This is a genomic window from Exiguobacterium sp. AB2 (assembly GCF_000696055.1).
Lineage (GTDB): Bacteria > Bacillota > Bacilli > Exiguobacteriales > Exiguobacteriaceae > Exiguobacterium > Exiguobacterium alkaliphilum.
On sequence record NZ_JNAA01000069.1, the window covers coordinates 1 to 56,845 of the forward strand.

The following is a 56,845-nucleotide window of genomic DNA, read 5'->3' on the forward strand; positions in this document are numbered from 1 at the left end:
CTGAATTGATTTCAATCAAGTCCGGTCCCAGAATCGGCCTTTGGCAATCCCGTCGATAAACGTATCGAACCCGTCGAGACTGTGTTCCGGGAACGAGAATACTCCAGGCTGGTCCGTCTCCACACGGCACTTCGCGAGCGCTTCCTCGTGGTGAAGATGGAGGGCGAGCGGTTTGAAGTGCTTGTACGTGTTCTCGATGAACTCGAGGACGTCGTCTTCGACTTTGTTGGCGGCACTGACGAGGAAGGCGGCATCGAACAGGCTCGAGTCGACCGTGTCATACGTCTCTTTCACTTTCAAGTCGCCGAGCGTGTATGCTTTCTTGCCGACGAGGCTATAGTTGACCTTGTTGTCAGCGAGCGCCTGCACCCACGCCTTCACTTGCCCGGCATCGACATCGCCCGCTAACAAGACGGCGACACTCTTCGTGTCCGGTTTCGAAATCGTGTTGGCCATGCTGAGGGCAGGGGACTTCTTGTCCGAGACGACTTCGTTGTTCTCAGCCGGTAGCTCGACTCCGATGTTGTCAGCGACGACAGAGGCGAGGTGCCGGTCGATCCGATTCAACAAGTCGACGGCGTTCGTTTTCACCATGTCCGAGTCACATTTGCCGAGCTCGAAGCTGCATGCGTCTTGGATGTGTTGTTTCTCGACGTCGGTCATGCTGTTATAAAACATTTTCGCCTGTGAGTAGAAGTCGAGGAAGCTGTCGCTGCGTCCGCGAATCTTATGCCCATCGATTTTCTCTTGGTAATGCTCGAAGCCGCCTAGGTCGGCAGGGACGGGCTCGGGTTGGTTGTTGTTGAGCGCATTCTTGTGATAGCTCGTCTGGCCTTTGTGGACGGCCATCTGGTGCATGCCATCGCGTTGGTTGTTATGGAACGGGCAGACCGGTTTATTGATCGGGATTTGATGGAAGTTCGGTCCGCCTAGTCGTGACAATTGCGTGTCCGTATACGAGAACAGACGCCCTTGCAGGAGCGGGTCGTTCGAGAAGTCGATACCTGGGACGAGGTGGCCCGGGTGGAACGCGACTTGTTCCGTCTCGGCGAAGAAGTTGTCAACGTTTCGATTGAGCACCATGCTACCGACGAGTTTCACCGGCACTTCTTCTTCCGGCCACAGTTTCGTCGGGTCGAGAATATCGAAATCGAACTTGAACTCATCTTCCTCGGCGATGAGCTGGAGGCCGAGCTCCCATTCCGGATAATCCCCTTTGTCGATCGCCTCGTACAAATCGACGCGGTGGAAGTCCGCGTTTTTGCCGAGCGCTTTCTGCGCCTCGTCCCACACTTGCGAATGGACGCCGAGTTTCGGTTTCCAATGGAACTTGACGAAATGGGCCTTCCCTTCACTGTTGACGAGGCGGAACGTATGCACGCCGAACCCTTCCATCATGCGAAGGCTGCGCGGGATGCCCCGGTCGCTCATCGCCCACATGATCATATGGGCCGTCTCATGATTTTGGCCGACGAAATCCCAGAACGTATCGTGGGCGCTCCCGCCTTGCGGGACTTCAGTATGCGGCTCCGGTTTCACGGCATGGACGAGGTCGGGGAACTTGATGGCGTCTTGGATGAAGAAGACGGGGATGTTGTTCCCGACGAGGTCATAGTTGCCTTCATCTGTGTAGAACTTCGTCGCGAATCCCCGCACGTCACGGACGGTGTCACCCGAACCACGCGATCCTTGTACGGTCGAGAAACGGACGAACACCGGGGTCACTTTCGACGTGTCGTTCAAAAAGTCGGCTTTCGTGTAGTCGGCGAGCGGCTCATACAACCGGAACTCCCCGTGCGCCCCGACGCCACGGGCATGGACGATGCGTTCCGGGATACGCTCATGGTCGAAATGCGTCATCTTCTCGCGGAAGTGGAAATCCTCGATGAGTGTCGGTCCCCTCCGACCCGCCTTGAGCGAGAACTCGTCCTCGGCCATCTTCAGCCCTTGGTTCGTCGTCAGCCCTGCCTGTTGCTCGTTGTCAATCGTATGTTGTTTCAACTGCTCTTCCTTCTTGTTCCCCATGTTTGTTGCCTCCCCTTTAAGTATACGCACCCGTGTAAGCCACGATTTGGCCTACTTATCGAGTTTTCCCTAACCGGACGAGAAAAAACCCCTCTTTTTCAAAAGAGGGGAAGGTTCATCGTAGCATCGACAGCGTCCTCGCCGTCCCGTCGGACAAGGTGTAACGGACGATGTAGTGTCGGGCCGTCGTCTCGAGCGTATACGAGCGAATCTTCGTCGGTCGTTCGCCGAGGTGGAGGAGCGTCAAGTACGTCACGCCTTTTCCACGCTTCGTCGTCGCGACTTGGTTGCGTCGTTGCCAATCATAATCGCGATACGAGACGTAGCTCGAACCGATGGCAAGCTTCGGCGTGGCATCGACTTCAAGCTGTAAGACATGGAGCGAGCGTCCTGCGGCATCTTTGAAGTAGGCGTAACGGCTTCCACTCTCCGTTCGGTTCAAGCCGACCCCGAGGTGGAACCGTTGGACGAACGAAGCGGTCACTGGGCTCGTGACGCGGTCATAGACGAGAATCGTCCCGTCTCGGTCGTAAGCAAGCCGACGCGTATGTGCCATGCCGCTCCCGATCAACTGGCTCGTCCCGGCGGCCGTCCATTGCGTCGACGACGCCCCGACGGACGTGATGCGGCTTCGCCCCAAATTGCTCGAGGTCAAATTGAAGCTCTTGCCGGACACATGGACCGTGTTGTGGGCCGCCGCGGGTAATACGGCTTGTCGCTCGGGCCGAGACGTATATCCATAGCGGCCTGTCTCGACGATAAAGTCGCGTCCGTAACCGGAGACATCGATTGACAAGTCGTCGGCATGTTTATGGACGTTACTATGATAACCAGCCGTCATCATGACGTGGACGGCATCCTCGAACGCCCCGGCGCGGCCGCCCCAATGTTGGCGGAAGAACGCGTATTGATCCGACAGGCGCCCGACCCGTGTCGTCGGGGCTGTTCCGCGCGTCCCGCCGCTCATCGCGTAAAGCAGGTGTGGGGAACGGTCGACGTGTGGGATGGCCTCCGGATGATGGACGAGCGACGGGGTGTCGCCGAACATCGGCAACGTTCCGTTCGGTTTAAGCATATAGGTCAGCGCGTTCGGCATATCCTTTACGTTTAGCATCCGGCTTGATAATCCGAAGCGATTGGCGGCGGCCCAGTCGTTGAAGCGGCTGAGTGTGTCATACATATAGATTTGATAAAACGGCGAATGCTCGAGATGGACACCGTCGGCACTCAGGCTGTGATTCAGCTGGGCAGTCAGTCGGTTCGTGGCGAGCGTGCGCCAGCCGGCGGAACGATCGAACGAGCGATGCGTCTCGGAGATGGCGGTGAGCGCCATGTCTTGAAAGATGCCGTGATTGTTTTTCGATTTATAGAAGCTCGGTGTCGCTAGTAGCGTCGCGTGCTCATACAGCGTCTTCGCGAACAGTTGCGAGAACGCCGGGTCGTCATTCACACGTGACGTCCGGTAGACGTTCCAAAAATTGAGCAGATGAAACGTCCGGATGGCGGTCCCGTGGTCATGATAAGGCCACGTATGGCGCTTATAGTCCTCGACCGGATATTGTTTCGTCCAGCTTTGGACGATCCGTTTCCCGTAACGGAGGTACTCGTCCCGTCCGTTCACCGTATAGGCTTGTGTCAGTTGGTTGAGCGTCGTGAAATAATGGATTTGAAAGACGAACGAATTGGAGTCGACTTTCGGGATGGACGTGTCAAATCGATATGTATCAACGTTCGGGACCCGGAGCGTGTAGGGAGGGGACGGGATATACCAGTTTCCTCGCAAGGCGGCATCGGCTCGGGTGACGGCGTTCGTAGGCGACAGGACATCATATGTATATGGGGACGCCCCGCGGGTGAGCGTCCGCATATATTCGTGCGTCAGCCGGGCGTACGCGTCTGACGAGAATGTCGCGCGTGAGAGGTGACTCGCCTGTAGCGTGCCGTCTTGCTTTCGGACGTACCACGTCGTCTTGCCATCGGTGACGCGATAATAGCTCCCTGACGTCGTGATGGCCTGAAACGTCTTGGCGCCTCTCAATGTCGATTTCGGGGTGAGCGTCTTGCCGACAAATTGATAGAGCGTGGCACCGGCTCGGACGTTCAGCTGATACGGTGCCGATGCGGCCGCTTCCGCGCCGAGCGGCGGGAACAACGAACCGACCAATAGGGCGATGACAACAGCACATAGGTGTCTTCTCATGCATCTCGTCCTTTCTACATCAACGAAAACGACAAAAACCTTCTCCTTATCATTAGCCGAAGGAGAAGGGAAGTCCTGCCTGTTCCGTTGATTAGAGGGCGGCCCAGACGTTTTGTTTTAAGACGATCTGTTGCACGTCTTCCGGATCAATCCCGTATTTGGTCGAAATGGTCCGGGTCACACGTGAACGGATATCGGGGTGGTCCGACGCTTTCGTCTCATACACATCGTTCCAGGCCCGCCATACGCGAACTTCTTCCTCGGATAGTTGGGAATCCCACTCTTTCTCGCGCAACTGCCACCCGAACGTCATCTCTTCGTAATCGCCGGGAGCGACCGTTCCGGCGAGTCCCCAGTCACCACCGGGACCGAAGACGGCTTGTCCGAGCGGTGAGTCGGTACCGATGTACGCCTCATGGTCGTAATATTGGATTAACGCCGCTTGGAACGTGTCGCGGTGTTTAACTTCGTCGATGACGTCGTGACTGATTGCCTGTAGCGTCTCCACGTCCGGTTGGCCGTGCACGACGACGTCGTACTCATAGCGTACCGTCTCGTCTTCTTCGACGGCTCGACTTTCTTTTATCGTGTACGGTCGGTCCGTCGTTTGGACCGATTCGGTCTGCGTCGACTCCGGCTCGCTCTCGGCGTCGTTCGGCCAGACGTAGATGGCGAAAGCGAGCGCTGGGAGGACTAGCAAGCCTCTTCGGGTACGGTACACCCATGTTGGTTTTCGTCTGTTTTTCTTTTTCTGTCTCATGTCGTTCACTCCTTGCGATATGTATCAAAAAAGCCCCTGAACGTCAGGGGCGGACGGTGTCGGATTGTCGCGTCCGATCGAGTCGGACGATGCGGGTATCGTCATTGTCGATGCCGCGTACGAGATCACTTAATAGTCGAGAGCCGAGCATGCTGTAGACCGTGCCGTTCCCACCGTAACCGAGCAAATAATACAGGTGCGGCCGGTCCGGGTGTTCCCCGATGAACGGCAATTGATCGATGGATTCCCCGAACAATGCCGCCCAAGCGTATTCAACTGTCAACTCATACATCGGAAACAACGTCTCGACTTCCTGCTTGATGCGTTCGGCGCGTTTGCGAATGAGCGCCTCGCTATGCGGCGTCTCAGGCTTTTCTTCATCGAGACCGCCGGCGATGATGCGTCCGTCAACGGTCGTCCGGACGTATAGGTAGGGACGCTTCGTCTCCCAAATCAGCGCTTGGCCGTCCCAATCATCGAAGTGGGGGAGCGGATTTGTCGCGATGGCGTAGGACCGGTTCAACTCGATGCGGTGGGGATCGAGGAGCGGGGAAGCGCCATATCCGGTCGCGAAGATGATGTGATTCGCATAAAACGTCTCGTGTGGCTGTGGCGTCATCACGAGCCAACCGTCTCCGTCCGGGACGACGTCCGTCACCTCGGTCTCCTCAAAGAACGGCACACCGGCTTTTGAGAGGTGACGCACGACTTGACGGCTAAGGGTGAGCGGATTGACCTCGGCGTCACCTTTCGTCACGAGCGCGGCCGGCTTCTCGAATGGGAAACGCGCCTTCAGCGCGTCGCGGTCGAGCCACTCGGCAAAAAAGCCATGTCTCGTAAGCATCTCATATTCTCGTTTCAATTTCGTGACATCTTCGTCACAGCTTGCGAAACAGAGGCTGTCCCGGCGCAGATAGACATCGTTCGCCCCGACGGTTGCGGCGACGTCATCGAGCGCGTCGACCGCCTCGGCACATAGGCGATAGAAGCGGACGGCGTCCGCTTCCCCGATTTGGTCGGCGAGCTCGTGCAACATGATGTCGTTCGAGTATTGGATGAGGCCGGTGTTGGCGGCGGTGCTGCCGGCCCCGACTTTCCCTTTGTCGACAACGGCGACATCGACGCCGTCTTGATGAAGCGTATACGCCGTCAACACGCCGGACATGCCCGACCCGATGACGAGGACGTCGTAGCGCTCTCGTTTCATCGGGCGCTCCAACACGATGTCTTCCGATTCCGTCGTCGGCCAATACAAGTTCCCGTTATGCAGTTCCATCCGTTCATCCTCCGCTTCGTTCATATCTTCCCTATACATCCCCGATTCTGCGAAATGAAAACACAAAAAACCGCAGACGAGTTTGTCTGCGGTTCAGGCGTTATTTGGTGATGACGACCGTTTTAGCGGAAGCACCTTTCGTATACGTGATGCGTTTGACGTTCTCCGCGCCCCGAATCTCGGCGAGGTTCGTCCCGTCGACGATCACTTCTTTGACGGTCGCACCTTTGAAGTCGATGATGGCACCGGTTTTCTCAGGCTTCACTTGAACGACGATGTTTTTAAGTGGGTCACCTGTGAGTTCCGTGTGGATGCCACGGACGAAGATGCCGTTCTTGAAGTTCGTACCTTTGCCGATTGTAACTCCAATGAAGTCCTCTTGAAGCACGAGGCGTGCGGCCGGATGGTTCTCGACCGTGTAGCGTTTCAATTCGACTTCTGGCGTTTCCGGCTCAGGTTTCAAGTCGATTTGGACGAGCACCGGATCGTGGTCACTCGCGCGGCCCGACATCTCTGTGAAGTCGGCGTTGACGTGAATCATATCAATCTCCGTCGAAGCAGCGAGACGGTTCGATACGAGGATGTGGTCAAGCACTTGCGAGTTGCCTTGATAGACGTACGAATATCGGTCCGCAGCCGGCACTTTCTCGACCATGTTCGTCATCAAGTCGCCCTTGAAGATTTGCATGGCGTCTGAGAACTCGAAGTCGTTGAAGTCACCGAGCGCGACGACGTTCGCATCCGGGTTGTCGGCTTTCACATCCGCCACGAAATCATGGACGATTTGTGCGATTTTCTTACGTTGGACTTCACTACCGAGGACGACCGGTTGCTGTGAACCGAAGAAGCCTGTGTCGCCGCCTTTCGAGTTCCAGTGGTTGGCGATGACGATGACGTTCTCGCCTTGGAAGTCGAACTGGGCCGCGAGCGGCTTACGCGAACTATTGAACGCCGGGTTGAGCGGGTCGATGCGTCCTGGGTTGTGCGTCAACTTCCCGTTCTCATAGCCGACAGCCGTCGTCGCGTCACCTTCTGGCGCACCTTCTGTGAGCGAGACGCGTTCTGGGTCATACAGGAAACCGACGCGGATGTTGGCGTTCGGTGCGCCACCGTCTTTGTTGTTTTCCGGGTCGATATTGACGTACTTGTACGTCTTGCCGCCGACAGCGACGATGTTGTCAATCAAGCGCTGGTAGCTTTGGTCAGCCGCTGCATCTCCCGCGCTTTGGCCGTTGTTGTCCTGGACCTCGGTCACCCCGATGATGTCTGGGCTGTTCAATTCTTCTACGAACGCTTTCGCGAGCTTGAGCGCCTTGTCGTCCGACGTCTCTTTTATGTTGTTCGAGAAGTTCTCGAGGTTGTACGAGGCGATCGTCAACTTGTCTTCTTCTGCTTGGATGAACGTCGTCTCCCGTTTCGCGTCACCTTTCACGAAGGCAGACTTCATCTCATCGAGCCCGACTTGAATCTTATAGTTGCCGAACGAGTATCCGACGACCCCGACGATCGGTCCGTTGAACAAGTCGCCCGTCGCGACGTCGAACTCACGCGCTTCGACGTTCGGTTCGAGACGGAACTGGATCCGTTCTGGGTTGGCGTCATCTTTCTTCAAGAGAATACCGCCGTTGAACGTCTCTGTCGGTGTGCTTTCGAGCACGGTGACGAGGTCACCGTACTGTTGCGGCGAGACCGACTTCAAGTTGCCCGTCTCGACGCGCATGCCTTCAAGGCTTTCCCAGAAGTCGATGGCGTCTTTGTCCGGGTTGAAGATGGCGAGCGCGTCGCTGTCGATAAACTCGGTCGGTAAGTTCGACTCGTCAATCTTGACCGGTGTCGGGAGCTTCACCCCGCTCTTCAAGACGTCGACTTTGCCGTTACGTGTGTCGATTTGCGTCATCTTCATGTCCGTCTGCTGGCGGTCGCTATAGCCTTCGATCGCATATTCGCTGACGAGACCTTTCACGCTGACGAGATCACCGACTTGGATGCCCGGGATCGAGCGTCCGCCGTACAAGACGATGGCTTCAGACGTTCGTGGGTCTTGGTCGGCTTCCATGTCCGGTGTTTGGATGTAATAGTATGTCGTACCGTTTGAGACGAACGAGTACGTGACGATGCCTTCGACACCTTCGACCGTCTGTCCGTTCATCGGTGACGTATGGCTTGCGCCTTGAATGTCGTGGATGCGAATCTTATCCGTGATCTTATAGTCATATGTCGTCACGGCGCTGAACGTGTCGTTTGCTTTGACGGCCGTCTTCAACGTCTGCGATGATTCGATGCGAATCGGTGCCGTGTAGCGGGTACCGTTCACTTTCGGGTCCGACCCGTCGAGCGTGTAGTAAATCTCGGCGTCCGCCGTCGTCGTCGAGAGCGTCACGTCTTGTGGCCCGACGAACGTGCCGGCGCCAGGTGCCGCAATGGCTGGGCGGAGAACCGATGAATCGATGACAGTATCGGCGACGCTGCGCGGGATGATTTGGTACGTGTTATCGAACTGTTGCACGATGCCCGTGATCGTCGAGTAATTGACGCCTGTCTGGAGGTCGAGGATGCCGCGCTCATCGCGGACGACGAACTCTTTCGTTCCGTCCGTCGCCGTCAAGTTTTGCCCGCTACCAGAGAGCGTCACGTTCTTCACGGTGACGAGTTCAGATTCGACGTCTTCATTGATTTGCTCACCCGTCAACACTTGCGGGGCTGGTACTTCGGTCGCTTGTTTCGAGACGACGACGGCGTTGTTCAATTGAAGGAGTTCACGGTATGACCCGAGCGCGCCCGTCACGACGACTTCATCGCCGACGTTGACCGCGAGGGAAGTCGGTCGAATCGACAGACCGCCTGTCGCGTCCTGAATCGAAATCGTGTTCGCGAGCTTCGCCGTGACGATTCCTTTGACCGTGACCGTCGCCCCGTCTGCTTGCGTGCGTGCATCCGCGATGGAGATTGGTGTCACCGGTGCCGGTGGTTCTTCGATTGTGCCGCCATCCCCATATTCAACGCCTTGGAACGTATGTTTTCCTAAGTTCGTGAACGTATCGATTGGAAGTGCGTTCCATTCGTTGGCTGGCTCGAATGCGTCGCTGCCATTCGCGTCGCCAGTCGTGACCGTGTCTTTACGGACGAGCGTCAGATCGACAGATGAAACCGTCGTACCCCACTTCGGTGACGGACGGAAACCGACTTGTCCGAACACGTCGAGAACCGTCGTGCCTTTCTTCAAGACGAGCGCATCGTCGCCGTTGAAGTTTGTCACGCCGCTTGTGACGTTCGCCTTCGCTTTAAGCGCAGCGCTCGCGCTTCCGTTGACGATGACGTACGTCGCTCCTGGTTGAAGCGTCCCCGTTAAGTTCAATGTCGTGCCGACGGTCGCGCTACCGTTCGTATACAGTTCGAGCTTATAGTCCGCAAGGTTGATGACCGAGCTCGTTCCGTTGAACAGTTCGATGGCTTTGTTGTTGCTTGACCCTTCCAAATACTCCGAGATGAATAAATCTATTGCGTTCAGTCCTTCTGCTTGAACGTTAGCCGCGATCGGCGTCAAGCTGCTCGCGATGAGTCCGACAGACAAGGCGAGTCCTGTCATTTTTTTGAACGAGCGTGATGGTTGAATCCCCATGTTTCTAGTCTCCCTTATTTATGTAAGATGGCTGATACGCGTGTTGCTGAATATAACGTCACTTGTCCCGTTTAGTTGCCCCCCTCAACCACACGACAAGATAAATGATAGCGCTTACATTATTCTACTTTACGATATGTGCCTGAGATGATTCCCCTCATCAGGAATGGTGCAATTCGCTATCATTTACCAACTTTTAAATTACATGTTAAACATAACCAAGCAGACGTCAGAACTCAATCCTCTTAACGCGAAGTTCATATTACATTTTGATGACAAAGGAAAATCGGTTTTTAGTTTGTCGAATAGTGTTGACGGAATCAGGCGCAACTTTTACAATTCTCTAATACAAATTAAATGTATCGGTGAACTGAGGATTGAAAAGGAGGACATGAATGACGACAACGACTTACCCGGTCATCCCGGGAGCTGGCGCATTTTATTATGAAGGAAACGAGACCGGTATCCTGTTATGTCATGGATTTAACGGGACGCCCCAAAGTGTCCATGAGGTGGCCCTCGACTTGATGGGGAGTGGGTTTACGGTGTACGCACCGCGTCTCGCCGGACACGGCACCGACCCAGAGGACTTTAGACGGTCGACGCGGGACGATTGGTACGAGACGGTCATCGATGGGGTACGTCTTCTACGAGAGCGATGTCGTCACGTGATCATCGTCGGACAATCGATGGGTGGAACGCTCGCGCTGAAGGCCGCGCTCGCAGGTCACGTCGACGCCATCGTCACGATTAACGCCGCGTTGTCGGTACCGGGTTATGCCTGCCACGCCGCGGACGGAATTTGTCGATTTATCGACGAGGACGAGCCTGACATTTTGGCGGAAGGAGTTCATGAAATCGTCTACGACAAAGTGCCGACATCGGCGATTCGACAGCTGCTCGCCTTAATCGAAGACGTCCGCCCGCACGTGTCGCGCGTCTTGGTCCCGACATACGTCATCCATTCGGCGGTTGACCATGTCGTGCCGCCGGAAGACTCGGTCTGGTTATACGAACAAGTGAGAGGTCCGAAAGCGCGTGCCGTACTCGAGCAATCCTATCATGTGGCGACGATGGACAATGACCGAGAGCGGCTTTCCGGGCTCATCGCCTCGTATTGTGAACAAGTTTCGTCTGTTTCGAAAATGTAGTCGTCGGACTGCATTTTTTTGTGCCGCCTTACTTTGCAAACGCTTGCACCAATGCTATTGTAAGATTAGATTTATCGAAAAACAGGTATGTATCTGTCTAATACATTGACTACAGTCACTAGGGGGAACTTGACGTATGGAGACGGCGTTCAGACGAGTGGAGCAAAAGACGGTCACACGCACATGGTGGAAAGAAGCGATCGCGTATCAAATCTATCCGCGCAGTTTCAACGATTCGAACGGGGACGGGATCGGCGACCTTCGCGGCATCATCGAGAAGCTCGATTATCTCGAGGATTTGGGCATCGACGTGATTTGGATTTGCCCGATGTATAAGTCACCGAACGATGACAACGGCTATGACATCTCGGACTATCAAGGCATCATGGAAGAGTTCGGGACGATGGAGGATTTCGACGCGTTGCTTCAGGCGGTTCACGCACGGGGGATGAAGCTACTGTTAGACCTCGTCGTCAACCATACGTCAGACGAACACCCGTGGTTCGTCGAGTCACGACAGTCCAAAGACAGTCCGAAGCGGGACTGGTACATCTGGCGGGACGGGCAAGGCGGCGAGCCGCCGAACAACTGGGCGAGCATCTTCGGCGGTTCGGCGTGGGAGCTCGACCCGGAGACGGACCAGTATTATTTACACGTATTTTCAAAGAAGCAACCCGACCTCAACTGGGAGAACGGGGACGTGCGGACGGCCGTCTACGACATGATCAACTGGTGGCTCGACAAAGGCATTGACGGCTTCCGTGTCGACGCGATTAGCCACATCAAAAAGAAGCCGACGGACACGATGCTGCCGTCACCGGACGGAAAGAAGTACGTGACGGCCTTCTCGATGTATTCCAATATCGATGGTATCCACGAGTACTTGCAAGAGATGAAGCGCAAAACGTTCGCGAACTATGACATTATGACCGTCGGCGAGACGAATGGGATTGAGCCGGAAGCGGCGGACCTTTGGATGGGACCGGATAACGGGGCGATGAACATGGCGTTCCATTTCGATCACGTCGACATCATGCGACAGTCACGACTCGCCCCGCTCGATGTCGTCGAGCTAAAACGGATTTTCGACAAGTGGCAACAAGGGCTACTTGAGACAGGGTGGAACGCACTCTATATCGAGAACCATGACATGGTCCGTGCCGTCTCGCTCGTCGGGGACGAGAATCACTATTGGCGCGAGAGCGCGACCGCGCTCGGGATGATGTACTTCTTCATGCACGGGACGCCGTTCATTTACCAAGGGCAAGAGATTGGGATGAAGAACGTGCCGCTCCCGTCGATTCATGACTACGATGACGTCGCCACGAAGAACGAGTATTTCGAGCGCATCGCGAACGGGATGAGCGAAATCGATTCGATGCAACAAGTGTGGGGCACGTCGCGCGACAACGTCCGGACCCCGATTCAATGGGACGCCTCGCCACACGCGGGGTTCTCGACGGTGACGCCGTGGATGCCGGTCCATGAAGAGTACGAGACGCTAAACGTGGAGGCCCAGGCGAAGGACGCCCACTCCATCTTATCGTTCTACAAGACGATGATTCGTCTCCGTCGCGCGGAGGAGACGTTCACGTACGGCAGCTATCGTGACGTGTTGCCGGATCATCGCCAAGCGTTCGTTTATGAGCGGGCGTTCGAGGACAAGCTTTTCTTAATCGTCACGAATTTGACGGCCAATCCGGCGACGGTGACGCTTCCGGACGTCGTGACGGGTACGCTCGTCTTGACGAATGAGCTTGACCCGGAACCGATTGATACCGAGACGTTTCTATTGAAACCGTTCGAGGCGAGATTGTATCGCCTTTGACCCGACTTACGGGCACTTTCCTAGCTGAGGAGAGTATCCGTTTTGTCGTTTATAGACAACCTTACGCTGTAACAGGTTTGAAAATAAAAGATTTTAGCGAACCATTTATGTATTTAAAAGTAAATTAAATTCCAATTTAAGGTTTATATAAATCGGTGATAAAAGAAAAAATATCGGGTCTCTTCTTATTAATAAGGTCACGTGAATTCGAATTTAAACGAGCAGGAGAGATGAAACGGACGGAAAAGTAAGCTATACTGGGAATCAACAACACATTGAGAGAGCATTTAAAATAATGTTCGAGATTGAGGGGCAAGAAAATCGGGTATGAAAAGTAAGATATTCGATGCCATCAATCGCAATCAGAGAAAAGGAATCTGCATTCACTAATGTAAAAGATTACCTTACAAGGCATAATGAGAAAATTTGAAGGAGGGAACACTTTGTCCGCACTGCATTGGGTGATTTTATCGCCTTTTTTATTCGCGCTCATCATCCCGTTTTTGTTTAAGTACGTTTCAAAAATTCATACAGGATGGTTCGTCTGGTTGTTGCCGACGGCCTTGTTCATCTACTTCATGAACTGGCTACCGGTCATCTCGTCCGGACAAGTCGTCGAGACGAGTGTGTCCTGGATTCCAGCACTCGGTATTGAGTTCACCGCTTATTTAGACGGACTGAGTATGCTGTTCGTCCTGTTGATTACCGGAATCGGGTCGCTCGTCGTCTTGTACTCGATTTTCTATCTATCGAAGAAAGAGCGGCTCGGTAACTTCTACGTCTATTTGATGCTCTTTATGGGCGCGATGCTCGGTGTCGTCTTATCCGACAACTTGATCGTCTTGTACGTGTTCTGGGAAGTGACGAGCATGGCATCGGCACTCCTCATCAGTTATTGGTTTCATAAGGACAAGTCGACGAAAGGTGCGCAGAAATCGATGCTCATCACCGTGGCCGGCGGACTCGCCATGCTCGGTGGATTCATCTTGCTCTATCAAATGACGGGCACGTTCAGCATTCGGACAATCATCGAGAATGTCGATGTCGTCCAAGCGAGCCCGCTCTTCGTACCAGCCATGATTCTCATCTTGCTCGGTGCTTTCACGAAGTCGGCGCAGTTCCCGTTCCACATTTGGTTGCCAGACGCGATGGAAGCTCCGACACCCGTCAGTGCGTATTTGCACTCGGCAACGATGGTGAAGGCAGGCATTTATCTCGTCGCTCGGATGACGCCGGTGTTCGGCGGCTCGAACGTCTGGTTCTGGACGCTTTCCATCGTCGGACTCGTGACACTCCTTTGGGGTTCGATCTCGGCCGTCCGGCAAAAGGACTTAAAAGGAATTCTCGCCTTCTCGACGGTGAGCCAACTCGGTCTCATCATGTCGCTTCTCGGTGTCGGTTCGGCTGCGCTGACGGGCGGGGCCGATGATCCGATTTATTCGCAAGCGATTCTCGTCGCGGTGTTCCATTTGTTCAACCACGCAACGTTCAAAGGCGCACTTTTCATGGCGGTCGGAATTATCGACCATGAGACGGGAACGCGGGACATCCGCAAACTCGGGGGCTTGATGACAGTCATGCCGATCACGTTCACCGTCTCGCTCATCGGTCTTGCGTCGATGGCAGGATTGCCACCGTTCAACGGGTTCTTGAGTAAGGAGAAGTTCTTCTCGGCGATGTTGAACGTGCGTAACTTCGAGGCGTTCGATGTGGGTTCGCTCGGGTTCCTATTCCCGCTCATCGCTTGGATTGCGAGTATCTTCACGTTCCTCTACAGCTTGATCATGTTCTTCCACACGTTCCGTGGGAAGTTCGAGCCGAGCAACTATGAGCGGAACGTGCACGAGGCGCCGATTGGAATGCTCATCAGCCCGATCATTCTCGTCGTCCTCGTCCTCGTCTTCGGCTTGTTCCCGAACTTGTTGTCGTACTCGATTATCGAACCGGCGAAACAAGCGATCTTGCCGACGGTCTTGCCGGAAGGCGAACAGTTCGTTGTCGATATTAAGATTTGGCACGGGGTCAACACAGAGCTGCTCATGACGCTCGGTGTCGTCTTGATCGCCTCGTTCTTGTTCTATCTCATGCACCGTTGGATGAAACTCGCCATTTACAACCGCGAGCGTGACCCGTTCAACTGGTTCTATGACAATGCGCTTACTGGCCTCACGTCAGGTTCGCAGTGGATCACACGTCTTCAAATGACGGGGCTTTTGCGTGATTACTTCGCGTATATCTTTACGTTCATGTTGCTCCTCGTCGGTTACACGTTCTGGCGATTCGATGCGTTCGCCATCGACACGGCAAACACGAGCGTGATTGAGCCGTTCATGTGGATTTTGATTCCACTGCTCATGGCGGCAGTGATTAGCATCCCGTTCTTGAATCATCGAATCACCGCGGTCATCGTCGTCGGGGTCGTCGGTTTCTTGCTCGCGCTATTACTCATCGTGTTCCGCGCGCCTGATCTCGCCCTGACGAAGCTTCTCGTTGAGACGGTGACGCTCGTCATCTTCATGCTTGCGTTCTACCACTTGCCGGAGATGCGAAAAGAGAAGTTCACACCGAGGTTGAACGTGGCGAACCTCTTCATCTCGATTGGGGTCGGTGTCATGATGACGCTTGTCGCCCTTAGTTCGGCAGCGCTCGGTAACGAGGCTGGTTTTGAGTCAATCTCGGATTACTTCCTCGAGAACGCGAAAGAACTTGCCGGCGGTTATAACGTCGTCAACGTCATTCTCGTCGACTTCCGTGGACTTGATACGTTGCTCGAAGTACTCGTGTTGGCCGTCGCGGCCCTCGGGATTGTCACCTTGATTAAACTACGCTTGAAAGGAGGAGAAGACGTATGAAGAGACAAGTGAGAGCCAGCAACTTGATGCTCCATAGCATCACGCGGGTCGTCACGTTCATCTTGCTCGCATTCTCGATTTATCTGTTCTTCGCCGGGCACAACAGCCCGGGCGGAGGGTTCATCGGTGGATTGATGACGGCGAGTGCGCTTCTCCTCATGTACTTGGGATTTGATATGAAGCGTATCAAAAAAGCGATTCCGTTCAATTTCACGACGATGATGGCCGTCGGTTTACTCGTCGCCTTGTTCTCAGGTTTATCGAGCACGCTGTTCGGCTACCCGTTCCTCACCCAGTTTTATGAATATGTGAATCTACCTGTGCTGGGTAGAACCGGTTTAGCAACTTCGTTGCCGTTCGACCTCGGGATTTACTTGGTCGTTGTAGCCATTGCCTTGACGATAATTTTAGCGATTGCGGAGGATGATTCGTAATGGAAATACTCATGTCGATTACGGTCGGTGTCCTCTTCATGGTCGGCACTTACCTGTTACTGACGAAAAGCTTATTGCGAATCGTGCTCGGTTTAATCCTCTTGTCGCACGGGGCGCACTTCTTGCTATTGACGATGGCGGGCCTTCAAAGTGGGACGCCGCCGCTTCTGAATTTGAATTCGGAAGCATACGCGGACCCACTACCACAAGCGCTCGTCTTGACGGCGCTCGTCATTAGCTTTGGGATGACATCGTTTTTACTCGTCCTATCGTACCGGACGTCTAAAGCGTTTAAGACGGATGATTTAGAACAGTTGAGGGGGTCAGCCGATGAATAACTTGCTCGTACTCCCATTTGTCATTCCGTTCGCGATCGGGGCGATTTTGATTTTGTTCTCAAAACAAATCGGGTTGCAACGTTTCTTGAGCGGATTAACGTCAATCCTCATGCTCGGCGTTGCGATTTATCTCATAAGTGTCGTTCGGACCGAGGGCGTTGTCGTCCTTGAACTCGGAGACTGGCCAGCGCCATTCGGGATTGTGCTTGTTGCGGACTTGTTCGCGGCGATTATGGTGCTCATGTCCGCCATTGTCGGACTGCTCTGTCTCTTCTTCGCCTTCCGGACGATTGCGCCGGAACGAGAAAAGTTCTACTTTTACCCGTTCTACTTCTTCTTGTTGACGGGTGTGAACGGTGCCTTCTTGACAGGCGACATTTTCAACTTGTTCGTCTTCTTTGAAGTCATGCTCATTTCATCTTATGTCCTCATTGTCATGGGTGGGACGAACTATCAGCTCCGTGAGTCGCTCAAGTACGTCGTCATGAATATCTTCGCCTCGATTTTGTTCATCGCGACGATGGCCTTCACATATGCGGTCACCGGGACGCTCAACATGGCGCAACTCGCCGAGCGTGTCGCCGAGCTTGAGCAGGTCGGGGTGTTGAACGTCATCGCGATGTTCTACTTCATCGTCTTCGGGATGAAAGGGGCACTGTTCCCGCTTTACTTCTGGTTGCCGCGTTCTTACTTCGGACCACCGGCCGCGGTCGCGGCCCTGTTTGGCGGCTTGCTGACGAAAGTCGGGATCTATGCGATTATCCGGACGTTCACGCTCATCTTTCCGCACAATCAGGAGTTCACCCAGCCAATTCTCATTTGGGTCGGGGCGATTACAATCGTCATCGGTGGGCTAGGTGCCGTCTCAAACTTCGACTTTAAGCGGATTTTGTCGTATCACATCGTGTCACAGGTCGGTTACATGGTCATCGGTCTCGGGCTTTACACGAGCCTCGCGATTGCGGCGGCGATTTATTATATCGTCCACAACATCATTGTGAAGACGGCGCTCTTCCTCTATGCAGGGACGGCGCAACGAATCACTGGGACGACTGATTTAAAGCAAATGGGTGGCTTATTGAAGACACACCCGCTCCTCGGCTGGATGTTCTTCATCACGGGAATTGCCATCGCTGGGATTCCACCGTTCAGTGGCTTCGTAAGTAAGCTCTCACTCGTCGTCTCGAGCTTTGAGACGGAGCAATATGTCGTCGGGGGAATTGCACTTGCCGTCGGGATGCTGACGCTCTTCTCGATGATTAAAATCTTCATGTACGTGTTCTGGGGCGAGCAAAAACACACGAAAGCCCAAGGCAAGACAAAAGTCGGCGACTTGTTGCTCCCGGCCATCCCGCTCGTCATCTTGACGACGGTGCTCGGTGTCGCGGCCCAGCCGATTCTCTCGTTCTTCCTCGAGGCGTCGAACCAATTGCTCGATCCGTCGATTTATATTGATTCAGTCTTGAAAGGAGGGGGCGCATGACGTTCCAAGTCGTGTTAAACACCGTCATCGCCATCATGTGGGCGGTGCTTTGGAATAGCTACACCGGCGTCGATTTCCTGCTCGGTTATATCGTCGGGATTTTCATCCTGTTCGTCTTGCGTCGATTCCTCCATTTCGATTTCTATATGCGCCGCGTCTTCGCCGCATTCAAGTTGATTGCTTTGTTCATTAAAGAGTTGATTTTGTCGAACATCGATGTCGTCAAGGTACTGCTTAGCCCGAAGTTCAATATTGAGCCTGGCATTATTGAAGTGCCGACCCAGCTTAAATCAGACTGGGAGTTGACGCTCTTGGCATCGCTCATCAGTCTGACACCTGGGACATTGGTGATGGACTTCTCGGAAGACAAGAAGTCGATTTTCCTCCATTCGATTCATGTGCCGGACAAAGAAGAGATGATTCGAGAGATTCACGACACGTTTGAGAAAGCCATTATGGAGGTGACGCACTGATGTTTAAAGTGTTACTCATGATTGCCTTGTTCTTCATGTCCATCTCGCTCGTCATCTCATTCATCCGCACCGTGAAAGGGCCGACGATGCCAGACCGCATCGTCGCGCTCGACGCGATTGGGATCACGCTCATTGGTGTCATCGGAATTTTGATGATCTTGCAAGAGACGATTGCGTACGCCGAAGTCATTCTCGTCATTGGGATTTTAGCGTTCATCGGAACGATTGCCTTGTCGAAATTTGTAGAGAGGGGGGATATCTTTGACCGCGATTGAATGGATTGTCGCGATTCTTTGTCTCATTGGTGGATTCCTCAGTCTCGTCGGTGGAATCGGATTCATCCGTTTCCCTGATGTGTATGGACGCACGCACTCGGCGACGAAGAGCGCCACACTCGGTGTCATTACCGTCATGGTCGGGACGTTCCTCTACTTCCTGTTCGCGGAAGGGATGTTCTCTGGTAAGATTCTGTTGACGATTCTGTTCGTTTTCTTGACGGCGCCGCTTGCGGCGATGATGGTATCGCGTGCCGCTTATCGGACCGGGGTTCCGCTCTCTGAATTGACAACACAGGACGATTTGAAAAAGAAATACCCGGAAGAACGAAAAGACGTAAACTGACACTCTCCATAGCGGGGAGTGTTTTTTAGGAGGGGTTCGATGCATCACTTTGAAATCGGCAACGACATCGAGTCGCATTCGTTCACGATTGTCGAGGCGGACCGTGAGACGTTGACAATCGCGCTATTCGGCCATGAGGAACGGGTGCGCGTCACGGACTACGTCAATTTCGTGCGTACGATGACGGACGCCTATCACCGGCTCGACGGGACAGCAGAGCTCGTCCGTGTAGACGGCAACGCCCTGTTGACGCTCACGTTCAGCCGAGGCCGGGTCGCGGTACGGCTCGTCCGGGACACGTCCGTTCGAACGTTTCAAACCGATCAAAGCTATGTGACGGCGGCGCTCGCGCAAATCGGGATTGTCGAATAGGTTGTGACAAAAGCGGGAAAAGAGCATATGATAGAGGTTGACTATACGGAAAGGGGTGTCGGGTATGGATGGCACGAAACGCGCGGACATTTGCCCAGGGCTCCACGTCCAGATTGTCCTAAAACAAGATCAGCGGAGTGGGAAGTTGACGAAAGGCGTCGTCAAAGACATTTTGACGAACTCGCCACGTCACCCGCACGGCATAAAAGTACGCTTAAGCGATGGACAGGTCGGTCGAGTGAAAGTGATCGAAGCTGGAGGTGAATGACATGAGTGAAAAGAAAATGAGTTTTCAAGAGGCGATGAAACAAAAGCTCGCCGAGAAGAAACAAAGTCAGACGAAAGTGCCGACAGGCCTTCATGGGACGAAGCAGAAGCCGTTGACGAACCAGTTGACGAAGAAGCCGAACAACCAGAAGAAACGGACAGGCATCTAAAAGGCAGCCGCTCATTCGAGCGACTGCCTTTTTTATTTCCCAAATCGAAATTGAGATTGATATTTTCTATACAATCAAACCTATTCATAAAGCGAATAAGTTGAAACAAGTTGAATGAATACGTCAAAAAGTAGCAGGGAAATAAAGATTTTTTATTTCTTTAAAAAGACTTTGTAAGCGCTTTAAATAAAGCTATGACTCAACTTTTGTTATATAACATATGAAATTTGTGTGAACTGACCTATAAAAAATTATTGCTAATTGTCAGAATCTTTGTATAATTCAGAACTAAGACATCATAAAATTTTGAACAACTTTAGATTCACACAACAGGGAGGAACTTATTTATGGAAGCCGTGCAAAGCATGTTACAAGGAAGCGTCGATTACATGAACAACATCCTATGGACATATGTTCTAATCGTCGCGCTCGTAGGAGCCGGGATTTACTTTACAGTCAGGACACGCTTTATGCAGTTCCGTTACTTAAAAGAGATGTTCCGGGTTGTCGCTGAAAAACCAGAGGCCACAGACAGCAAGAGTATCAGTTCGATGAAATCGTTCTTCATCGGTGCGGCCACACGAATCGGGACTGGTAACTTGGCCGGTGTCACCGTCGCCGTGACGGTCGGTGGACCAGGAGCGGTCTTCTGGATGTGGATCGTCGCGCTTCTCGGTGGAGCGACAGCGATGATTGAGAGTACGCTCGCACAAGTATATAAAGTAAAAGATGACGTCGCTTACCGTGGCGGTCCAGCATACTACATTGAAAAAGGACTCAACAACCGAGCCCTCGGGATCGTCTTTGCCGTCTTGATCGCGGTGACGTTCGGTCTCATCTTCAACTCGGTTCAATCGAACACAATCGCAGCCGCGTTTGATAACGCGTTCGGCATCGATGCCGTCGTCGGTGGCGCCATCTTAGTCGTCTTGACTGGATTGGTCATCTTCGGTGGTGTGCACCGTGTCGCGAACTTCTCGGCGATTGTTGTCCCAGTTATGGCGGGCTTGTATTTAGCAATCGCAGGTTATGTCGTCGTCGTCAACATCACAGAAATCCCAGGCGTTTTCGCGATGATTTTCAAGAGCGCATTCGGCCTTGAGCAAGCGTTCGGTGGGTCGGTCGGAGCAGCCATCTCGATGGGTGTACGTCGCGGTCTCTTCTCGAACGAAGCAGGTATGGGTTCGGCACCAAACGCGGCAGCAGCCGCTGAAGTTTCACATCCGGCGAAACAAGGTTTCCTTCAAGCGCTCGGCGTCTTCTTGGACACGTTGATCGTCTGTACGGCAACAGCAGCCATCATCCTCCTCTCAGACAGCTATGCTGCCGGTAACGGAGAAGGGATCGTTATGCTTCAAAACGCATTGAGCGAACAAATTGGATCGTGGGCGCCAGCATTCGTCGCTATCAGTGTCTTCTTGTTCGCCTTCAGTTCAATCGCCGGTAGCTACTACTACGGTGAAACAAACATTGAGTTCATTAAGAAGAGCAAAAACGCAGTGCTTGGTTTCCGCCTTGCGACAATGGCATTCGTCTTCATTGGGGCAGTCGCGAGTCTCGGCTTCGTATGGAGCTTGGCTGACTTATTCATGGCCGGTATGACGTTAATCAACATTTCAGCCATCGCACTTCTCGGCGGTGTCGCCTTCAAAGTCCTTCGTGACTACGAAGAACAGCGCGCCCAAGGTCTCAACCCACGCTTCTCGGCACGTAAACTCGGGATCGAGAACACAGAGTGCTGGGACGTCGAAGAAGAAGAAGTTGCACAAGCTTCAGTTCAAGCGGCCGCTGCCGATACGACAAAAGGTTAATCTCATTCAATACGCAACAACAGGGGCCCTGCGCATCGGGGCCCCTGTCTTTTTCATGCGTTCTGACGGATTGATTCGACTTTCGTTTCGGTTGGCTTGGCGTTCAAATGGACGTATGTCCCGGCGACGAATAAGGCACCGCCGACGATGTTACCGAGTGTGGCGAACAACAAGTTATTGAGTGCGAGGCCGACGTTAACCATCTCCGACGGTGCGTAATAGAGGGCCAGTCCGAAAATCCCCATATTGGCGATGGAGTGCTCGAAACCGGCGGCAAAAAAAACGACGACCGGGAGCATCGTCAACATGATTTTGGCGACGTCATGTTGTGTCTTCAGCGGCATGAAGATGGCGATACAGACGAGAATATTACACAAAATTCCTTTTAAGAAAATCGCGAACGCCTCGCCGCCCATCTTTTTCGCGGCGACGATCGACAAAAGATGGTCCGCATCGACCTCACCCATGCTGTGGGCACCGACGACGAGACTGACGAGAAGGAGTGCACCGACCAAGTTGCCGACCCAACTGACTCCCCAGACAGCGAATAGTTCACGCCATGAGATGCGATGTCGTTTCGCCCCGGTATATGCGTACATCGTATTGCTCGTGAACAGTTCGCCACCCATCCAAACGATAAAGACGAGCGCGACCGAGAAACTCATCCCGGCAAACAGCATCGTGCCAGGCACTTCGATGAACATGTTCCCGACCGAGAACGCGAAGACGACCCCAACTCCAATTAAAAATCCGGCGATGATGGAGCGTAACATATACTGTCCGAACGCGTGACGCAACAACGTCACTTTTTTATGCGCGGCTTCCTCCATATAATCGACGACTTGTTTTTCCATTTGAAACGACCTCCTTAGACACTTCAAGTCTAGGAGGTCTTCTTAAAGTTTGCAATTGTTTTCACAAACTTTTGTGAGGATGACATGAACTGTTCACATCGTCGCCACGAGTTCGACTTTCATCCGGTCTGGATCTTCGAAATAAAGCGCGATGTAATTCGGTCCGCCGGCGTAGGGAAAACGGTCGGCGTATAGTTCCACAAATCCATGTTGAGCCAGTTGTGAGCGTAGTCGCTCGAGCTGTTCCAATGAATCGGCATGAAAAGCAAGGTGGTTCAAGCCAGTCTTTTTCCGATGGTACGGTGGTTCAAGGTGCACGGTCTCCGTCTGGACAAAGACGAGATACGTTTCTCCAAACCGATAGCTTTGACCTTGGTCCCACTGTTGATACAGCGTGTAACCGAGTTCGGTGAGGAGCCAGTCCCAAGCGGTCAGACTCTTTTTCAAATCAGAGACGTACAATTCGACATGATGCAACATCGGGCTCATCCTTTCGTCGGACGTTTCGAAACCGTCCATTTAGTATAATGGTTATTATACGACGAATGCAGGGGGAACCATATGGACAATTCGGGGCTTGTCTCGAACATTTTGATAGCCGGCAAGACCGGCGTCGGGAAGAGTGCTTTTTTGAACTATATCTACGGCCGGGACATCGCGGCGTCGCGAGCAGGCAGCCCGGTGACGGCCGAAGGATTGCACGAATATGAATATTATGACCTTGAACGTGGCATCCTGTTTCGCTTCTTTGATACGTGGGGGCTCGAGGCCGATCGCTCGGACGAGTGGCACGACGCGGTGCTCGCTGTCGTCAACGAGCGGGAAGGGGCGCTCGATATCGCCGATTGGTTCCACACGATTTATTATTTACTGTCGATTAACTCGGGCCGTGTCGAGGCGTACGAGATTGACTCCATCTTAAGACCGCTCTACGAGAAAGAGAGCAACGTGACGATTATCTTGACGAACTATAACCCGGACAGCGCCATGAACGTCGAGAAGGCGGAAGCGATGGAGGCTGTCCTCATGCGTGAGCTCAATATTCCACGCGAGGCGATGATACGGGTCAATAGCGTCGAGAAGAAGCTACTGAGCGGTCAACTCGTCCCGCGACTCGGTTACGATGCCGTCTGGATGAGAAATCGAGTGAACTTATGGCAGGACGTCGAGCGGAAACTCCCGCTCAATTTGACGAATCATCTACTCGGTGAACTCGAGGCATGGCGGGACCGTAGCCATCGCGTCGCCGAATCGATTCGCATCTTCACCCCGCAGGCGATGATTAGCTGGAAGGCACGTCAAATCGAAAAAGATTTGGAAGCCACGCTCGAAGCGGCCGCGGAGACGACGGAAGAGGCGATGGCAGAAGGGATTCGTCACTACATCCAACTGATGGAACGGTATCCGCTCGTCGGCGCCCCATCCGACCTCGTCTTCAAGACGCGCCGGGTCGAGCTCGGCTTCGACTATTCGTTCAAGCGGACGATTCGAAAGATGGTGCTCGGCATGATTCCGGGCGTACACTTCATCTATTGGGCGTTTAAACGGCGGACGGCCGAGCGCGGCATCAAAAAAAGCCGTCAATCAACAGTACGAGGTCGTCAGACAGACAATTGAATTCGACGTGCGCCGTGGATTCGAAGAAGAGATGCGTCGGCTCGGCCGGACGCTCAGTCAATGAGGAGGAAGCGAGATGGAGAAAAAAGCACCGTTCAACTTGGATACGTACGACTTGAAAGAAGAACTTGACCGTTTACGGGGCAAAGTGAAAAAACCGAACATATTAATCGCCGGGGCAACCGGCTCGGGGAAGAGCTCGGTCGTCAATCACGTCTTCGGTCGTGATTTGACGAAAGTGGCCGCGGGGGAACCGGTCACGCGAGGCATCCATGAATTTAAAAGCGAAGACGTTGCCATTGTCCTATACGATAGTGAGGGCTATGAGATTGGCAGTGCGCGTCAAGAAGCGTATGCAGATGAGGTCATCGGGTTCGTCGAACGGGCCGGTTCAAAAGGGGCAGCCGAACAGATGCACCTCGTCTGGTACGCGATCAACGCTTCGATGAAGCGGGTCACCCCGCTCGACAAGGTGCTCATCCGACGCTTGAACGACGTGACGTCGGTCGCGGTCGTCTTCACACAAATCGACCAAGTCGATTTTGATGAGTTGGCAGCGCTACGTGAGGAAGTGAAGGATGTCGTAGCGAACGATGCGGTGTTCCAAGTGAGCGTCGCTTCAGAGTTGTTGAATGATCCCGAGTTACGCGCCCATTTGGACTGGGAGCGGCTCGTAACCTGGTCGGTCGAACAGCTCGACCAGTCGCTTCAGGAAGGGCTACTCATGGAAGTCCATGCCGAGAGCGAGGAGATGCTCAAACTGAAGCGGAAGAAAGCGAATCGCATCATCTCAGGCTACGTGGCAAGCGCGGGGACAGCGGCTGCGGTGCCGCTTCCGTTCGCTGACGCCATCGCCTTGACGCCGATTCAAGTGACGATGAGCGTCCATCTCTTCCGTTATTGGGGTGTCAAGACGAACGATGACATGCTCCGGGCGTTGATTGGCAGTACCGTCATCCCTCAGATTGGGCGGGCGCTCTCGAAGACGATTTTATTAAACGTCATGAAATTTTTCCCGGGAGCGAACGCGGCGGCGAGCGTCATCAATGCGACGGTCGCATCGGGCATCACGTGGGCGATTGGCCTCGCCATTAACGAAGTCGCGTATCGGAACGCGATGGATTCGTCGAAGACGATTGAGCAGCTATTGAACAGTGATTTTGGTTCCTTGTTCGAACAGTTCATGGCCCAAAATCCAGTGACGAAAAAGAAAGACTGAATCGAATAGAACAGAGGAGCGATGAGATGAAGAAACGAATCTACATTACGAGACGACTGCCCGAAGAGGCTGTGGCACCGCTACGCGAAACGTATGAGGTCCGCATGTGGGACGAAGAGGCGAGCAGTGTGCCCCGAGACGTCTTAATCGAAGAGGCGAGCACGGCGCATGCGCTGTGGACGATGTTGAGCGACTCGATTGACCGTGAGTTGATTGAGCAGTCGCCGAACCTCGAGGTCATTTCGAACTTGGCGGTCGGTTATAACAACATCGACATCGAAGCGGCGAAAGCGAACGGGATCATCGTGACGAACACACCGGACGTGTTGACGGAGACGACGGCCGATTTAGCGTTTGGGCTTATGATGATGACAGCCCGCCGACTCGGTGAGGCCGAGCGCGATCTTCGCGCCGGCGAGTGGAAGTCCTGGACACCGATGGGCTATGTCGGCATGGACTTGTATCAGGCAAAACTCGGGATTATTGGAATGGGGCGTATCGGTGAAGCGGTGGCGCGCCGTGCACGTGGCTTTAATATGGATGTGCTGTACCATAATCGGACAAGGCGGCACGAGTCCGAGTCGATGTATGGGTTCGTCTATGCGGAACTAGATGAACTGCTCGCCGAGTCCGACTTCGTCGTCGTCTTGGCTCCGCTCACCGAGGAAACAAGAGGTCTCATCGATGCGAAAGCGCTCGCGAAGATGAAATCGACGGCCGTGTTCATCAACGTCGCCCGCGGTGAGATTGTCGATGAGGAAGCGCTTTATGACGCGTTACATGAGAAACGGATTTGGGCGGCCGGACTCGACGTGTTTGCGAAAGAGCCGGTGTCGATGGATCATCCACTCTTGACGCTCCCGAACGTGACGACGCTCCCACATATCGGCAGCGCCTCGATCAAGACGCGTCTCGCCATGATGGAACTGAACCGCCAAGCGATTGTGAACGTGCTCGAAGGAGAAGAGCCGAAAAATCGATTGACGTGAAAAAAGGAGTCTGACGCATAGGTCAGACTCCTCAGATTGTTGACTAACAGAATGTTTTCGCTCATCCGCTTGGCGCCTCCGCTTTCCTAGGGGCGAGCAGGGAGCCGCATCGCGACGTTGTCGCTGCTGGGTCTCCCTTCGCTCGCTGACCCCTAAGGAGTCTACGGCGCCGTCGGATGAACGCCGCGAGAGGCCGCCCTTTGGTGGCCTTTCGTCTTTTTTATGTCGTTCAGAGCGCCTCGAGACCATTGAATCGAAAAGAAGACGAACCACATCGTGACGGGTGATTTGGTTCGTCAACAGCCTAAGGAGTCTGACGCGTAGGTCAGACTCCTTTTGGTTTAGAAGCGGCGGACGTTGTCAGGGTCTTCGAAATCGTTACGAAGCGCCCGATCATCGAGACCGCGCAGTTTTGCCTCTTTGTCATTCAATTTATCTTTCTCATCCAGTCTGTCTTGCTCTGGGTCGACAGCTCGATTTGGATTGTCACCGGTCGTTTCATTAAATCGGGTCGAGTCGATTTCAAGTCCGTCGGCCGTATGGTGGCCTTGATGGCTTGTCCCATGCGTCGATTCGTTGAAACGTGTGGAGTCGATTGTTAACCCATCGTTGTGGCGACGTTCGAAGTCTTCGTCGACATAGATGAGAATTTTCCCGTCTTCGACGTCACGGTAGTGGCGATTTACTTCTTCTTCGCTTAGTCCCATGTTGCGAAGCCCGCTATGCACATCTTCTTTTCCACTTAAGAACGCACGGACTTTGTCGAACCAGCCGGTCTCATGAGACGCCTCAGTATGGACGTCCGTTTGACGACGTAAAATCGAGACGTTGTCTTCATGTTTCGCGACGACATAAATGTCCGAGTCTTTGTAACCCTTTGCGCGCAACTCTTCGATTTTACCAAGTGCTGATTGTTGTGTGTCATACATGCTGACGAATTGTTTCTCACTCATGTCTGTTTCCTCCTTATTTTATAATCGACGATGGTCTTCTAAACCGGAGTGTCCGCGAACGATCGGGTCGTCTTTCGTGCCACGTGGTTCTTCATCGTGGTCATTGAACGGTTTGGCATCAAAGGCGATGCCGTCCGCCTCTTCCCCTTTTTCATGATCGAGTTCGCTGTCTTTTTTATACATGTTTGGATAGCGCTCATAGGAATGCTTGTCGACATAAAGTAATAGTTTGCCATTGTCGATTGCCGTGTAATACTCTTCTGCTTCTGCATCGCTCAAGCCCATATTACGCAACTCGTCACGAATCCGGTCACTTCCGTGTAAGAACGATTTGACGCGGTCGAGCCAGTTGACGTCTCGAATGCCCGCTTCTGCATTCACATCGGTGTGATAGCGCAGGGCAGAGATTTCCCCATCTCGTTTGGCAACGACGTGCATGTTCTTCTCAGCTTCCCCGGCTGTCCGAAGCTCATCCACCTTATCCATCACTTCTTGTTCACTCGAAAAGAGCCCAATAATTTTACGGTCCGACATAGTGTGCCTCCTTCAATCTATGATTTGCTTTATAAATTGGCGTCACGCTATTAATAATTTCCGTTCTGGCCAAACTTCAAACAAAAAACGCCTTTTCCAGTAGAAGAGGCGTCCGTTAATCAATAGTAGAGGATGACGTCATCGTTGCCGAGTCGGCATCGCGTGTTCCGCCAGACGAACTCAATCAGTGTCCAAAGTGCCATGAAACCGCTGAGGCCAAGTAGGACGAGCGCGTAAAGCGGGGTCAATTGGATTAAAAATGACCATTCGAGTGCCATGAGGACGGGTTGGGTCAAAATGACAAACCCGACGTAGACGAGCACGATGAAGATGGCGAACAGGACGCGTCGACCGAGCGTCTGGAAATGATGACGGAAGCGCGTCAACAAGCCGAAGACGGCGCCAGTCAAGAGGACCGGTAAGATGAACCCGAAATAGTCGATGGCGTACATCCCGGTTGGGGCCGTAAAGAGGCGTAAGCTGAACACATCGTCCATGACGAGGAGCAGATTGGCGTAGGCGAAGGCGAGAATCATGCCGAGTAGCCAGCCGAACTGATTCCAAGCTCGACGTGACGATTTCATCGCCTCGATTTTCGTATAGGCGAGAAACGAGACGTCGCGCATCTCGATGTCTTGAAGCTTCAATTTCATGTCATTCAATCGATCGACGGCCCAATCGAACTCGCGATTGACTTGCGTCTTTTCGTGAGGTTTCAATTCCTCCGATTGGTCGATGAGCGTGTGGTAGCGTCGGCGGAACTCTTCATTCGTCACGGGCTTTTCAATTAAGAACGTGGCATATTCTTCCGGTGACTGACTGAGCAGGCCGTCGAGTGATTGCCCGTTCTTCTCGGCCTGATTCATATAGCCGGCGAGACTGTCGAGTAGCCGTTCCGCTTCCGCTTCATCGTCAACTAAGTCCAGCAAGTGGATGCGGACTTGGTCATAAAACGCTTGGAGGGCGGGGTCGTTAAAGGTAGGCTGTTTCAGATGAATTCCTCTCTTCTATAGTTTATTTCGATTCAAGCGGGGGGCTCGTCGTTATGGTCGAGCGTTCGGGCTTCAAAATCGCCTTGCGCGATGCTACGCACCAAGATCTCACTGCCGCCCATGTTTGTCGCAAGTGGAATGGAGTACACGTCACATAAGCGCATCAACGCACTGACATCAGGCTCATGTGGCTGGGCCGTCAACGGATCACGGAAGAAAAGAATCATATCCATTTCCCCACGTGCGACAGCAGCACCGATTTCTTGGTCTCCACCGAGCGGGCCAGACTTGTAACAGTGAACCGGTAGCCCGGTCGCTTCGGCTACACGCTTGCCGGTCGTACCGGTGGCGAATAGTTGATGGTGCTTTAAAATGTGCGCATAAGCGCGGACTAAGCGAATCAAATCATCTTTCTTTTTATCGTGGGCAATCAACGCGATGTTCATCGAGACTCCTCCTAAAAAAAGATTTCTAACTCATTCGTACCATACTTGGTTAAGAAAGACACCTCTTCTTTCTATAGATATAAAAATCATAAGCGAACAACTTTTTTAGTGCGATATGAAACGGGCAAGGTTTACCGGTATGAAAATGTTGGTATTAATACAGAGAGTCAATCTTAACCAAAAATTCAAAAAGAGATAGGAGGAAGATGTTGAATGAACAATACGACGTACAATTTTAACTCCGTCATGTCGTGGCTACCGGACCTTTTGCTAGTCCTATTAGTTCTTGTCATCGGTTTTATCTTGGCAAAAGTGTTGGAAGGTGTGACGCGTAAAGCGCTTCGCAAAGCACGACTTGACGAACGTGTCGGGTTAACAAAAGAAGGGGATCCGGCTAAGCCGGGCCGTGACGAAAGAAAGTGGACGCCAGAGCGCATTATTGCGAAGGTCGTCTTCTTTGGGGTCTTGCTCCTCGCATTCTTGATTGTGTTTGAATACATGAACGTGCCGGGCGTTGCGCAGCCGTTCAACCAAATCTATGCAAGCTTCTCAGGATTGATTACCGGGGTCATTAAAGCCGGTCTCATCTTACTCGTCGCTTGGATTATCGCAACACTCTTGAAAAAAGCGATTCAAATGGCGGGTCATCGCCTCAACTTGAACAAGTTGATGGAGAAGACTGGTCAAGATTCGTCTAGTGTGAACCAGACGCAATGGGTGGATACGGTAGCAAACATCGTCTTCTACCTTGTCCTCTTGTTGGCTCTTCCGGCCGTACTTGATGCGCTCGGTCTCCAAGGAATTAGCGGACCGTTCGAAGACTTGCTCAACAGTTTCCTTGCCTTCATCCCAAGACTTGTCGCTGCGGCACTCATCTTCGCCATCGGTTACGTCGTGGCGAAAATCGTCCGCGACATTTTGACGAAATTCTTGGAAGCAGCCGGGTTAAACCGATTCGCTGAGAAGTTACATTTGGCGGATTACGTCAAAGGGTCAAGCCTTGCGAAGGCTGTCGGAACAATCGTTTTCATCTTGATCATGATTCCGGTCACGATTTCGGCGCTTGAAGCGTTGAACATCCGTGGAATCTCGGAACCAGCCATCTCGATGCTTAATAACATCCTAGCGATGATTCCGAACATCATCGTCGCTATCGTCTTGATTCTCGTCGGTGTGTTCGTTGCCAAATGGCTCAAAGGTGTCGTCGTATCACTCCTTGAGAATTTAGGTGTGAACTCACTCGCTGAGAAGATGGGCTTCGGTGGACGCTCGACATCATCGACGTCTGTCGCACAAGTCATCGGAACAATCGTGCAAATCATCGTCATCTTGTTGTTCGTCTCAGAAGCACTTCAAGTAGCGAACCTTGAATTCATGGCATCGCTCGCGACAGCCATCTTCGCCTACTTGCCAATGGTCATCGCGGCCATCATCATCTTGGCAGTCGGTTTCTGGCTCGCGAACATGGCAGAACGTCTCGTCGGCAGTGTGCTCGTCGATGGAGCCGGTCAACCGAGCGCTCTCCGTCACATTGCGAAGTACGCGATTCTCGGACTCGCCTTCTTCATGGCAATCAGCCAACTCGGGATCGCACCGATGATCGTCAACACGGCGTTCTTGCTCATCCTCGGAGCAGTCGCCCTCGCGTTCGGCCTTGCCTTTGGTCTCGGCGGACGTGAAACAGCGGCCCGTTACCTGAAGAAAGCAGAGAAGAACATCGATGAGACAGAAGTCTCGAAAGAAGGGCTCGAGCAAGAAAAAGCACAAATGAGCCAAGAAGCCGAAGCTGTGAAGCGTGAGGCGAAACAAGGTTTGGATCAATCGAAACGTGAAGCGAATCAAACGAAACAAGAATTGAAACGCGAAGCGGATCGGACGAATATGCCGAACCAAACGAACGTAGACGGTCCAGAACCGAACCCGTTCCATGACAATATCACGCCGGATGAAAACAACCGGTCGTTAGACGATAATGAAGGACCGCTCCGTCCGTAATCAATCGTTGAACAGGTCTCTCGTTTGAGAGGCCTGTTTTTTGTTGGTCTCAATAGTGAAAGGCAATTGGTCGATATAGTAAGTAATCAGTCGACAGAGGCGGGAGTGGGTTTCATGTTCAAAACGTTCCAACGGACATTGTTAGTGAATTACATATTGGGGTCTGGCATCGCCGTCTTTGGGGTTGGCGGTTTATTCATCTTCCAGACGCTCGAGTTGTCATCGGTTGAAGTGACGATTCTATTTTCCATCATGGTCATCTCGGGGACCATGATGGCCGGACTGGAGTTACTCATGTACCGCAGACATGTGGCACCGATTCGTACGGCTTGTGTGGTCGAGTTCCCGAGTCAGGCCGTGCTTCAGCAGGCGTTTGATCAGACGAGCCGCTTTCCTGTGCTCACTATCAAGCGGATCATGGGACCGCATTTGTTCGGACTGTCGCTTCCAGCGATGCTTTTATCCGCCACCGCGATTCACCTAGGTTGGATCGATTTGCCGTACCGGATGATTGGACTTGCTGCACTTGGAGCGGTGTTGATCGCACTTTTGCATGCATTAATTGAATTCTTTCTGACGTACCGCTCGGTCGAACCGATGCTCCTTCATTTCCAAGGAAAGAACGGATTGTTGCATCAACAACCGCTTCAGACGACACAACGTTTGCTCAGTGTCCGGACGAAGCTATTGGTCAGCATGCTCATCATCGGGATGTTCCCGGTCATGCTGTTCATGCTCGCTTCGGGCGTCCAATTGTCGACTGTCGAACAAGTCGACGCGTATTGGGGATGGGCCGCTCTCATCTTGGTCGTCATCATCGGCGTGGCCACGTTCAGTAGCATCTTGCTCTATGACAGCATCAAGCGTCCGCTCGGCGCCTTGACCGAAGGGGTCGCCTCGTTAGATGCCGGGCAACTTCGCCCGATTGCGAACCCGTATGCGGACGAGTTCGGTCAGCTCGTGACCGGTTTCAACCATATGGTCGAGAACGTGACGCGTCGAGAGACGGAGAACGAACAGTTGTTGAATAGTCTATTCGTCCTCTTCGCCGCTACCCTCGACGCTCGTGATTCCTACACGGCCGGTCACTCGGAACGGGTCGCCGCTTATTCGGTCGAACTGGCCGAGGCGCTCCAGATGCCTATCCACGAGGTCGAACTGCTTCGCAAGTCGGCGCTCCTTCATGACATCGGAAAGATCGGGGTCCGAGATGACGTCTTGTTGAAAGAAGGGCGATTGACGGACGACGAGTTCGCCCAGATTCAAGAGCACCCGACCATCGGCATCCATATTTTGAATCAAATCACGTTGCCGGATTCACTGCAGCCGATTTTGGCCGGGGTGCGTTCCCACCATGAACGAATCGATGGCAATGGCTATCCGGACCGGTTGGCGGGGGACGCGATCCCGCTGTTCGGTCGCATCATGGCGATTGCCGATGCATATGACGCGATGACGTCGGACCGCCCATATCGACAAGGGATGCCGACGGAGAAGGCGCTCGCGATTTTAGAGAGCGGTCGTGGTACGCAATGGGACGCCAACTTTGTTGACGTCTTCATCGAATTGCGGCGCCAGACGATATCTGCATAAAAGGACTGTCCCAGGTTTGCGGGACAGTCCTTTCGTTTCTCATAACACCTCGAGCACATACACACCAGCGATACCTCCGAGCACGACGAAGACGAGGTTCACACGGAGCATTGCCAAGAGCACGGCCACAGCCCCACCAATCAAGGCTGATGAGACAGTGTGCGTCGCCGTCAAGATGCCAGGAAAAATGAGGCTCGCAAGCACCGCGTATGGCGTGAACAGGAGAAATCGTTTCAACAGCGGGGGTAACGCTACGTCTTTTAACCAAAGTAGCGGAACGAGCCGCGGAACATACGTCACAACCGCCATCGCCAAAACGAGAAGAAATAGACTGATCATGGTGACTCCTCCTCTCGGTAAAGCATGGCACCAGCTCCAGCCGCGATGAACGTCGCAAGAATGATACGGAGGCCGGACGAGAGCGGGAAGAACGGGGACACGCCCCAATGGAGCACGCTCTGTGCGACTGCCGCCACGGCGACCACGACGAGGACCGGCTTACGCGTCAAGCTCGGGACGAGCAATCCGATGAACATGGCGTATAAGGCGATGCCCATACTCGCCTGGAGCTCCATAGGTAAGCCGAACGCGAGAAACACGCCAATCCACGTACCGACGTTCCAGGCCAAAAAAGCGATACTGTTCAATCCGAGGACGAAATGGCCCCGCGTCGCCTCATTGCGAATCGAGGCGACGCTGAACGTCTCATCGGTCACCCCGAACGCGACGGCCGCGAGGAAGCGGTTCGAGGTCGTCTCGAGTCGTTGCGACAAGGAGGCCGACATGAGGAAGTGACGCAAGTTCAAGATGAACGTCGTCAGCACAATCTCCCAATACATCGCCCCGGCCATGATCAATTGGATCCCGATGAATTGGCTGGCCCCGGCAAAGATGAATAAGGACATCGCCAGTGTGATCACGTTCGGCATGTCGAACGATTTCGCGAGCAGACCGAACGCGATGGCGATCGGAATGTAGCCGACCGCGACGGGGATGCCGGCACGCATGCCGGAACGAAACGCGTCTTTGTTCGAGAGGCGCGCCGTGTTTTGGAGCGGAGTCGCCATCGACGCTCCTCCTTTCGGTTAGTAGGATGTGTTCTCATTCGTGATAAGGCGCGCTTATCCTGCTCGAACGAAGAAAAAATCGGGTATAGATAGGCGATAAGGAGAGTGGAAACATGAGTAGAGCCGAAGAGTTCATCGCGTCGTATCATCGGATTGAAGATTATTTGAGTCGCGAGATGGGCGATGGGAAACATTTTAGTTTCAGCAACATGGTCAACCGACTCGCCAAACAGAATCCAATCATTGAACGGTATAAAGAAGACTTACACCAGATGAGCCAGTTGCGCAACGCCATCGTGCATGAGCGACGGGAACCTGACTTCATCATCGCAGAGCCGCACGATTCGATTGTCGACTTGATTCTTGAAGTGGAGCGGGAACTGTTGCATCCGAAGTTGGTCATCCCGCTGTTTCAAAAACAGGTGACAACATTTCGGGCAGACGATCCTCTACAAGACGTGCTGCGGGCGATTCGAAACGAGAATTACTCCCAGTTCCCGATTTATAGCATCGACGGATCGTGGCTCGGCTTATTGACGAAAAAAGGCGTGACGAGTTGGCTCGCCGAAGCGGCGTACGCGTCACACGTCTCGCTCGAAGGGGTGCTCGTGAGCCACGTGCTCCATCATGATCCGCACATCCATCGGTATCGCTTCATCGCCGCGAACACGTCCGTCATCGAAGCCCATCATCATTTCGTGAACATGAAAGAAGGAGCACGTCTCGACGCGCTCCTCGTCACAGCGACCGGCGAAACGGATGAGCCGCTCCTCGGCATCATTCGTCCGCAAGACATCTTATACGTGATCGGATGAGGCGCCGTGTTCGATGGCGACCTCATATTGACTGACTGTGTTCCCGAGGACGACCGGCTTCACTTCCGACGTGCCGTCGTCCCGTTTTTTATGGGCATGTTTATAAGCTCCGCTCTCGAGCCAGTTCTCAAAACTCGCCGCGTCACGCCAAGTCGTCATGATGACGACTTGGTCTTTCGTCTCGTCCGATGTGTCGGTCAACACTTGCATACGGATGAACCCATCCATCGACTCGATTCCCTTTGTCGTCTCGAACCGGGCTTTCACCGCCTCGACCTTCCCTTTTTCCACGTCCAACTTGTTCATCACAATCCACATCCTCGGTTCCCCCTTCACAAGTATCGTACATCTTCTAGTATAGCGTGAAGTCGGCTCCGGTTTATTGCTTCCTGCTTGCCATCAACGCTTCGCCCACCACTCTTCAAACGTCCAGTTGTTTTGTTTCATCGTCGTCGCCTCTTTGACGCCGACGTAGCGCAGGTGCCAAGGCTCATAGTTATAGCCGGTGACCGCTTCTTTCCCTTTCGGGTAACGAATGATGAAGCCGTAGCGATGGGCGTTCGCTAACATCCATCTTCCTTCCGGGGTCTGGTCAAACGAGGCAGCGAGCCCCAGCTGCATACGTTGACTCGTCATGTCGACCGCGAGTCCTGTTTGATGCTCGCTATGACCTGCCCGGGCAACATACATCGAGGCGTAGGCCGTCCCGCGGGCGTTGACCCAATAGGTGTAGAGGGACTGTTGCGTGCGATACGACCGATAGGCGCTCAAGGCGTAGAGTGTGTGTCCTTGTTTTCGACCATCGTAATAGAGACGAGCGAGTGCGTGGGCGGCCTCGGCGGCCATAAGTGTCCGCTCGCTTCCTTTCGCATAGACGGTCGGGATTGTGAGCGGTACGAGTTGAGACGAGCGATACGTTTTAGACAGGCCATGTTGTTTGTTGACGAGGCGGAGCCGTTCGGTGGAGGAAAGTTTCGGGATGCCGGCTTTGAGGTTCGTGGACGGAGTGAAGTAGCGGGTGTTGCCGATGTAGACGTTCGACCAACTTCGATTATAGACGGAATACTGTACCGGCGTGTTCTTCGGAAGGGTTTTCAAGACCGGTGACGTCTGCATAGCACGTCCATACAGTTTCGTCGATTGCAGCGTATAGCCGGCGATTGTGTTCGTTGCAGCTTCGGTGACATATACGCTAAAAAACAGACAGACGATGAGGAACGCGGCGATGACTTTCATGATGATCGTCCTCCTTATCAATCGATAGTTCTGTTTTCCCTTTTTTAGAAATGTTGAAAAGAGAAACTTTTAGGGAATAGAGTACGAGCGTATCCGCCTCATGACCATGGATGCATACGGCCGCAGCCCGATGCGCCGTACGCATGAGCGCGGTACACTTGAACTAACGAGAACGGTCGGGACAAGAAAGGAGTGATCGTATGGAACTCATTTTCGGCTTACCGCTTTTATTGCTCATTTTGTTCTTTGCCTTTTTGTATTTCAACATCAAAGGGCTATCGGACATGTGGAAAGATTACAATCGTACGAAGTCGATGATTCCGCTTGGATTCTTCATCATCGGGATTCTCGGAATTTTCACCGGGATTTGGACGTGGCTCGTCATCCTGATTTATTACGCGATTCGTCCGAAGTCATGAGCGAACACCGTATGCCGAGGCATGCGGTGTTTTGTTATACTGAGGGCGAGGTGAAGTCATGGAAAAGTTAATCAAGGCGTGGTTCATCATCACGCTGATCACGTTCGTTTTATTCAAGCTCGGTGAAACGATGACGGCATCGTACACGGAGCCGGCAGGGGAAGGGAACCCGTACGTGCTCGTTCTCCTCATCGGCTGGCCGTTCGCGCTATTGTTCGTTTGGATCACGATTCGGCTCGCGCGTCGAACGGTGCAAACGGTCCATCCGCTCGGGCGAATCGGGCTCATCATCGGCGGCATCGCCATGGCAGCGTTCGCGCTGACGGTCAATATGGATCAGGCGAACGCACTCCGTGATGGGATTCAGGAGTCGACGAATGCGGCCTATGCGACAGGTTGGAATCAGTTCACGAACATCATTTACGCGAACCAACTGACGTTTTTCATATTGACCGTCAGTTGCATGGTCGTCGGCATCCTGTTGACGTTCATCGCCTCCCCGAAACAAAAGAACGAGGAACAGCCCGTGCGCTGATCCTCGTTTTTGTTATCGCTGTTTCGCTTGATACAAACGGGCGTACCGATCGGCCGCGATGATGGCGTCCGCGACTTCTTCTGGTGTGACGTCAAAGCCGCTATGAATCGTCTCGCCTTCTGCGGTGGCCGCTTGTCCGACTTTCAGGATATCTTCTCGTGAGGCGTCCTTCAATTTCACGTCCTCGAGCGTGACCGGTAAATCAAGCGCCATGTATAGGGCGACGTACCGCTCAAACTCTTCTTGTGTCCGTCCTTCGAGCGCGAGCTGCACGAGTGTGCCGAACGCGACTTTTTCGCCGTGGGTCAAATGGTGGATGTCCCCGTCGAGTGCCGTGAACCCGTTATGGATGGCATGGGCCGCCGCCAGACCGCCGCTTTCGAAGCCGAGGCCGCTGAGTAACGTGTTCGCCTCGACGACAGCTTCGAGCGCCGGCGTGACGACTTTCGCCTGCACCGACTCGTACGCTGGTATCCCATAGTCGAACAGCACTTCTTCACAGCGTTTCGCAATCGCTTCGGCCGCGATGGTCGGGACACCGCCGGCCATCGTCTTCCCGCCAAATGCGAGGACGCTCCGCACTTCGACCCACGTCGCGAGGGCGTCCGCAATGCCTGAGGCGAGGAAGCGGGCCGGTGCCTCGGCAATCAACTTCGTGTCGACGAGCACGAGGTCTGGATTCTTCTTATAAAAACGATACGTCTCGAAATTCCCTTCATCCGTATAGATGACGGATAAGGCGCTCGTCGGTGCATCCGTCGAGGCAATCGTCGGAACGATGACGATGCGAGCGTTAAGCTCATCGGCGACCGCTTTTGCCGTATCGAGCGTCTTGCCGCCACCCATGCCGATGACGAACGACACATGATTCTCTTTCGCGGAAGCGGCAATCCGTTCGATTTCATGACGAGACGCCTCGCCGACAAAGTCGGCCTTCTCCGTCTCGACGTCGCTTGCGGAAAGAGCGGTCGTCACGCGGTCCCCGATGATGCGCCAGACGATATCGTCGGCAATCAACAGCGCTTTCGAGCCGAAATGGCCCACATGCTTTCCGAGCTGGTCAATCGTGTTCTTCCCTTGCACATACTTGGCTGGACTGATGAAAACGCGTTCTGACATAATCAACATCCTTTCGAAGTGAAATGGCGATGGACAACAGTAAAGATGTTCCCGATTTCAGGCGTACGGTAAACGGATATTCGCGTGACAGCTCCGTGAACGAGCGTCACAGCGTGCATAGTGTACTTCCGAGGACGATGAGTAGCACAATCAAAGCGGCGACGGCAACAAATCCCCATTCGAGTATCGATTTCGTCACGATGACCCCTCCTATGAGCTGATGGGTACAGTATAGCCGCCCGATACGGAGGGCCCGTCCGTAAAAAATGACCTGGTCGAAAAAAGAGACACGTCCCGATTTCTTAACGCGTTTGATGGTTTGAACGAGAGGAGACGGGGAACAACTATGTCGTATGTAACTTTCTGAAGGAGGAATGAACGATGGCTAAACATGTATTGATCATTGCGACGTCTGCCGATAAACTAGAGAACGGTCATGCTACCGGGCTTTGGCTCGAGGAGTTCGCCGCACCATATCTTCAATTTGAGAAACAAGGATACAAAGTGACAGTCGCGAGTATCGAGGGCGGAGACGTGCCAATCGATGCGAACAGTCTCGAGGACGGCTTGTCACAAGAGATTTTAGATACACAAACCTTGTTGAAAAATACGGTCCGACTTGACCAAGTCGCGGATGATTCGTATGATGCCGTGTTCCTTCCTGGTGGACATGGAACGGTCGTCGATTTCCCGGACAGTGAGACGCTTCAACGTGTCGTCCGTGACGTATATGAGAGTGGGAACGTCGTCGCCGCCGTTTGCCACGGACCAATCGGCCTCGTCAACGTCACGTTGAGCAACGGGGAACCGCTCGTCAAAGACAAACAAGTGACCGGCTTCACCGACGCCGAAGAGCGGGAAATGCAACTTGAATCCGCTGTGCCGTTCTTGCTTGAATCGGCACTGCGTGAAAAGGGCGGCAAGTTCGATGGGGCCGACAACTGGGCGGTCAACGTCGCGGTCGACGAACGTCTCGTCACGGGACAAAACCCACAATCGTCTGAACGCGTAGCAGAAGAAGTCGTCAAATTACTCAACTAACGACATGGACGATCTGGGCAATCGCCTAGATTGTCTTTTTTCGGACATATGTCCTTTTCAAACGATTCATTCTCCCGTACAGTCAGACGAAGAGACAGGGGGAATAGGGATGGGAATCATTTTTGCGTTGCTCTCGGGCACGTTCATCGCGTTGCAGGGCATCTTCAACGCCAAACTCGGCTATGCGGTCGGGGCATGGTTGTCGGTCACCATCGTCCACCTCGTCGGATTGGTGCTGGCGTTATTCATCTACGCGTTCAAGCGTGATGGCGATTTGACCGCGTTTCGTCGCGTTCCTTGGTACTACAGTCTAGGCGGGTTGTTCGGTGTCTTTGTCGTCTTTGGTGAATTGACGGCGATTCAACAACTCGGGGTGACGTGGGCGATTTGTGTCTTACTCGTCGCGCAGTTGATGGGAGCGTTTATCATTGATTCGAACGGATGGTTCGGTGTCGCGAAAAAACCGGTCACCGGAGGGCAGGTCATCGGGCTCGGCCTGATGGTCATCGGGATTGGCGTCTACACGTTCACATGAGGAGGAGATGGAGATGAAAGTAGAGGCTGCGCTAAATCGGCTCGGTTGGCACCATTTGTTCTCGGGACAGACACTCGCTGCTTCCTCGATCGTCACGTTTCCTTCGGGAGCGATGCTTTGCGCGAACGACGGCGTGATCGATTCGTTGTTCGTCGTCTTAGAAGGACGCGTCAAAATCTATACGCTCAGTGAGGAAGGCAAGTTGCGGCTCCTCCGCTTGAAAGCCGCACCGACGTTGATTGGCGATATCGAATACGCAAGCGGACGTCACGTGCTCCATACCGTCGAAGCGGTCGGGACGGTCGTCTGTCTGCGCATCCCGTTTGAGGTATTGAAAACATACAACCGGACAATCGGATTTACCGAACATTTGCTTCGTGGCGTGTCAGAGAAGCTATTTATCGAAGCGAACGCCTCGTCGAACCATTTGATGTCGACGCTCGAGGAACGACTCGCCGGCTATCTCGTCTCGCTCAGCGAGGCCGGGAACGACTTGTTTCAATCCGAGATGAGTCAATTGAAGCGAAAAGAAGTGGCCGAATGGCTCGGGACGAGCTATCGACATCTGAACCGGACGCTCCAGGCATTCGCGGACGAAGGACTCGTCGAACGGACACGGAAGCAAGTCAAGATTTTGGATATGGAACGATTAAAGCAGCGTGCCAATGGCATGCTCTATGAATAAGGAGAATCTTCATGGTATTTGGAATCGTCTGTTCGGCCATCGCGGGTGCGTTCATCAGTGTACAAGCGGCCGTCAATGCGAAAATGAACGTCCATCTCGGGGCGTGGGCGACGACGGTGCTCGTCTTTATCGTCGGGCTCGTTGGGTCGCTCGTACCGCTCCTTCTGTTCGGTGGAGACCTTGCGGGCATTCGGGACGTCTCACCCATCTATGCACTTGGCGGGCTGCTCGGGGTGGGCGTCGTCTTTTGTGTCATGCGCAGCATCCAGCTGCTCGGTCCGACGTTGTCGGTGTCGGTCATCCTCGTGTCGCAATTGGTTTGGGCGCTCGGCGTCGACTTATTCGGTGCGTTCGGCATGCCGCAACTTACGTTGGCACCTGGACAAGTCATCGGCTTGATGATCTTGCTCCTCGGCGTCGTGATTTTCAAACAGTCACAAGGGACGGCGCTCGCGCGTGAATCGATGAAGGAAGCCGCTTGAAGGAGTGGCTTTTTTCGTGCATAAAACGGGTACAGAGACGTATGATGGATAAAGTGAACTGAAATAACTATAGAGGTGATGAATACGGTGGGCTCTTCCATATGGATTGACTTAATGATCGTCTTGTTTTTGATTGTGTTGAACGGGATTTTCGCAATGACCGAAATCGCGCTCATCTCGTCGAAGCCGTCGAAGCTCGAAGTCGAGGCGAATCGAGGGAAGCGGAGCGCGCAAATCGCATTGAAGTATTCAAAAGACCCGACAGACCTGCTCTCGACCGTCCAAGTCGGAATCACGTTGATTGGGATCATCAACGGGGCATACGGGGGTGCCAGGTTTTCGACTCCGGTCGGGAACGCGTTTGAACAGCTCGGCATGAGCGCACAGTCGGCGTCGACAGTCGGATATGTGCTCGTCGTCACCGTGATCACGTACCTCTCCCTCATCATCGGGGAGCTCGTCCCGAAACGAATCGCGCTCGTCGCACCGGAACGGGTGACGATGGCGATTATCCCGGCGCTCGACTTGTTCAGTAAAGTGATGCGTCCATTCATTTGGATTCTATCGAAATCGACGCTGTTCTTGTTCAAATTGCTCGGGTTGAAGGCAGAACGGACAGATGGGGAGACAGAACTTGAAATCAAGCAACTGTTATTCGAAGGAGCGCAACAAGGACAGTTTGCGCATGAAGAAGTGCAGCAAGTCGAGCGCGTGTTTGCGTTTCATGACCAATTGATTTATGAACTGATGCAACCGCGGACGACACTTGAATGGATTGATATCGAAGACTCGATGGCCGACATCAAAGCCGCTGTATATGAAAGTAGACATAACAAACTCCCCGTCGGACGCGGGACGCTCGATGAGTTTGTCGGATACGTTGATGTCCGTGACGTGTTGATGTTGCCGGAACTCGCGGCGCCGTCGGACATTTTAAAACAAACCAAACAGCCACTGATCGTCCCGAAGCAACGCGAAGCGAGCCAAGTCCTTCAAATGATGCAACAGACCGGATCGCCCATCGCCTTCGTCTTAGATGAGTATGGCGGGTTCCTCGGACTGGTCACGTTGTTTGATATTCTTGAAGAGATTGTCGGGGAAGTGATGATTGAAGAAGAGGCGCCTGACGTCGTTCGTCGGGAAGACGGCACGTATTTAGCCGATGGACTCCTCAGCATCGAGGACTTGAAGCGGACGCTCGGCATCCGTGACGCGCGATTTGACGAAGGACGCAACGCGTATCATACGCTCGCCGGACTCGTCATCTACACGCTCGGTGACTTTCCGAAACGCGGAGACATCGTCGAGGCGTATGGCCTACGTTTTGAAGTCGTCGACATGGATGGGAAACGGGTCGACCAAGTCCTCATCTCAATCTTGCCAGAAGAAAAAGAGGAATGACGCGACGTCGCGTCATTCCTCTTTTGTCTCTTCCCACGTCTCAAACGCGGCGTTCATCAAGATGCGGGCCATAAGGAGCATCGCCCGTTCGTCGATGTCAAAGCGAGGGTGGTGGTGCGGGAAAATCGCATCGCGCTCGGGGTTACCGGCGCCGGCGAAAAAGAAGCTGCCCGGGACGTGTTGCAAGTAATAGGCGAAATCTTCCCCGACCATGAGCGGGGACATCTCGATGACGCCGGCACTGCCGACCACGTTCACGGCCGAATGACGCACGTGCGTTGTTTCCATCGGGTGATTGATGACGGCAGGGTAGCCTTGAATATAGTTCAACTCGTAATCGGCCCCTGCCCCGGCACATGTCGTGGCGATGATGCGCTCCATGTCTTCCATGATGCGGGTTTGCGTGTCCGGATTAAACGTACGGACGGTTCCAGAGAGGCGGGCTTCGTCTGCGATGACGTTGAACGCCTGTCCCGATTCGAACGTCCCGATGGTCAAGACGGCCGGTTCGAGCGGGTCGACGCGGCGACTCACGATTTGTTGGAGTTGGGTCGCGACGTTGACGCCGACCATGAGCGAATCAATCGTATGGTGCGGGATGGCGCCATGACCGCCTTTGCCTTTAATCGTCAGTTCGAAACGGTCGGCTGCCGCCATAATCGGGCCGGTCTTGATGCCGATCGTCCCGAACGGAAGCGGCGTCCAAATGTGGACGCCGTATATATAGTCGACACCGTCGAGACAACGATCTTCAATCATCGGTTTGGCGCCACCTGGGGCGAGTTCTTCGGCGAACTGGTGAATCAAGACGACATCGCCTGGCAACTCGGCCTCGGCGAGCACTTTGGCGAGCACGAGGAGCGACGCCGTATGCGCGTCATGACCACATGCGTGCATCGCGCCGTTCACTTTGGAGCGATACGGAACGTCTTTCAAGTCTTGAATCGGCAAGGCGTCAAAGTCGGCCCGGAACGCAATCGTCGGTCCGTCCCCACCTTTGATACGCCCAACGACGCCATTGCCACCGACCCCTTCTCGGACGTCAAGGCCGAGGTCGCGTAAATAACGCGCGATGAAACGGGGCGTCTCCTGTTCCTCGAATGAGAGTTCGGGATGTTGATGGAAATGACGGCGTAGCGTCACCATCTCTTCATATAAATCGGTCAGTCTAGCATCAAGCGTTGTGACAAACATCGAGAACACTCCAATCCTACATATAATGGTCGGTCAAATATGCTGCCAAACGGCATGGGCGTCGCCTTTCACAGTTGCACGGCGGTCCCACTCTTCCTTTTTGATAACGATTTGTTGGCATGATTCAGCCTAGACTGTGTCTTTTCCTTATTTTTGTAAAAGATAAGCTTATCGTATACGATGAAAGGGAATTAGAACAGCAGTGAATTTAAGAAACGAGGTGCAGGAATATGTTATGGATTGGATTAGGCGTCATCATCTTGCTGGCCGTCATTTATTTCTCGGCTTATAACGGATTAGTGAAGTATCGAAATTGGGTCGATGAGGCGTGGGCCCAAATCGACGTACAGCTGAGACGTCGCTACGACTTGATTCCGAACTTGGTCGAGACGGTAAAAGGATATGCCAAACATGAAGAAGAGACGCTCGCGAAAGTCGTCGAACTCCGTAATCAAATGGGAGCAAGGTCAACGCGGCAAGAACAGATGGAAATAAACGATCAGTTGAGCGGCGCCCTGAAAAATCTATTCGCGCTTCGCGAGGCATACCCTGACTTGAAAGCGAACGAGAACTTCAAGATGCTCCAAGAAGAGTTGACGCAAACGGAAAACAAAGTCGCGTATTCAAGACAACTCTATAACAATACGGTCATGAAATATAATACAAAAATCGAATCGGTGCCGACGAACGTCATCGCCTCACTCCATCATTTTGAGAAGCGTGACATGCTCGAGGCGCGAGAGGAAGAACGCGAGAACGTTCGCGTCTCGTTCTAATGCGAGGTGCCAGCGATGCTCCTTTATGAACAGATTCGTAAAAACAAAGTGAAGACAGTGTTCATCGTCGCCGGCTTCGTCTTGTTCGTCTTGCTCGTCGGGGCGGCGATTTCGTATATCAATTACGGGGACGCCTTGCAAGGTCTCATTTTCACACCGGTCTTTTCGTTGTTTTATGTCGGTATCGTCATCATGTCGAGCACGGGCATCGTTATGCGGATGAACCATGCGAAAGAAATCACCTCGGTCGAGCAGCATCGCTTCTTATGGCATACGGTCGAGAACATGGCGATGGTCGCCCGGGTGCCGATGCCGCGCGTCTTCATTATCAATGACCCGTCCCCGAACGCGTTCGCGACCGGACTCAATCCGGAGAAGGCGGCCGTAGCGGTCACGACCGGGCTATTGGACCGCTTGACACGTGAAGAAGTCGAGGGGGTCATCGCCCACGAAGTCGCGCACATCAAAAACTATGACGTCCGATTGTCGACGGTCACGCTCGCCCTCGTCTCGGTCATCGCCATTATGAGTGATATCGGGTCACGGATGCTATTCTTTCGAAGTGTCGGCGGACGGCGTGACAACAATCAAAACCCGATTTTCTTAATTGTCGGACTCGTCCTGCTCGTCCTTGCGCCGATTATCGCGACGCTCATCAACTTGGCGATTTCAAGAAATCGTGAATTTTTAGCGGACGCGAGCGGGGCGGAGCTGACGCGTAACCCGGAAGCGCTCGCTTCGGCGCTCGAGAAGATTGCCAACGTCGAGACACCGGTGAAAGAAGCGTCGAGTGCGTCGGCCCCGCTTTATTTCTCCGACCCGTTGAAGAAAAAGATTAGCGGGCTGTTGTCGACACACCCGAATCCGGTCGAACGGATCAACCGGTTGCGCCAAATGTAACGTTTTGCGTTACGCTTGATGCGTCGACTATAGGAAAAGCCACCTCGCTTGAGGTGGCTTTCATCGTTTATCCGGCGCGGTGGCTCCGGAGTTTTTCAATTTCTTCGAGGACGAACTGGACGTTCGTCCCGACGATGACTTGAATGTGGTTCGGGCTGACAACCTTGATTCCAGGGATGCCTGCTTTCTTGATTTGTGCTTGGTCGACCGTGTCCATGTCTTTCACGTCGACACGGAGACGCGTGACACAAGACTCGATGCCTGTGACGTTTTGGTCGCCACCGAGTCCGTCGTAAATCATCACTGCCATGGCCGAGTATTGTCCGCCGGCTGCGACTGGAGCTGTTTTCGTGTCGCCTTCAGGCGCTGTCTCGGTTGCGACGGCATCGACCGCCTCATCCGATTCGCGGCCTGGTGTCGCCAAGTTGAGTTTGACGATCATGAAGCGGAAGATCGTATAGTAGATGGCACCGAAGACGAGACCTTGGACGAGCAACATGTACGGTTGGTTCGCGAGCGGCAACCGTGAGCTGAGCACGAAGTCGACTAGCCCGGCGCTGAACCCGAATCCGGCCGTCCATTGGAACGTCGCTGCGATGAAGAGCGAGACACCTGTCAACACTGCATGCACGAGGTAAAGGACTGGCGCGAGGAACATGAACGAGAACTCGAGCGGTTCTGTGACCCCTGTGAAGAATGAGGCGAACGCTGCGGCGAGAAGGAGTGAAGCCGCTTGTTTTTTCCGTTTCGTTTTCGCTGTGTGATACATCGCGAGTGCTGCTGCCGGGAGACCGAACATCATGATTGGGAAGAAGCCGGCTTGGTAACGTCCCGTAATCCCTTTCTCGCCTTCACCCGACCAGAAGTTTCCGATGTCGTTGATACCGGCCACGTCGAACCAGAACACCGAGTTCAAGGCGTGGTGAAGACCGGTCGGAATCAACAGACGGTTAAAGAAGCCGTAAAGCCCGGCACCGAACGCGCCGAGACGTGAAATCGATTCACCGAATCCGACGAGTCCAGTGTAGACGACCGGCCAAATGAAGTAGAGCGCGACCGAGACGAGAATCATGGAGAACGCCGTCATGATTGGAACGAGACGCTTGCCGCTGAAGAAGGCGAGGGCGTCAGGCAATTTCACGTGGCTGAAGCGGTTATACATTTGAGCGGCGACGATACCCGAGAGAATACCGACGAACGCGTTGGCAATTTTACCGAATGCTGGGTTGACGGCTTCGACGTCGATACCTTGGAACAAGGCGACAGTAGCCGAAGACAAGAGCGTCGTGACCGTGAGGAAGGCGACAAGTCCGCTTAGAGCGGCTGAGCCATCACGGTTTTTCGCCATTCCGAGGGCGACCCCGACTGCGAAGAGAATTGGAATGTTATCGATAATGGCTGCACCGGCTTTGATCAAGAACGCGGCGGCGATGTTTTCAGAACCCCAGCCGACGGGATCAATCCAGTAACCAATCCCCATGAGAATGGCAGCTGCAGGAAGTACGGCAACTGGCAACATGAGGGAACGTCCGAGACGTTGTAAAAAGTTCATCATTGTGAATGTCCTCCTTTTTGATGGTGTTGATCTTGCAGGCGTTGAATGTGGAGCGTGATATAACCAAGCTCTGATTCGGGCAAGACGATGCCGTATAAGTCTTCCATTTCGTTGGCGACGTCAGACGCACATGCATAGGCCGACGAGAACTTCGTTTGAATCATGAGAAGCATATCTTCGTCGATCGTATGGTGATTGTAATGGTTGACCCGATCCATGACGAATCGTAAATGAGTTAATAAGCGTTGATAGGATAAGTCATCTTCTTCTATAGATAGATCGAGTCGTCTCGAAATCGATTGAATCATGTCACGTACGATTGTCGTCTGTTTGACCGTCTTGCGTAAATCACCTCCCTTCACTTTTAGTGTATGGATGTGGAGCGCGATGAAGGCCGCCTCATCTTTCGGCATCTTGACGCCGAGTTTATCCTCGATGAGGTGAAGCGCCCATAGTCCGATCTCGTACTCGTTGCGATATAAAATCTTAATCTCGTTCAACAGTTTGTTCCGGAGCGAGATGCCTTCTTGCTCGCGCTCGATGGCGAACGAGATGTGATCGGTAAGGACGATATGGATGTGTTCGTTGAACGTCGTCTCGAGCCGTTTTTCCGCATGCGAAATGATTTCTTCTGAAATCGTGAAGTGCTCGATTGGAATCCGCGTCAGTAGTTGTTGAAATTTATCGTTCTCCGACATGACGAACAGTTTTTCAACTTTATGCGGATTGACGATATCGTTGCGTGCCTTCTTGAATGCGACGCCCGGTCCGATGGCGATTTTCTCTTCACCCTCATCTGAGACGATGACCGCGTTGTTGTTTAGAATCTTTTTGATTTTTAACATGTGTCCTCCTATCGAGGAGTCATTGTCCCGCTTGAGCGACGACGGTCTTCCCAGGAAGCGATGGGCCGCCTGCATGGAACGAGTAGGGCTGTTCCAAAGCGCCTCCGTTCGTGATGACCATTGGGGTGACCGTGTCTTTTCCGGCTTGTCGGATTTGTTCCAAGTCGGCCGTCAACAGTGGCTGTCCGGTCGTGACCGTGTCACCGACTTTGACGTGGACATCGAACGGGCTTCCCGCAAGCTCGACCGTATCTAGTCCGACATGAATCAAAATTTCAGCGCCGTCATCGGTGCGAATCCCGATTGCATGCTTCGTCGGTGCGACTTGAACGATGGTCCCTTTGGCCGGTGCGACGACTGTCCCGTCAGTCGGCATGATGGCGATTCCGTCGCCCATCATCTTCTCGCTGAACACTGGGTCGCTCACTTCCTCAAGTGGAATGATGTCTCCTTCCATGGGTGCATAAAGTGTCAGTGTATGTCTCTTCATCCACTTATTCAATAACATCTTCGATTCATCCTTTCGTTCGAAAAATGATTGTGAAAAAACAAAACAGGCATGGAGTATAGACGGGTGGCGTGAGCCTTTCGTCTTACCCCATGCCTGATCGAATCAGTCACATGTGATCATTATTCGTTTCGTCACCCTCAACATAGCACGCCCGAATATAGATATCAAGACCTAATTTGAAAGCGTTCTCTAGAAATTTTACTTCTTCGAAAATCTGTTGTATAGTTAGGGCGAAACTGAATGAGAAAGGTGTTGCATGTTAATGAGTGAGGTCGTATCTGCCTAACGAACTGAAAAATGTCGGATGACGCGTATTTTTGTCATGCCTTCATGTTCTGTTACAGATACCGCCCTTCATAAACTGCCAGACACCGGTCTGTCTTTTTGCGTTGGTCGTCATCGGCCGACGCTTTTTGTTTGCGCGGTATCTCCATCATATTTAAGGAGAGATTCCCATGAACGAACAAACATTAGAAAAATTACAATATACTGAACTCATCCAACGCGTCGAACGATACTGCATCAGCGGATTCGGACGGAAGTTGTTATGCAACCAGCGTCCGACGAGCCACCTACAAACGGTGAAAAAACGACTGCAAGAGACGACAGAGGCGCGCGCGATTCTCGACGCGACGTCACACGTCCCATTTATCGGCGTGTCCGCGATGGAACCGCTCATCGGGAAAATCAGCCGCGGGATTCAACTTGAGGCGAGCGAATTAGAAGATGTCGCCGAGTTTTTCCGCGGTGCCCGGAAGTTGAAGCGATTCATGACGGAGCAGGCGTTCTTCGCCCCGCTCTTATCCATGTACGCCGGTGAGATGAGCGAGTGGCGTCAGATTGAGGAAGACATTATCCAGTCGATTCGCGGGGGACGCGTCGTCGACGAGGCCTCGAAAGAATTGAAGCGTGTCCGTAAGCAAATCGAGATTCTCGAAGGACGGATCGAGGAGCGATTGAGTAAGTTTTTGAAGAGTGCGGTGAACCGGGAAGCGATTCAAGACGGTTTCGTGACGAAAAAACAAGACCGATTCACGATTCCGATCAAGGCCTCGTATAAGCATAAAATCGCCGGGACGATCGTCGACACGTCGAGCCGTGGCACGACTGTCTTCATCGAGCCCGAAGCGGTAGCAAAACTGAACGCAGAACTCGTCGTCAAACGGACCGAGGAGGCGGTCGAAATCTACCAAGTGCTCGCCACGCTCACCGGCATGGTGGCCGAGGCGTTACCGACCATCGAGGCGACACTCGACGTCATCGCCCAATACGACATGGTGTTCGCGAAAGGGAAGTATAGCCAAGCCATCGACGGCATCGCCCCGCGCGTGAACGCCATCGGAAAAATCCGTTTGAAACAAGTCCGCCACCCGCTTCTCGAACGAGCGGTCCCCCTCGACTTCTCGCTCGGTGAGACGTATCGCGGTCTCATCATCACTGGACCGAACGCCGGCGGGAAGACGGTCGTCTTGAAGACGATCGGTCTGCTCAGTTTGATGACGATGAGCGGGCTTCATATCCCGGCACATCCGGACACGGACATCTCGACGTTTGACGACGTATTCGTCGATATCGGGGACAACCAGGATATGGGGTCGGCGCTCAGCACGTTCTCGGCCCATATGCATAACGTGGCGAGCATCATGCAGAAGGCAGGGAAGCGATCATTACTATTATTCGATGAAATCGGAAGCGGGACGGAACCGAACGAGGGAGCGGCCCTCGCCATCGCGATTTTAGAAGAGGCATACAAGCGAGGCTGCCTCGTCGTCGCTTCGACCCATTACGGGGAGATCAAAGCGTACTCGGAGATGCACCCGGACTTCATGAATGCAGCGATGCAGTTCGACTCGGACACGCTCGAGCCGAAGTATCGATTGTTGATTGGACAGTCCGGCGACAGTAACGCCTTGTTCATCGCCCGAAAAATGAAACTGCCCGTGAGCATTTTGAAGCAGGCGGAACGCTACATGCATGATAAAACGTATGATCAGTCGCTCGTCGATTCATCACGACTCGCGCAAGAACTCGTCCGACCGGTCATCGAACCGGATGAACGCTTCGAAAAAGGGGATCGGGTCCGCCTGCTCGAGACGAATCAAGTTGGTCTCGTCTATGCGATGGACGAATCGTTACGCCAAGTCACCGTGTATGTCGACGGCGTGTCTAACGATTATCCGCTCCGTCGTGTCCGGCTTGAGGCGAAAGCGATCGATCTTTATCCGGCAGGCTACGACCTCGAGACGCTATTCGTCAACTATCGGGACCGCAAGGAAGCCCATGACTTTGCCCGCGGTTCAAAAAAGGCGCTCCGTCGCGTCGAGAAAGAGATTCGAGCACGGCAACGAGCCGAACGAGGCGAATGAGAGTATTCGGCAAAGCACTCGGGTAAGGAACAAGGACCGGGAGTCGTCTAATCGTTCGGCTGACGGGTAAGTGTCGGAGGTGGATGGAATGTTTTGGTTGAGCTTATTGTTTGCCATCGGGTTTGCCTTGATCCATTATTTCTCGGGAAACTTGATTCATGTGCGTGAGACGCCGCGCAGTCGTTTTTTATCGCTCGCTGGCGGCGTCGCGGTGGCTTATGTCTTCTTGCACCTCTTACCGGAGTTGAATGAATATCAAGAACAGTTGGAAGGTCATTTAGGGGACGGGCTTTTCGCATCGGTTGAGAATCATATTCTCGTCGTCAGCATGATTGGCCTGGCCGCGTTTTACGGTCTCGAGCGACTCGCCACACAGATGAGTCGGCGCGGGAGCGGCAGCGTGTTCTGGATTCATATGGCGCTGTTCGTTTTCTATAACTTCAGCATCGGCTATGTGCTCGCCGAGAGCGCGTTCGATAATGCATGGACGATGACGCTTTACTTCTTTGCGCTAGGGATTCATTTCATCACGGTCGACCAAGGGCTGAGACACCATCACAAAGCGATGTATGATCGGGAAGGACGGCTCTTATTGTCCCTTTCGGTGCTCGCTGGGTGGGGCGTCGGCGCGTTCTCGGCGCTCGATGAATTGACGTTGTCCATCATCGTCGCGTTTTTGGCCGGGGGCATCATCTTGAACGTCATGAAAGAAGAGCTGCCAGAGGAACGGGACAGCAGCTTTCGTGCGTTCGCTGTCGGGCTCATCGGATACGCGTTATTGTTATTGGCCATATGAAAGAGGCTGGGACATAACTAGCCGGTTTTAAAGATTTTTGATAAAAAGAGGGGTCCGGTCACCGATTTTCGGTGGCCGGACCCCTTCTTTGCACTTCCGCTGACGCCATTGGCGATGAACTTTCGTAGGTTCACCGCCATGAGGGCGAAGCCGAGCTCGCCTTTCACACGCTGTTTTCCCCTGACGGAGAAGCGGGTGAAACCCAAATTGGCCTTCAGATATCCAAAAACTGGTTCCACGTCCGTCTTGCGTCGGGCGTAGAGGGCACCGGTTTTCTCATCCGAAAGCAGCGTTCTCGTCATATTCTTTTGTTCTTCCCAGGTCCCGTTCACGCGGACCTGACGGTGTCTCCCTTCCTCGGCTTTCGTGCACTGCGCTCGGAACGGGCAATCGACGCAGCTCTCGCACGCGTAGACACGAAAATCACGGGTGAAGCCGTCACGGTCGGTCCGGTGGGACTCGTGACTGAACGGAAGCTTTCTTCCGTCCGGACACGTGAACGTGTCGGTCTTCTCGTCATATGCCCAGTTCGCGAGGTTGAACGGGTCGTCGCGCCATTTCTTCTTCTGTTCCTTCCGGTACATCGTATGCGGGATCAAAGGTTGGCGCCCGCGGCGCTCGAGGATGTCCGTGTAGTTCTGTTGGCTCCCGTACCCGGCATCGGCGACGATGTAGGCGGGCAGGTCGAAGAAGGTTTCAATCTCGTCGAGGAACGGGATCAACGTTTTCGTGTCGGTCGGGTTCGGATAGACGTCATAGGCGAGCGTGTACTGACCTTCGGTTGCGATTTGGACGTTGTAGCCAGGTTTCAGTTGACCGTTCTTCATGTGATCCTCTTTCATACGCATGAACGTCGCATCACGATCGGTCTTCGAATAGCTGTTGCGTGTGCCGAAGGTGGCCATGTGTTCCTCATATCGACGTTTCCGGGTCGCGAAGTCGGAGGCCCGTTTGCGGAGGTGGCGTGGCTTCTTGCGTTCCGCACGCAATCGTTTCCGTTCCTCAACGTCCGTCGTCGACCTGATTTCCTCGTTGATGGACTCGATCGTTTCCTCGAGTCGCGCTGCGATGTGTTCCAGCTCTTGGACCGTGAGCGCGTCCGGGCTCTCCCGTTCGATTTCAGGGATGACCTGGTCGGCCATCAGCTCGTCGTACATCTGGTTCGACTTCTCGACGAGCGCGGCGTGGTGTTTTTCGACCGCCCTGCGCCAGACGAAGGTGTAGCGGTTGGCGTTCGCCTCGATTTTCGTGCCGTCGATGAAGATCGCCTCCTCATCGATCGCACCGGTCTCGACGAGATGGCACCGGAAGGCGACGAAAGCTTCTTTCAGGATCGGGGACACGGCCGGATGGACGCGGAAACGGTTGATCGTCCGATAACTCGGCTCGTGGCCCTGGGCGAGCCACATCATCCGCAAGCTGTCCTTGAGAAGACCCTCGATCTTTCGACCCGAGAACGCGGACTGTGTGTAGGCGCAGAGGACGATTTTCATCATCATGCGTGGATGATAGGCCGGGCATCCCGTCGTTCGCCAGAACGGTTCGAAGGCCTCGTCCGGGATCTGTTCGACGAGGTCATGGACGGCGAAGGCGATATCGTTTTCCTGAAGCCGGACTTCTAAATCTAGGGGCAAAACCAATTGGTTCATGGTATACTCTTTGTACATAGGGGCACCTCCAAAGTTATGGTTTGGTCACTTTAACTTTATCAGAGGTCGCCCCTATCTGTTTAGTCCCAAATGCGTGCATGAACCCATAAAATTGACAAGAGGCCCCCGTGAGCGAACAAGTCGCTCACGGGGGCCTCTTTCTTATGAATCTACTGGGTTATGTCCCAGCCTCTTTTGCTTACAGTGAATTGGTGCTCTGATTGTCGACGTTATCATCAGCTGCAGGTGTGTCCTCATCTTGGTTCGGGCCACCGAATTGACCACCGTGATGAGGGCCATGCCCACCTCCGTGACGTCCACCGCCAAAGCCGCGCATGTCGCCTAAGTCGTCGTAACTCGTGACGTCAGCAAAACGTTCTTCATGGTCGGCAAGAATCGCGTCGGCCTCATCTTGCGTCAAGTCACCGGATTCGACGGCTGCGTCAAGTTTCGCTTCATGAGAAGTGATAATCGCCTCGATGAACTGTTCGATGGTGATCCCTGTTTCTTCCGCGAGTTCAGGAAGCGATTGTCCTTCTTCGCGCGCTGCTTCCACATCAGCTTCGGTCAACCCGAGCGCCTCGAGCAAAGCGGCCTGACCGGCTGCCCGGTCACCGAACATACCCCGCTCACCGCGTTCTCCGCGTTCGCATTGGGTCGTCGTTTCCGTTCCGTCGGTCGTTGTCGTATCGTTCGTGGCGGCATAGACGCCGGTTCCTGAGACGGCCAGTAGGCCGGCCAAGGCGATGGCTAATTTAGATGAATTCATATTAATCTCCTCCTTTACTACTTCAAGTGTAGGGCAGGGACGTTCAAAAGTTGTGAGGGAGTTGCAAGGTTTCTGCAAATTGTCTTTGGGAAATGATGGGTTCGTTTCAGGATGCGATATAATAAGAGTGGAGGCGATAAAGATGAACGTACTCGTAGTCGAAGATGAACCGAAACTAGCGGACGGGCTCGCCCGCTTTTTAACGTACGCAGGGTTTCATGTCACTGTGGCCGGCACGCTCGCCGAGGCGAAGCGACAGCTCGAGCAACCGTTCGATGCGGTCCTGCTCGATGTTCGTCTGCCGGACGGGGAAGGGTGGACCCTCATTCCGAAACTGAAGACGCTCAATCCGCGACCGGCCATCATCTTGGCGACGGCACGAGGAGAGGCGGATGACCGTGTGTTCGGCCTCGAGCTCGGGGCTGACGATTATTTGGTCAAACCGATCGTGTTAAAAGAACTCGAGATTCGCCTGAAGCGTCTCGTCAAACAGACGGACGAGATTTCGTTCGGCGACATGACGGTGGACGCACGTTCACGCACGGTGACCGACGCCGGGCAAGCGATTCGGATGACCAATAAAGAATATGAGTTGTTACTTTTCTTTTTGAAGCATAGCGGAGAAGCGCTCGATCGCAACCGTCTACTCGACGAGGTGTGGGATTACACGTTCGCCGGGGATACGCGGACGGTCGATACGCACGTCAAACAGTTGCGCGACAAATCACCGACGATGAAGCGGCAACTGAAGACGGTGCACCGTGTCGGGTATCGCTTGGAGGAAGTCCGATGAACCGTTTGATGAAGAAACTGCTCTGGACGGCAATCCTTCCGCTCGTCGTCATGGCGTTGCTCACGTTCGGCCTGACGTCGCTATTGATTGGGCGTTTCGCTGAGACGGAGAGCTATGATCAATTAGCGCGTGAGGCAGATATCGTCTACGAGGCTCTCGTGGATGGACGCGGCATCCCCGGACAGCTTGATGTCCTCGTGTTTCAGGACGGGGAGGTGGTCAATCTTGAGCGAGGAGGCAGGATGCGTCGGCAGATGACGCCGATGATTGACCCGGACGCATTGTCCGAACGGGACGAGGTCAGCGTGAACGGGATGCGGCTATTGACGTTCCTGCGGGAAGAAGGCGATGTTCAAATCGTGACGTATGCACCTGTCCCGCTGTCGAATCCTCAGTTTCGCCAAATTTACGTCATTCTCGGCAGCGGCTTTTTACTCGCGCTCCTTGTCGCCGTCGGTGTCACATATTGGATGGGGCGGCGTTTGACATCCCCACTTATCGAGCTGAAACAGGCAACCGCGTCCATCATGTCGGGTCGGCATGATTTCACATTGCCACCGGTCACCGATGACGAGATTGGTGATTTGACGGAAGCCGTCCGTCAAATGAACACGTCGCTCGAAGAGAAAGAGCGACTACAAAACACGTTCATCTCCGGAATCACACACGACGTCCGCACCCCGCTCGCCATCGTTCGAAACGAGGCGGAGATGCTCGAGCTCGGTGTCGTCAAACAAGAAGATGTGGCCGCGACGGGACGCAGTATGACCGAGGAGGTCGATCGCATCGACCGGCTCGTGACCCAGATGCTCGAGTACTCGAAATTGTCGGCAGGCAAGCTGGCGCTCACGATTGAGTCCGTCCACATGAATGAATTGATTGAAGCGACCGTCGCCAGGATGGAGGAATGGTTCCGGCACAAGCAAGTGACGGTCACACTTGAACTCGTCGAGGATGCGGTCGTTCAGGCGGACCGGTTGGCGATGGAGCGCATCCTGTCGAACTTTCTTCAGAACGCATATCATGCGAGTCCGATTGGCGGTGTGATTACAATCAGGCTCACTGAGCGACGGCTTGAAATCGAGGATGACGGACCGGGCATCACAGAATCGATGCGCGCCAACATCTGGGACATGTACGTGAAAGGCGACCGTTCGAACGGGCACGGCCTTGGTCTGGCTATCAATAAGCTGTTGCTGGAGGCGCAAGGACTGTCGTACGGGATTGAGTCGAGAGAGGGGGCGCTGTTTTGGATCATGTGGGACTAAACTTATTTTTGCGCGGCGTGCGCTTGGAACGGGATCGCATCGAACAACCCGATTATCCGTTCTCGCTACCGATTTTTGATAGGTTTGATGAACTGACGCTCACGAAGCCGGTCACGTTTCTCGTCGGGGAGAACGGGAGCGGAAAATCGACACTGATTGAAGGAATGGCCGTCGCCGCCGGGTTCAATCCGGAAGGTGGGGCGACGACGTTCCGATTCGAAACCGATTCGACACATAGTTCGTTGTTTGAAGCGCTACGGCCAATCCGTGGCGCTTACCGGCCAAAAGACGGATTTTTCCTTCGTGCCGAGACGGCGTATCAACTGTCGAGTTATGTGGATGAGATTGCCCGGACGTCTCCCGATCCGGAACGGTTCTATTCGTCCTACGGCGGTCGGTCGCTCCATGAGCAGTCACATGGCGAGGCGTTTCTGTCGCTCATGCTCCACCGTTTCCGGGGTAAGGGGCTTTATATATTGGACGAGCCTGAGGCCGCTTTGTCCCCGATGCGACAGTTGACGATGCTCGCTCGGATGCATGAACTCGTGCAGTCGGGGAGCCAGTTCATCATCGCGACCCATTCGCCGATTCTTATGTCGTATCCTGACGCCGATATTCTCCAAGTCGAAACGGGACTCGAACCGACGTCGTTCGATGAACTCGAGCACGTTCGGGTCATGCGTGACTTTTTGGCGGCCCCGGAACGGATGCAACGCATCTTGTTCGAGTGAAAACGGTCACTGTGTAAGCGTTTTATTTTTATGTTGACGTCAAGATATCAACGGAGTATGCTAAGGACGAGAAGAAGAAAATCCACTTTGGGATTGTTACTGGTCATGCAGGCAAAACCTAAATTGATGCCGTCCATCCAACTTTAGGGGACCGGCGTGAATTTAGGTTTTTTTCTTTTCAATCGACCCTGAGCGGAGGTGACAAGATTCCATGCACATTTCAAAAGTGTTCAACAACAACGTCGTGGCCATTCAAGCGAACGGTCAAGAACAAGTCGTCATGGGACGAGGGATTGCGTTCCAAAAACGACCTGGTGACGCGATCGATCAAGCGCGAATCGAAAAGATCTTTACGCTCGAGAGTAAAGAGAGCCATGAACGGTTCGTCCATTTTTTTAAATGAGATGCCGGGTGAGGAGATGGAGACGGTGAAGCAAATCGTCAAACTCGCCGAAACAAGGCTCGAAAAGACGGTGCACGACTCG

57 protein-coding genes (1 of these 57 cut by a window edge) are annotated in these 56,845 nt (G+C 53.5%); 35 read left to right on the plus strand and 22 right to left on the minus strand.

Annotated features, from left to right (window positions below):
- Positions 1-15: 15 nt before the first annotated feature.
- From DI14_RS09510 to DI14_RS09530, 5 genes are all read right to left on the minus strand, one after another.
- Entirely contained in the window at positions 16-2,025 is a 2,010-nt protein-coding gene (locus tag DI14_RS09510; RefSeq protein ID WP_034807949.1) for a catalase, read from the minus strand.
- A 115-nt stretch (positions 2,026-2,140) separates the two neighbouring features.
- Entirely contained in the window at positions 2,141-4,225 is a 2,085-nt protein-coding gene (locus DI14_RS09515) for a heparinase II/III family protein (protein WP_034807951.1), read from the minus strand.
- Between the two features lie 91 nt (positions 4,226-4,316).
- Positions 4,317-4,925 carry a hypothetical protein gene (locus tag DI14_RS09520; RefSeq protein WP_235193437.1) on the minus strand — a complete coding sequence of 203 codons (609 nt, stop codon included), beginning with the start codon at positions 4,923-4,925 and terminating at the stop codon, positions 4,317-4,319.
- A gap of 103 nt (positions 4,926-5,028) precedes the next feature.
- Positions 5,029-6,261 carry an FAD-binding oxidoreductase gene (locus DI14_RS09525; RefSeq protein ID WP_034808069.1) on the minus strand — a complete coding sequence of 411 codons (1,233 nt, stop codon included), beginning with the start codon at positions 6,259-6,261 and terminating at the stop codon, positions 5,029-5,031.
- A gap of 100 nt (positions 6,262-6,361) precedes the next feature.
- Positions 6,362-9,880: a chitobiase/beta-hexosaminidase C-terminal domain-containing protein gene (locus DI14_RS09530; RefSeq protein WP_034807957.1), complete on the minus strand. Its 3,519-nt coding sequence runs from the start codon at positions 9,878-9,880 to the stop codon at positions 6,362-6,364.
- Between the two features lie 395 nt (positions 9,881-10,275).
- Here DI14_RS09530 and DI14_RS09535 point away from each other — a divergent pair, with 395 nt between their 5' ends.
- From DI14_RS09535 to DI14_RS09590, 13 genes are all read left to right on the plus strand, one after another.
- Positions 10,276-11,031, plus strand: a complete 756-nt coding sequence (locus tag DI14_RS09535; protein ID WP_034807960.1) for a carboxylesterase — start codon at positions 10,276-10,278, stop codon at positions 11,029-11,031.
- Between the two features lie 136 nt (positions 11,032-11,167).
- Positions 11,168-12,859 (plus strand): alpha-glucosidase, encoded by a 1,692-nt coding sequence (locus DI14_RS09540; RefSeq protein WP_051622669.1) that lies wholly within the window; start codon positions 11,168-11,170, stop codon positions 12,857-12,859.
- A 443-nt stretch (positions 12,860-13,302) separates the two neighbouring features.
- Positions 13,303-15,711 (plus strand): Na+/H+ antiporter subunit A, encoded by a 2,409-nt coding sequence (locus DI14_RS09545; protein WP_034807962.1) that lies wholly within the window; start codon positions 13,303-13,305, stop codon positions 15,709-15,711.
- Positions 15,708-16,145, plus strand: coding sequence for a Na(+)/H(+) antiporter subunit B (locus DI14_RS09550; RefSeq protein ID WP_034807965.1), 438 nt, complete (start codon positions 15,708-15,710; stop codon positions 16,143-16,145). Before DI14_RS09545 ends, DI14_RS09550 begins: the two co-directional genes overlap by 4 nt.
- Positions 16,145-16,483, plus strand: coding sequence for a Na(+)/H(+) antiporter subunit C (locus DI14_RS09555; protein ID WP_034807967.1), 339 nt, complete (start codon positions 16,145-16,147; stop codon positions 16,481-16,483). Before DI14_RS09550 ends, DI14_RS09555 begins: the two co-directional genes overlap by 1 nt.
- On the plus strand, positions 16,476-17,966 hold the full coding sequence (locus DI14_RS09560) for a Na+/H+ antiporter subunit D (protein ID WP_034807970.1): 1,491 nt from the start codon (positions 16,476-16,478) through the stop codon (positions 17,964-17,966). Before DI14_RS09555 ends, DI14_RS09560 begins: the two co-directional genes overlap by 8 nt.
- Complete coding sequence (locus tag DI14_RS09565; RefSeq protein WP_034807972.1) at positions 17,963-18,439, plus strand: Na+/H+ antiporter subunit E; 477 nt, start codon at positions 17,963-17,965, stop codon at positions 18,437-18,439. Before DI14_RS09560 ends, DI14_RS09565 begins: the two co-directional genes overlap by 4 nt.
- Positions 18,439-18,714: a Na(+)/H(+) antiporter subunit F1 gene (locus tag DI14_RS09570; RefSeq protein WP_024370997.1), complete on the plus strand. Its 276-nt coding sequence runs from the start codon at positions 18,439-18,441 to the stop codon at positions 18,712-18,714. Before DI14_RS09565 ends, DI14_RS09570 begins: the two co-directional genes overlap by 1 nt.
- A complete protein-coding gene (mnhG, locus tag DI14_RS09575; RefSeq protein WP_034807973.1) occupies positions 18,701-19,060 on the plus strand; it encodes a monovalent cation/H(+) antiporter subunit G in 360 nt (119 codons plus the stop codon). Before DI14_RS09570 ends, mnhG begins: the two co-directional genes overlap by 14 nt.
- A gap of 39 nt (positions 19,061-19,099) precedes the next feature.
- Positions 19,100-19,432, plus strand: a complete 333-nt coding sequence (locus DI14_RS09580) for a hypothetical protein (protein WP_034807975.1) — start codon at positions 19,100-19,102, stop codon at positions 19,430-19,432.
- A gap of 64 nt (positions 19,433-19,496) precedes the next feature.
- Positions 19,497-19,700, plus strand: a complete 204-nt coding sequence (locus tag DI14_RS09585) for a YwbE family protein (protein WP_034807979.1) — start codon at positions 19,497-19,499, stop codon at positions 19,698-19,700.
- A gap of 1 nt (position 19,701) precedes the next feature.
- Complete coding sequence (locus DI14_RS15545) at positions 19,702-19,869, plus strand: hypothetical protein (protein WP_167331255.1); 168 nt, start codon at positions 19,702-19,704, stop codon at positions 19,867-19,869.
- A 347-nt stretch (positions 19,870-20,216) separates the two neighbouring features.
- A complete protein-coding gene (locus DI14_RS09590) occupies positions 20,217-21,680 on the plus strand; it encodes a sodium:alanine symporter family protein (protein WP_034807981.1) in 1,464 nt (487 codons plus the stop codon).
- A 53-nt stretch (positions 21,681-21,733) separates the two neighbouring features.
- Here the strand turns inward: DI14_RS09590 and DI14_RS09595 are convergent, their stop codons facing one another.
- Together DI14_RS09595 and DI14_RS09600 are read right to left on the minus strand one after the other, a co-directional pair.
- Complete coding sequence (locus tag DI14_RS09595; RefSeq protein ID WP_034807982.1) at positions 21,734-22,534, minus strand: formate/nitrite transporter family protein; 801 nt, start codon at positions 22,532-22,534, stop codon at positions 21,734-21,736.
- A 93-nt stretch (positions 22,535-22,627) separates the two neighbouring features.
- A complete protein-coding gene (locus DI14_RS09600; protein WP_200871113.1) occupies positions 22,628-23,014 on the minus strand; it encodes a VOC family protein in 387 nt (128 codons plus the stop codon).
- An 81-nt stretch (positions 23,015-23,095) separates the two neighbouring features.
- On the opposite strand from DI14_RS09600, the gene DI14_RS09605 reads away from it, so the two are divergent.
- The 3 genes from DI14_RS09605 (at position 23,096) to DI14_RS09615 (ending at position 26,359) form a co-directional block, all read left to right on the plus strand.
- Complete coding sequence (locus tag DI14_RS09605) at positions 23,096-24,151, plus strand: GTPase domain-containing protein (RefSeq protein WP_235193438.1); 1,056 nt, start codon at positions 23,096-23,098, stop codon at positions 24,149-24,151.
- A gap of 76 nt (positions 24,152-24,227) precedes the next feature.
- On the plus strand, positions 24,228-25,370 hold the full coding sequence (locus DI14_RS09610; RefSeq protein ID WP_034807986.1) for a YcjF family protein: 1,143 nt from the start codon (positions 24,228-24,230) through the stop codon (positions 25,368-25,370).
- Positions 25,371-25,396: 26 nt separating this feature from the next.
- On the plus strand, positions 25,397-26,359 hold the full coding sequence (locus DI14_RS09615) for a D-glycerate dehydrogenase (RefSeq protein ID WP_034807988.1): 963 nt from the start codon (positions 25,397-25,399) through the stop codon (positions 26,357-26,359).
- Positions 26,360-26,700: 341 nt separating this feature from the next.
- Here DI14_RS09615 and DI14_RS09620 read toward each other — a convergent pair whose 3' ends face one another.
- From DI14_RS09620 to DI14_RS09635, 4 genes are all read right to left on the minus strand, one after another.
- Positions 26,701-27,312 (minus strand): general stress protein, encoded by a 612-nt coding sequence (locus DI14_RS09620; RefSeq protein WP_034807989.1) that lies wholly within the window; start codon positions 27,310-27,312, stop codon positions 26,701-26,703.
- An 18-nt stretch (positions 27,313-27,330) separates the two neighbouring features.
- On the minus strand, positions 27,331-27,846 hold the full coding sequence (locus DI14_RS09625) for a general stress protein (RefSeq protein WP_034807990.1): 516 nt from the start codon (positions 27,844-27,846) through the stop codon (positions 27,331-27,333).
- Between the two features lie 119 nt (positions 27,847-27,965).
- Positions 27,966-28,775 (minus strand): hypothetical protein, encoded by an 810-nt coding sequence (locus tag DI14_RS09630; RefSeq protein ID WP_235193439.1) that lies wholly within the window; start codon positions 28,773-28,775, stop codon positions 27,966-27,968.
- 95 nt (positions 28,776-28,870) lie between these two features.
- A complete protein-coding gene (locus tag DI14_RS09635) occupies positions 28,871-29,284 on the minus strand; it encodes a methylglyoxal synthase (protein WP_034807992.1) in 414 nt (137 codons plus the stop codon).
- Between the two features lie 213 nt (positions 29,285-29,497).
- Between DI14_RS09635 and DI14_RS09640 the strand changes: the two genes are divergently transcribed.
- Positions 29,498-31,279, plus strand: coding sequence for a mechanosensitive ion channel (locus DI14_RS09640; RefSeq protein WP_034807993.1), 1,782 nt, complete (start codon positions 29,498-29,500; stop codon positions 31,277-31,279).
- Between the two features lie 114 nt (positions 31,280-31,393).
- On the plus strand, positions 31,394-32,872 hold the full coding sequence (locus DI14_RS09645; RefSeq protein ID WP_034807994.1) for an HD-GYP domain-containing protein: 1,479 nt from the start codon (positions 31,394-31,396) through the stop codon (positions 32,870-32,872).
- Positions 32,873-32,911: 39 nt separating this feature from the next.
- Here DI14_RS09645 and DI14_RS09650 read toward each other — a convergent pair whose 3' ends face one another.
- Together DI14_RS09650 and DI14_RS09655 are read right to left on the minus strand one after the other, a co-directional pair.
- Complete coding sequence (locus DI14_RS09650; RefSeq protein ID WP_034807995.1) at positions 32,912-33,211, minus strand: AzlD domain-containing protein; 300 nt, start codon at positions 33,209-33,211, stop codon at positions 32,912-32,914.
- Positions 33,208-33,939 carry an AzlC family ABC transporter permease gene (locus DI14_RS09655; RefSeq protein ID WP_034807996.1) on the minus strand — a complete coding sequence of 244 codons (732 nt, stop codon included), beginning with the start codon at positions 33,937-33,939 and terminating at the stop codon, positions 33,208-33,210. The genes DI14_RS09650 and DI14_RS09655 overlap by 4 nt, the downstream gene beginning before the upstream one ends.
- A gap of 113 nt (positions 33,940-34,052) precedes the next feature.
- Between DI14_RS09655 and DI14_RS09660 the strand changes: the two genes are divergently transcribed.
- A complete protein-coding gene (locus DI14_RS09660) occupies positions 34,053-34,754 on the plus strand; it encodes a CBS domain-containing protein (RefSeq protein WP_034807997.1) in 702 nt (233 codons plus the stop codon).
- Here the strand turns inward: DI14_RS09660 and DI14_RS09665 are convergent.
- Positions 34,737-35,072 carry an antibiotic biosynthesis monooxygenase gene (locus DI14_RS09665; RefSeq protein WP_034807998.1) on the minus strand — a complete coding sequence of 112 codons (336 nt, stop codon included), beginning with the start codon at positions 35,070-35,072 and terminating at the stop codon, positions 34,737-34,739. The genes DI14_RS09660 and DI14_RS09665 overlap by 18 nt on opposite strands.
- Before the next feature lie 81 nt (positions 35,073-35,153).
- Complete coding sequence (locus DI14_RS09670) at positions 35,154-35,990, minus strand: M15 family metallopeptidase (RefSeq protein ID WP_034807999.1); 837 nt, start codon at positions 35,988-35,990, stop codon at positions 35,154-35,156.
- A gap of 200 nt (positions 35,991-36,190) precedes the next feature.
- Here DI14_RS09670 and DI14_RS09675 point away from each other — a divergent pair, with 200 nt between their 5' ends.
- Both DI14_RS09675 and DI14_RS09680 read left to right on the plus strand, forming a co-directional pair.
- On the plus strand, positions 36,191-36,409 hold the full coding sequence (locus tag DI14_RS09675) for a hypothetical protein (protein WP_034808001.1): 219 nt from the start codon (positions 36,191-36,193) through the stop codon (positions 36,407-36,409).
- Between the two features lie 58 nt (positions 36,410-36,467).
- Complete coding sequence (locus tag DI14_RS09680; RefSeq protein WP_034808003.1) at positions 36,468-36,944, plus strand: hypothetical protein; 477 nt, start codon at positions 36,468-36,470, stop codon at positions 36,942-36,944.
- A 12-nt stretch (positions 36,945-36,956) separates the two neighbouring features.
- On the opposite strand, the gene DI14_RS09685 is transcribed toward DI14_RS09680, so the two are convergent.
- A complete protein-coding gene (locus tag DI14_RS09685; protein WP_034808004.1) occupies positions 36,957-38,063 on the minus strand; it encodes a glycerol dehydrogenase in 1,107 nt (368 codons plus the stop codon).
- Positions 38,064-38,444: 381 nt separating this feature from the next.
- Between DI14_RS09685 and DI14_RS09690 the strand changes: the two genes are divergently transcribed.
- The 5 genes from DI14_RS09690 to DI14_RS09710 all read left to right on the plus strand — a co-directional run bounded on the left by DI14_RS09690 (position 38,445) and on the right by DI14_RS09710 (position 42,207).
- Positions 38,445-39,104: a type 1 glutamine amidotransferase domain-containing protein gene (locus DI14_RS09690; protein WP_034808006.1), complete on the plus strand. Its 660-nt coding sequence runs from the start codon at positions 38,445-38,447 to the stop codon at positions 39,102-39,104.
- Positions 39,105-39,213: 109 nt separating this feature from the next.
- Positions 39,214-39,639, plus strand: a complete 426-nt coding sequence (locus DI14_RS09695) for a DMT family transporter (protein WP_034808008.1) — start codon at positions 39,214-39,216, stop codon at positions 39,637-39,639.
- Between the two features lie 13 nt (positions 39,640-39,652).
- The gene (locus tag DI14_RS09700) at positions 39,653-40,324 is read left to right on the plus strand and encodes a Crp/Fnr family transcriptional regulator (RefSeq protein WP_081825876.1); all 672 of its coding nucleotides are present in this window, start codon (positions 39,653-39,655) and stop codon (positions 40,322-40,324) included.
- An 11-nt stretch (positions 40,325-40,335) separates the two neighbouring features.
- A complete protein-coding gene (locus tag DI14_RS09705; RefSeq protein WP_034808010.1) occupies positions 40,336-40,806 on the plus strand; it encodes a DMT family transporter in 471 nt (156 codons plus the stop codon).
- A 78-nt stretch (positions 40,807-40,884) separates the two neighbouring features.
- Positions 40,885-42,207: a hemolysin family protein gene (locus DI14_RS09710; RefSeq protein ID WP_034808012.1), complete on the plus strand. Its 1,323-nt coding sequence runs from the start codon at positions 40,885-40,887 to the stop codon at positions 42,205-42,207.
- A gap of 12 nt (positions 42,208-42,219) precedes the next feature.
- Here the strand turns inward: DI14_RS09710 and DI14_RS09715 are convergent, their stop codons facing one another.
- Complete coding sequence (locus DI14_RS09715; RefSeq protein ID WP_034808014.1) at positions 42,220-43,401, minus strand: amidohydrolase; 1,182 nt, start codon at positions 43,399-43,401, stop codon at positions 42,220-42,222.
- 230 nt (positions 43,402-43,631) lie between these two features.
- Here DI14_RS09715 and DI14_RS09720 point away from each other — a divergent pair, with 230 nt between their 5' ends.
- The gene (locus tag DI14_RS09720) at positions 43,632-44,177 is read left to right on the plus strand and encodes a LemA family protein (protein ID WP_034808016.1); all 546 of its coding nucleotides are present in this window, start codon (positions 43,632-43,634) and stop codon (positions 44,175-44,177) included.
- Positions 44,178-44,192: 15 nt separating this feature from the next.
- Positions 44,193-45,077, plus strand: a complete 885-nt coding sequence (gene htpX / locus DI14_RS09725) for a zinc metalloprotease HtpX (protein ID WP_034808019.1) — start codon at positions 44,193-44,195, stop codon at positions 45,075-45,077.
- A gap of 67 nt (positions 45,078-45,144) precedes the next feature.
- Here htpX and nagE read toward each other — a convergent pair whose 3' ends face one another.
- From nagE to DI14_RS09740, 3 genes are read right to left on the minus strand one after another with little or no spacing between them, the layout of a single operon-like run.
- The gene (gene nagE, locus DI14_RS09730; RefSeq protein ID WP_034808021.1) at positions 45,145-46,632 is read right to left on the minus strand and encodes an N-acetylglucosamine-specific PTS transporter subunit IIBC; all 1,488 of its coding nucleotides are present in this window, start codon (positions 46,630-46,632) and stop codon (positions 45,145-45,147) included.
- Positions 46,629-47,477 carry a PRD domain-containing protein gene (locus DI14_RS09735; RefSeq protein WP_034808023.1) on the minus strand — a complete coding sequence of 283 codons (849 nt, stop codon included), beginning with the start codon at positions 47,475-47,477 and terminating at the stop codon, positions 46,629-46,631. Before DI14_RS09735 ends, nagE begins: the two co-directional genes overlap by 4 nt.
- 19 nt (positions 47,478-47,496) lie before the next feature.
- Complete coding sequence (locus DI14_RS09740; protein ID WP_051622671.1) at positions 47,497-47,985, minus strand: PTS glucose transporter subunit IIA; 489 nt, start codon at positions 47,983-47,985, stop codon at positions 47,497-47,499.
- A 458-nt stretch (positions 47,986-48,443) separates the two neighbouring features.
- Between DI14_RS09740 and DI14_RS09745 the strand changes: the two genes are divergently transcribed.
- Together DI14_RS09745 and DI14_RS09750 are read left to right on the plus strand one after the other, a co-directional pair.
- Positions 48,444-50,354, plus strand: coding sequence for an endonuclease MutS2 (locus tag DI14_RS09745; RefSeq protein ID WP_034808025.1), 1,911 nt, complete (start codon positions 48,444-48,446; stop codon positions 50,352-50,354).
- Positions 50,355-50,442: 88 nt separating this feature from the next.
- A complete protein-coding gene (locus DI14_RS09750; RefSeq protein ID WP_034808028.1) occupies positions 50,443-51,150 on the plus strand; it encodes a hypothetical protein in 708 nt (235 codons plus the stop codon).
- 17 nt (positions 51,151-51,167) lie between these two features.
- Here DI14_RS09750 and DI14_RS09755 read toward each other — a convergent pair whose 3' ends face one another.
- Both DI14_RS09755 and DI14_RS09760 read right to left on the minus strand, forming a co-directional pair.
- The gene (locus DI14_RS09755) at positions 51,168-52,817 is read right to left on the minus strand and encodes an IS1182 family transposase (protein ID WP_051622672.1); all 1,650 of its coding nucleotides are present in this window, start codon (positions 52,815-52,817) and stop codon (positions 51,168-51,170) included.
- Positions 52,818-52,998: 181 nt separating this feature from the next.
- Positions 52,999-53,568: a hypothetical protein gene (locus DI14_RS09760; protein WP_034808030.1), complete on the minus strand. Its 570-nt coding sequence runs from the start codon at positions 53,566-53,568 to the stop codon at positions 52,999-53,001.
- A gap of 142 nt (positions 53,569-53,710) precedes the next feature.
- Here DI14_RS09760 and DI14_RS09765 point away from each other — a divergent pair, with 142 nt between their 5' ends.
- The 5 genes from DI14_RS09765 to DI14_RS09780 form a co-directional block, all read left to right on the plus strand.
- A complete protein-coding gene (locus DI14_RS09765) occupies positions 53,711-54,361 on the plus strand; it encodes a response regulator transcription factor (RefSeq protein ID WP_034808032.1) in 651 nt (216 codons plus the stop codon).
- Complete coding sequence (locus tag DI14_RS09770; protein WP_034808035.1) at positions 54,358-55,629, plus strand: HAMP domain-containing sensor histidine kinase; 1,272 nt, start codon at positions 54,358-54,360, stop codon at positions 55,627-55,629. The genes DI14_RS09765 and DI14_RS09770 overlap by 4 nt, the downstream gene beginning before the upstream one ends.
- Entirely contained in the window at positions 55,620-56,360 is a 741-nt protein-coding gene (locus DI14_RS09775) for an AAA family ATPase (RefSeq protein ID WP_200871114.1), read from the plus strand. Before DI14_RS09770 ends, DI14_RS09775 begins: the two co-directional genes overlap by 10 nt.
- Before the next feature lie 211 nt (positions 56,361-56,571).
- On the plus strand, positions 56,572-56,763 hold the full coding sequence (locus DI14_RS15060; RefSeq protein WP_051622673.1) for a CAT RNA binding domain-containing protein: 192 nt from the start codon (positions 56,572-56,574) through the stop codon (positions 56,761-56,763).
- 25 nt (positions 56,764-56,788) lie between these two features.
- Positions 56,789-56,845: the start of a PRD domain-containing protein gene (locus DI14_RS09780; RefSeq protein ID WP_160165648.1), read on the plus strand. 579 nt of this gene lie beyond the right edge of the window; only the first 57 of its 636 coding nucleotides appear in the window; it begins with the start codon at positions 56,789-56,791; its stop codon lies beyond the right edge, outside the window.

What these genes read in the sequence shown, in the direction of transcription:
- DI14_RS09510 (WP_034807949.1), bottom strand. Translation starts at nt 2,025, where the DNA reads ATGGGGAACAAGAAGGAAGAGCAGTTGAAACAACATACGATTGACAAC.
- DI14_RS09515 (WP_034807951.1), bottom strand. Translation starts at nt 4,225, where the DNA reads ATGAGAAGACACCTATGTGCTGTTGTCATCGCCCTATTGGTCGGTTCG.
- DI14_RS09525 (WP_034808069.1), bottom strand. Translation starts at nt 6,261, where the DNA reads ATGGAACTGCATAACGGGAACTTGTATTGGCCGACGACGGAATCGGAA.
- DI14_RS09530 (WP_034807957.1), bottom strand. Translation starts at nt 9,880, where the DNA reads ATGGGGATTCAACCATCACGCTCGTTCAAAAAAATGACAGGACTCGCC.
- DI14_RS09535 (WP_034807960.1), top strand. Translation starts at nt 10,276, where the DNA reads ATGACGACAACGACTTACCCGGTCATCCCGGGAGCTGGCGCATTTTAT.
- DI14_RS09540 (WP_051622669.1), top strand. Translation starts at nt 11,168, where the DNA reads ATGGAGACGGCGTTCAGACGAGTGGAGCAAAAGACGGTCACACGCACA.
- DI14_RS09550 (WP_034807965.1), top strand. Translation starts at nt 15,708, where the DNA reads ATGAAGAGACAAGTGAGAGCCAGCAACTTGATGCTCCATAGCATCACG.
- DI14_RS09555 (WP_034807967.1), top strand. Translation starts at nt 16,145, where the DNA reads ATGGAAATACTCATGTCGATTACGGTCGGTGTCCTCTTCATGGTCGGC.
- DI14_RS09560 (WP_034807970.1), top strand. Translation starts at nt 16,476, where the DNA reads ATGAATAACTTGCTCGTACTCCCATTTGTCATTCCGTTCGCGATCGGG.
- DI14_RS09565 (WP_034807972.1), top strand. Translation starts at nt 17,963, where the DNA reads ATGACGTTCCAAGTCGTGTTAAACACCGTCATCGCCATCATGTGGGCG.
- DI14_RS09570 (WP_024370997.1), top strand. Translation starts at nt 18,439, where the DNA reads ATGTTTAAAGTGTTACTCATGATTGCCTTGTTCTTCATGTCCATCTCG.
- DI14_RS09580 (WP_034807975.1), top strand. Translation starts at nt 19,100, where the DNA reads ATGCATCACTTTGAAATCGGCAACGACATCGAGTCGCATTCGTTCACG.
- DI14_RS09585 (WP_034807979.1), top strand. Translation starts at nt 19,497, where the DNA reads ATGGATGGCACGAAACGCGCGGACATTTGCCCAGGGCTCCACGTCCAG.
- DI14_RS15545 (WP_167331255.1), top strand. Translation starts at nt 19,702, where the DNA reads ATGAGTGAAAAGAAAATGAGTTTTCAAGAGGCGATGAAACAAAAGCTC.
- DI14_RS09590 (WP_034807981.1), top strand. Translation starts at nt 20,217, where the DNA reads ATGGAAGCCGTGCAAAGCATGTTACAAGGAAGCGTCGATTACATGAAC.
- DI14_RS09595 (WP_034807982.1), bottom strand. Translation starts at nt 22,534, where the DNA reads ATGGAAAAACAAGTCGTCGATTATATGGAGGAAGCCGCGCATAAAAAA.
- DI14_RS09600 (WP_200871113.1), bottom strand. Translation starts at nt 23,014, where the DNA reads ATGTTGCATCATGTCGAATTGTACGTCTCTGATTTGAAAAAGAGTCTG.
- DI14_RS09605 (WP_235193438.1), top strand. Translation starts at nt 23,096, where the DNA reads ATGGACAATTCGGGGCTTGTCTCGAACATTTTGATAGCCGGCAAGACC.
- DI14_RS09610 (WP_034807986.1), top strand. Translation starts at nt 24,228, where the DNA reads ATGGAGAAAAAAGCACCGTTCAACTTGGATACGTACGACTTGAAAGAA.
- DI14_RS09615 (WP_034807988.1), top strand. Translation starts at nt 25,397, where the DNA reads ATGAAGAAACGAATCTACATTACGAGACGACTGCCCGAAGAGGCTGTG.
- DI14_RS09620 (WP_034807989.1), bottom strand. Translation starts at nt 27,312, where the DNA reads ATGAGTGAGAAACAATTCGTCAGCATGTATGACACACAACAATCAGCA.
- DI14_RS09625 (WP_034807990.1), bottom strand. Translation starts at nt 27,846, where the DNA reads ATGTCGGACCGTAAAATTATTGGGCTCTTTTCGAGTGAACAAGAAGTG.
- DI14_RS09635 (WP_034807992.1), bottom strand. Translation starts at nt 29,284, where the DNA reads ATGAACATCGCGTTGATTGCCCACGATAAAAAGAAAGATGATTTGATT.
- DI14_RS09640 (WP_034807993.1), top strand. Translation starts at nt 29,498, where the DNA reads ATGAACAATACGACGTACAATTTTAACTCCGTCATGTCGTGGCTACCG.
- DI14_RS09645 (WP_034807994.1), top strand. Translation starts at nt 31,394, where the DNA reads ATGTTCAAAACGTTCCAACGGACATTGTTAGTGAATTACATATTGGGG.
- DI14_RS09650 (WP_034807995.1), bottom strand. Translation starts at nt 33,211, where the DNA reads ATGATCAGTCTATTTCTTCTCGTTTTGGCGATGGCGGTTGTGACGTAT.
- DI14_RS09655 (WP_034807996.1), bottom strand. Translation starts at nt 33,939, where the DNA reads ATGGCGACTCCGCTCCAAAACACGGCGCGCCTCTCGAACAAAGACGCG.
- DI14_RS09660 (WP_034807997.1), top strand. Translation starts at nt 34,053, where the DNA reads ATGAGTAGAGCCGAAGAGTTCATCGCGTCGTATCATCGGATTGAAGAT.
- DI14_RS09665 (WP_034807998.1), bottom strand. Translation starts at nt 35,072, where the DNA reads ATGTGGATTGTGATGAACAAGTTGGACGTGGAAAAAGGGAAGGTCGAG.
- DI14_RS09670 (WP_034807999.1), bottom strand. Translation starts at nt 35,990, where the DNA reads ATGAAAGTCATCGCCGCGTTCCTCATCGTCTGTCTGTTTTTTAGCGTA.
- DI14_RS09675 (WP_034808001.1), top strand. Translation starts at nt 36,191, where the DNA reads ATGGAACTCATTTTCGGCTTACCGCTTTTATTGCTCATTTTGTTCTTT.
- DI14_RS09680 (WP_034808003.1), top strand. Translation starts at nt 36,468, where the DNA reads ATGGAAAAGTTAATCAAGGCGTGGTTCATCATCACGCTGATCACGTTC.
- DI14_RS09685 (WP_034808004.1), bottom strand. Translation starts at nt 38,063, where the DNA reads ATGTCAGAACGCGTTTTCATCAGTCCAGCCAAGTATGTGCAAGGGAAG.
- DI14_RS09690 (WP_034808006.1), top strand. Translation starts at nt 38,445, where the DNA reads ATGGCTAAACATGTATTGATCATTGCGACGTCTGCCGATAAACTAGAG.
- DI14_RS09695 (WP_034808008.1), top strand. Translation starts at nt 39,214, where the DNA reads ATGGGAATCATTTTTGCGTTGCTCTCGGGCACGTTCATCGCGTTGCAG.
- DI14_RS09700 (WP_081825876.1), top strand. Translation starts at nt 39,653, where the DNA reads ATGAAAGTAGAGGCTGCGCTAAATCGGCTCGGTTGGCACCATTTGTTC.
- DI14_RS09705 (WP_034808010.1), top strand. Translation starts at nt 40,336, where the DNA reads ATGGTATTTGGAATCGTCTGTTCGGCCATCGCGGGTGCGTTCATCAGT.
- DI14_RS09710 (WP_034808012.1), top strand. Translation starts at nt 40,885, where the DNA reads ATGAATACGGTGGGCTCTTCCATATGGATTGACTTAATGATCGTCTTG.
- DI14_RS09715 (WP_034808014.1), bottom strand. Translation starts at nt 43,401, where the DNA reads ATGTTTGTCACAACGCTTGATGCTAGACTGACCGATTTATATGAAGAG.
- DI14_RS09720 (WP_034808016.1), top strand. Translation starts at nt 43,632, where the DNA reads ATGTTATGGATTGGATTAGGCGTCATCATCTTGCTGGCCGTCATTTAT.
- htpX (WP_034808019.1), top strand. Translation starts at nt 44,193, where the DNA reads ATGCTCCTTTATGAACAGATTCGTAAAAACAAAGTGAAGACAGTGTTC.
- nagE (WP_034808021.1), bottom strand. Translation starts at nt 46,632, where the DNA reads ATGATGAACTTTTTACAACGTCTCGGACGTTCCCTCATGTTGCCAGTT.
- DI14_RS09735 (WP_034808023.1), bottom strand. Translation starts at nt 47,477, where the DNA reads ATGTTAAAAATCAAAAAGATTCTAAACAACAACGCGGTCATCGTCTCA.
- DI14_RS09740 (WP_051622671.1), bottom strand. Translation starts at nt 47,985, where the DNA reads ATGTTATTGAATAAGTGGATGAAGAGACATACACTGACACTTTATGCA.
- DI14_RS09745 (WP_034808025.1), top strand. Translation starts at nt 48,444, where the DNA reads ATGAACGAACAAACATTAGAAAAATTACAATATACTGAACTCATCCAA.
- DI14_RS09750 (WP_034808028.1), top strand. Translation starts at nt 50,443, where the DNA reads ATGTTTTGGTTGAGCTTATTGTTTGCCATCGGGTTTGCCTTGATCCAT.
- DI14_RS09755 (WP_051622672.1), bottom strand. Translation starts at nt 52,817, where the DNA reads ATGTACAAAGAGTATACCATGAACCAATTGGTTTTGCCCCTAGATTTA.
- DI14_RS09760 (WP_034808030.1), bottom strand. Translation starts at nt 53,568, where the DNA reads ATGAATTCATCTAAATTAGCCATCGCCTTGGCCGGCCTACTGGCCGTC.
- DI14_RS09765 (WP_034808032.1), top strand. Translation starts at nt 53,711, where the DNA reads ATGAACGTACTCGTAGTCGAAGATGAACCGAAACTAGCGGACGGGCTC.
- DI14_RS09770 (WP_034808035.1), top strand. Translation starts at nt 54,358, where the DNA reads ATGAACCGTTTGATGAAGAAACTGCTCTGGACGGCAATCCTTCCGCTC.
- DI14_RS15060 (WP_051622673.1), top strand. Translation starts at nt 56,572, where the DNA reads ATGCACATTTCAAAAGTGTTCAACAACAACGTCGTGGCCATTCAAGCG.